52 protein-coding genes (1 of these 52 running past the window's edge) are annotated in these 57527 nt (G+C 57.2%); 30 read left to right on the top strand and 22 right to left on the bottom strand.

Annotation, left to right across the window (positions count from 1 at the left end; genetic code table 11):
• On the top strand, nucleotides 1–301 hold the end of the coding sequence (gene htpX / locus AACZ19_RS00260) for a zinc metalloprotease HtpX (protein ID WP_339630053.1). Its footprint begins 656 nt before the window's first position; the window shows 301 of its 957 coding nt (coding positions 657–957); its start codon lies beyond the left edge, outside the window; it ends in the stop codon at nucleotides 299–301.
• 3 nt (nucleotides 302–304) lie between these two features.
• Here the strand turns inward: htpX and AACZ19_RS00255 are convergent, their stop codons facing one another.
• Nucleotides 305–934, bottom strand: coding sequence for a TetR/AcrR family transcriptional regulator (locus AACZ19_RS00255; protein WP_339630052.1), 630 nt, complete (start codon nucleotides 932–934; stop codon nucleotides 305–307).
• 136 nt (nucleotides 935–1070) lie between these two features.
• Between AACZ19_RS00255 and AACZ19_RS00250 the strand changes: the two genes are divergently transcribed.
• Genes AACZ19_RS00250 through AACZ19_RS00240 form a run of 3 tightly spaced genes read left to right on the top strand, consistent with a single transcriptional unit; the run spans nucleotide 1071 to nucleotide 6106 of the window.
• Complete coding sequence (locus AACZ19_RS00250) at nucleotides 1071–2978, top strand: AMP-binding protein (RefSeq protein ID WP_339630051.1); 1908 nt, start codon at nucleotides 1071–1073, stop codon at nucleotides 2976–2978.
• A complete protein-coding gene (locus tag AACZ19_RS00245) occupies nucleotides 2947–3981 on the top strand; it encodes an NADP-dependent oxidoreductase (protein WP_339630050.1) in 1035 nt (344 codons plus the stop codon). The genes AACZ19_RS00250 and AACZ19_RS00245 overlap by 32 nt, the downstream gene beginning before the upstream one ends.
• 40 nt (nucleotides 3982–4021) lie before the next feature.
• Nucleotides 4022–6106, top strand: a complete 2085-nt coding sequence (locus AACZ19_RS00240; RefSeq protein ID WP_339630049.1) for a 3-hydroxyacyl-CoA dehydrogenase NAD-binding domain-containing protein — start codon at nucleotides 4022–4024, stop codon at nucleotides 6104–6106.
• A gap of 46 nt (nucleotides 6107–6152) precedes the next feature.
• Here AACZ19_RS00240 and AACZ19_RS00235 read toward each other — a convergent pair whose 3' ends face one another.
• The 14 genes from AACZ19_RS00235 to AACZ19_RS00170 form a co-directional block, all read right to left on the bottom strand.
• The gene (locus tag AACZ19_RS00235; RefSeq protein ID WP_339630048.1) at nucleotides 6153–7673 is read right to left on the bottom strand and encodes a DHA2 family efflux MFS transporter permease subunit; all 1521 of its coding nucleotides are present in this window, start codon (nucleotides 7671–7673) and stop codon (nucleotides 6153–6155) included.
• The gene (locus tag AACZ19_RS00230) at nucleotides 7612–8736 is read right to left on the bottom strand and encodes a CaiB/BaiF CoA-transferase family protein (RefSeq protein WP_339630047.1); all 1125 of its coding nucleotides are present in this window, start codon (nucleotides 8734–8736) and stop codon (nucleotides 7612–7614) included. The genes AACZ19_RS00235 and AACZ19_RS00230 overlap by 62 nt, the downstream gene beginning before the upstream one ends.
• A gap of 72 nt (nucleotides 8737–8808) precedes the next feature.
• The gene (locus AACZ19_RS00225; RefSeq protein ID WP_339630046.1) at nucleotides 8809–9477 is read right to left on the bottom strand and encodes a DNA-3-methyladenine glycosylase I; all 669 of its coding nucleotides are present in this window, start codon (nucleotides 9475–9477) and stop codon (nucleotides 8809–8811) included.
• Nucleotides 9478–9528: 51 nt separating this feature from the next.
• Nucleotides 9529–11793 (bottom strand): xanthine dehydrogenase family protein molybdopterin-binding subunit, encoded by a 2265-nt coding sequence (locus tag AACZ19_RS00220; RefSeq protein ID WP_339630045.1) that lies wholly within the window; start codon nucleotides 11791–11793, stop codon nucleotides 9529–9531.
• A complete protein-coding gene (locus AACZ19_RS00215) occupies nucleotides 11790–12251 on the bottom strand; it encodes a (2Fe-2S)-binding protein (RefSeq protein ID WP_339630044.1) in 462 nt (153 codons plus the stop codon). Before AACZ19_RS00215 ends, AACZ19_RS00220 begins: the two co-directional genes overlap by 4 nt.
• 111 nt (nucleotides 12252–12362) lie before the next feature.
• Nucleotides 12363–14168, bottom strand: a complete 1806-nt coding sequence (recQ, locus tag AACZ19_RS00210; RefSeq protein ID WP_339630043.1) for a DNA helicase RecQ — start codon at nucleotides 14166–14168, stop codon at nucleotides 12363–12365.
• A gap of 84 nt (nucleotides 14169–14252) precedes the next feature.
• A complete protein-coding gene (locus AACZ19_RS00205) occupies nucleotides 14253–14519 on the bottom strand; it encodes a transposase (RefSeq protein ID WP_339630042.1) in 267 nt (88 codons plus the stop codon).
• 101 nt (nucleotides 14520–14620) lie between these two features.
• The gene (locus tag AACZ19_RS00200; protein WP_339630041.1) at nucleotides 14621–14950 is read right to left on the bottom strand and encodes a RebB family R body protein; all 330 of its coding nucleotides are present in this window, start codon (nucleotides 14948–14950) and stop codon (nucleotides 14621–14623) included.
• A 56-nt stretch (nucleotides 14951–15006) separates the two neighbouring features.
• Nucleotides 15007–15411, bottom strand: a complete 405-nt coding sequence (locus AACZ19_RS00195) for a RebB family R body protein (RefSeq protein WP_339630040.1) — start codon at nucleotides 15409–15411, stop codon at nucleotides 15007–15009.
• A gap of 122 nt (nucleotides 15412–15533) precedes the next feature.
• Complete coding sequence (locus AACZ19_RS00190; protein WP_339630039.1) at nucleotides 15534–15890, bottom strand: RebB family R body protein; 357 nt, start codon at nucleotides 15888–15890, stop codon at nucleotides 15534–15536.
• Between the two features lie 41 nt (nucleotides 15891–15931).
• On the bottom strand, nucleotides 15932–16252 hold the full coding sequence (locus tag AACZ19_RS00185) for a RebB family R body protein (protein ID WP_339630038.1): 321 nt from the start codon (nucleotides 16250–16252) through the stop codon (nucleotides 15932–15934).
• 48 nt (nucleotides 16253–16300) lie between these two features.
• Nucleotides 16301–16654, bottom strand: a complete 354-nt coding sequence (locus AACZ19_RS00180; protein WP_339630037.1) for a RebB family R body protein — start codon at nucleotides 16652–16654, stop codon at nucleotides 16301–16303.
• A gap of 394 nt (nucleotides 16655–17048) precedes the next feature.
• Entirely contained in the window at nucleotides 17049–17501 is a 453-nt protein-coding gene (locus tag AACZ19_RS00175) for a hypothetical protein (protein WP_339630036.1), read from the bottom strand.
• 60 nt (nucleotides 17502–17561) lie between these two features.
• Entirely contained in the window at nucleotides 17562–18035 is a 474-nt protein-coding gene (locus tag AACZ19_RS00170) for a RebB family R body protein (protein ID WP_339630035.1), read from the bottom strand.
• Between the two features lie 338 nt (nucleotides 18036–18373).
• Between AACZ19_RS00170 and AACZ19_RS00165 the strand changes: the two genes are divergently transcribed.
• From AACZ19_RS00165 to AACZ19_RS00150, 4 genes are all read left to right on the top strand, one after another.
• Entirely contained in the window at nucleotides 18374–19042 is a 669-nt protein-coding gene (locus AACZ19_RS00165; protein ID WP_339630034.1) for an RNA polymerase sigma factor, read from the top strand.
• Nucleotides 19043–19161: 119 nt separating this feature from the next.
• Entirely contained in the window at nucleotides 19162–22158 is a 2997-nt protein-coding gene (locus AACZ19_RS00160) for a molybdopterin oxidoreductase family protein (RefSeq protein WP_339630033.1), read from the top strand.
• Complete coding sequence (locus AACZ19_RS00155; protein ID WP_339630032.1) at nucleotides 22155–22901, top strand: 4Fe-4S dicluster domain-containing protein; 747 nt, start codon at nucleotides 22155–22157, stop codon at nucleotides 22899–22901. The genes AACZ19_RS00160 and AACZ19_RS00155 overlap by 4 nt, the downstream gene beginning before the upstream one ends.
• A gap of 11 nt (nucleotides 22902–22912) precedes the next feature.
• A complete protein-coding gene (locus AACZ19_RS00150; RefSeq protein ID WP_339630031.1) occupies nucleotides 22913–23863 on the top strand; it encodes a DmsC/YnfH family molybdoenzyme membrane anchor subunit in 951 nt (316 codons plus the stop codon).
• A 54-nt stretch (nucleotides 23864–23917) separates the two neighbouring features.
• Here the strand turns inward: AACZ19_RS00150 and AACZ19_RS00145 are convergent, their stop codons facing one another.
• Complete coding sequence (locus AACZ19_RS00145; protein WP_339630029.1) at nucleotides 23918–25297, bottom strand: DEAD/DEAH box helicase; 1380 nt, start codon at nucleotides 25295–25297, stop codon at nucleotides 23918–23920.
• Nucleotides 25298–25712: 415 nt separating this feature from the next.
• On the opposite strand from AACZ19_RS00145, the gene AACZ19_RS00140 reads away from it, so the two are divergent.
• Nucleotides 25713–26528: a mechanosensitive ion channel domain-containing protein gene (locus tag AACZ19_RS00140; RefSeq protein ID WP_339630027.1), complete on the top strand. Its 816-nt coding sequence runs from the start codon at nucleotides 25713–25715 to the stop codon at nucleotides 26526–26528.
• 44 nt (nucleotides 26529–26572) lie between these two features.
• Here AACZ19_RS00140 and AACZ19_RS00135 read toward each other — a convergent pair whose 3' ends face one another.
• Together AACZ19_RS00135 and AACZ19_RS00130 are read right to left on the bottom strand one after the other, a co-directional pair.
• Entirely contained in the window at nucleotides 26573–27013 is a 441-nt protein-coding gene (locus AACZ19_RS00135) for a potassium channel family protein (protein ID WP_339630025.1), read from the bottom strand.
• Nucleotides 27014–27095: 82 nt separating this feature from the next.
• Nucleotides 27096–27926 carry an NAD(P)-dependent oxidoreductase gene (locus tag AACZ19_RS00130; RefSeq protein ID WP_339630023.1) on the bottom strand — a complete coding sequence of 277 codons (831 nt, stop codon included), beginning with the start codon at nucleotides 27924–27926 and terminating at the stop codon, nucleotides 27096–27098.
• A gap of 197 nt (nucleotides 27927–28123) precedes the next feature.
• On the opposite strand from AACZ19_RS00130, the gene AACZ19_RS00125 reads away from it, so the two are divergent.
• From AACZ19_RS00125 to AACZ19_RS00115, 3 genes are all read left to right on the top strand, one after another.
• The gene (locus AACZ19_RS00125; RefSeq protein WP_339630021.1) at nucleotides 28124–30151 is read left to right on the top strand and encodes a molybdopterin-dependent oxidoreductase; all 2028 of its coding nucleotides are present in this window, start codon (nucleotides 28124–28126) and stop codon (nucleotides 30149–30151) included.
• A 14-nt stretch (nucleotides 30152–30165) separates the two neighbouring features.
• Nucleotides 30166–30606, top strand: a complete 441-nt coding sequence (locus tag AACZ19_RS00120; protein ID WP_339630019.1) for a GFA family protein — start codon at nucleotides 30166–30168, stop codon at nucleotides 30604–30606.
• Nucleotides 30607–30670: 64 nt separating this feature from the next.
• A complete protein-coding gene (locus AACZ19_RS00115; RefSeq protein WP_339630017.1) occupies nucleotides 30671–31945 on the top strand; it encodes a glycerate kinase in 1275 nt (424 codons plus the stop codon).
• Here the strand turns inward: AACZ19_RS00115 and AACZ19_RS00110 are convergent, their stop codons facing one another.
• Complete coding sequence (locus AACZ19_RS00110; protein ID WP_339630015.1) at nucleotides 31946–32521, bottom strand: XRE family transcriptional regulator; 576 nt, start codon at nucleotides 32519–32521, stop codon at nucleotides 31946–31948.
• An 88-nt stretch (nucleotides 32522–32609) separates the two neighbouring features.
• Here AACZ19_RS00110 and tdh point away from each other — a divergent pair, with 88 nt between their 5' ends.
• The 10 genes from tdh to AACZ19_RS00060 all read left to right on the top strand — a co-directional run bounded on the left by tdh (nucleotide 32610) and on the right by AACZ19_RS00060 (nucleotide 45851).
• Nucleotides 32610–33668, top strand: a complete 1059-nt coding sequence (tdh, locus tag AACZ19_RS00105; RefSeq protein ID WP_339630013.1) for an L-threonine 3-dehydrogenase — start codon at nucleotides 32610–32612, stop codon at nucleotides 33666–33668.
• Entirely contained in the window at nucleotides 33665–34858 is a 1194-nt protein-coding gene (locus AACZ19_RS00100) for an aminotransferase class I/II-fold pyridoxal phosphate-dependent enzyme (RefSeq protein ID WP_339630011.1), read from the top strand. The genes tdh and AACZ19_RS00100 overlap by 4 nt, the downstream gene beginning before the upstream one ends.
• Before the next feature lie 106 nt (nucleotides 34859–34964).
• The gene (betA, locus tag AACZ19_RS00095; RefSeq protein ID WP_339630009.1) at nucleotides 34965–36632 is read left to right on the top strand and encodes a choline dehydrogenase; all 1668 of its coding nucleotides are present in this window, start codon (nucleotides 34965–34967) and stop codon (nucleotides 36630–36632) included.
• Nucleotides 36633–36663: 31 nt separating this feature from the next.
• Entirely contained in the window at nucleotides 36664–38130 is a 1467-nt protein-coding gene (gene betB / locus AACZ19_RS00090; protein WP_339630007.1) for a betaine-aldehyde dehydrogenase, read from the top strand.
• An 88-nt stretch (nucleotides 38131–38218) separates the two neighbouring features.
• Nucleotides 38219–39121 carry a DMT family transporter gene (locus AACZ19_RS00085; RefSeq protein ID WP_339630005.1) on the top strand — a complete coding sequence of 301 codons (903 nt, stop codon included), beginning with the start codon at nucleotides 38219–38221 and terminating at the stop codon, nucleotides 39119–39121.
• Between the two features lie 115 nt (nucleotides 39122–39236).
• On the top strand, nucleotides 39237–40397 hold the full coding sequence (gene argE / locus AACZ19_RS00080) for an acetylornithine deacetylase (RefSeq protein ID WP_339630003.1): 1161 nt from the start codon (nucleotides 39237–39239) through the stop codon (nucleotides 40395–40397).
• Between the two features lie 142 nt (nucleotides 40398–40539).
• A complete protein-coding gene (locus tag AACZ19_RS00075) occupies nucleotides 40540–42135 on the top strand; it encodes an ABC transporter substrate-binding protein (RefSeq protein ID WP_339630000.1) in 1596 nt (531 codons plus the stop codon).
• Between the two features lie 66 nt (nucleotides 42136–42201).
• On the top strand, nucleotides 42202–43173 hold the full coding sequence (locus tag AACZ19_RS00070) for an ABC transporter permease (RefSeq protein WP_339629998.1): 972 nt from the start codon (nucleotides 42202–42204) through the stop codon (nucleotides 43171–43173).
• 11 nt (nucleotides 43174–43184) lie between these two features.
• Complete coding sequence (locus AACZ19_RS00065; RefSeq protein WP_339629996.1) at nucleotides 43185–44114, top strand: ABC transporter permease; 930 nt, start codon at nucleotides 43185–43187, stop codon at nucleotides 44112–44114.
• 9 nt (nucleotides 44115–44123) lie between these two features.
• Nucleotides 44124–45851 (top strand): ABC transporter ATP-binding protein, encoded by a 1728-nt coding sequence (locus AACZ19_RS00060; RefSeq protein WP_339629994.1) that lies wholly within the window; start codon nucleotides 44124–44126, stop codon nucleotides 45849–45851.
• On the opposite strand, the gene AACZ19_RS00055 is transcribed toward AACZ19_RS00060, so the two are convergent.
• Nucleotides 45852–46319, bottom strand: a complete 468-nt coding sequence (locus AACZ19_RS00055; protein WP_339629992.1) for a GNAT family N-acetyltransferase — start codon at nucleotides 46317–46319, stop codon at nucleotides 45852–45854.
• A complete protein-coding gene (locus AACZ19_RS00050) occupies nucleotides 46316–47401 on the bottom strand; it encodes a M14 family metallopeptidase (protein WP_339629990.1) in 1086 nt (361 codons plus the stop codon). Before AACZ19_RS00050 ends, AACZ19_RS00055 begins: the two co-directional genes overlap by 4 nt.
• A gap of 99 nt (nucleotides 47402–47500) precedes the next feature.
• Between AACZ19_RS00050 and AACZ19_RS00045 the strand changes: the two genes are divergently transcribed.
• Together AACZ19_RS00045 and AACZ19_RS00040 are read left to right on the top strand one after the other, a co-directional pair.
• Nucleotides 47501–48508, top strand: coding sequence for a glutathione S-transferase family protein (locus AACZ19_RS00045; protein WP_339629988.1), 1008 nt, complete (start codon nucleotides 47501–47503; stop codon nucleotides 48506–48508).
• A gap of 299 nt (nucleotides 48509–48807) precedes the next feature.
• A complete protein-coding gene (locus tag AACZ19_RS00040; protein ID WP_339629986.1) occupies nucleotides 48808–49443 on the top strand; it encodes a CGNR zinc finger domain-containing protein in 636 nt (211 codons plus the stop codon).
• Nucleotides 49444–49447: 4 nt separating this feature from the next.
• Here AACZ19_RS00040 and AACZ19_RS00035 read toward each other — a convergent pair whose 3' ends face one another.
• Nucleotides 49448–50968, bottom strand: coding sequence for a malonyl-CoA synthase (locus AACZ19_RS00035; RefSeq protein ID WP_339629984.1), 1521 nt, complete (start codon nucleotides 50966–50968; stop codon nucleotides 49448–49450).
• A 427-nt stretch (nucleotides 50969–51395) separates the two neighbouring features.
• On the opposite strand from AACZ19_RS00035, the gene AACZ19_RS00030 reads away from it, so the two are divergent.
• The 6 genes from AACZ19_RS00030 to AACZ19_RS00005 all read left to right on the top strand — a co-directional run bounded on the left by AACZ19_RS00030 (nucleotide 51396) and on the right by AACZ19_RS00005 (nucleotide 57346).
• Nucleotides 51396–52706, top strand: coding sequence for a malonyl-CoA decarboxylase (locus AACZ19_RS00030; protein WP_339629982.1), 1311 nt, complete (start codon nucleotides 51396–51398; stop codon nucleotides 52704–52706).
• A gap of 153 nt (nucleotides 52707–52859) precedes the next feature.
• Complete coding sequence (locus tag AACZ19_RS00025) at nucleotides 52860–53780, top strand: SDR family oxidoreductase (RefSeq protein WP_339629980.1); 921 nt, start codon at nucleotides 52860–52862, stop codon at nucleotides 53778–53780.
• Nucleotides 53781–53792: 12 nt separating this feature from the next.
• Nucleotides 53793–54650, top strand: a complete 858-nt coding sequence (locus AACZ19_RS00020; protein WP_339629978.1) for a MaoC/PaaZ C-terminal domain-containing protein — start codon at nucleotides 53793–53795, stop codon at nucleotides 54648–54650.
• A gap of 105 nt (nucleotides 54651–54755) precedes the next feature.
• Nucleotides 54756–55430, top strand: a complete 675-nt coding sequence (locus tag AACZ19_RS00015) for a nitroreductase (protein WP_339629976.1) — start codon at nucleotides 54756–54758, stop codon at nucleotides 55428–55430.
• 79 nt (nucleotides 55431–55509) lie between these two features.
• Nucleotides 55510–56178 (top strand): nitroreductase, encoded by a 669-nt coding sequence (locus tag AACZ19_RS00010; RefSeq protein ID WP_339629974.1) that lies wholly within the window; start codon nucleotides 55510–55512, stop codon nucleotides 56176–56178.
• Between the two features lie 13 nt (nucleotides 56179–56191).
• Complete coding sequence (locus AACZ19_RS00005) at nucleotides 56192–57346, top strand: acyl-CoA dehydrogenase family protein (protein ID WP_339629972.1); 1155 nt, start codon at nucleotides 56192–56194, stop codon at nucleotides 57344–57346.
• Nucleotides 57347–57527: the final 181 nt, after the last annotated feature.

The raw sequence follows: 57527 nt of genomic DNA, 5'->3' as shown, positions 1-57527 counted from the left end.
GTTGCAAAAGCTTGAGAAAAGTGCCCGCGGTATCGAGAATATCCCGGCGGAAAAAAATCCGGCCTCCGCCAATCTCTTTATCGTCAACCCGCTCCATGGGAAACGGGCGGACAGCCTGTTCTCGACCCATCCGTCGACAGCGAACCGAGTTGAGCGGCTGATGGAAATGGCTAGAACAGTGATGCCGGGCAAGTCGAAACCTTCCGGTGGCCGAAACGTCCCCCGCGCACGGCACGGCGCCATACCCTACACGGATGGCCCGACGCCACCGGAGGCGCCCAAAAAAGGGCCGTGGGGATGATGTTCAGAGGGTTTTAGGGGATTTCACCAGTGCCCGCGTCAGAAAGCGACTCAAATGATCGACATATTCCTGTCGGCTCTGTCCCTTGCGGTAGGCCATCGGGGCGGAGAACTGGATCAGGCCCATCATGGCATGGCCGATCAGGTCCGGGTCGATGTCCTCATACAGTTCCCCGTTTAGCCGGGCGTTTTTCAGCTGGGCAATAAAACCGGCGGCAAAGCGGCTGCGGACTTCCTTCGAGGTGGAATCGGTGGGGTCGAAAACCTTGGTATCGACAAGTGCCGATCGCAACAACCCCGGGTTTTGTTCTGCGAATTCCTGAATGGCGGTCAGGCTGTAACGGATGTATTCCTCGAAACTGTTGACGTCCGGAATCCGCGCGTGGACATAGGAATGCAGATCCTCCTGCGCGGCGCTCGCAAACTCCATGAAGATTTCGCGTTTGTCCGTGTAATGGCTGTAGAAGGTGCCATGGGCGACATCGGCCTCCTTGGCGATATCCTGCGGTCGGGTTTCGTGGTATCCCTTACTGACAAAGAGCTTGCGGGCGGCGGCGAGCAGTCGTTTGCGCTTTTCTTCTTTTCTTTTACTTGCCCGGTCGGTTGCGAGTGTCAATTGTGTAGAATCAACCATGCGCGCTTCACCTTTTAGATTTTTTATTTTTTTCGTGTCTGCTGCTGGCAATTGTGACAACAATTTGTCAATATTCTTACAATAACAGTCCGCCGCGATAAATAGAACAAAAAAATAACCGGAGCTTGTTCACCAGATGCCTTCAAATATACCTTTTCGGCCTTTTCACCGGCCTGCCCCGGATATTTCAGCGACCCGCAAGCCCGATGGCAGCCTGATTGTCAGAAGCAATATCCCCCTCGGCAATTATGAAGCGAATATTGGTGCGTACTGGCGGGCGGCGGCGGACCGGTTTCCGGACCGGGCGTTCCTCGTAAAATGCTCCCCTGACGATACCTGGCCTGAACTGAGTTATCGCACGGCTAGAGAGCAGTCTGACCGGATCAGCAGTTATTTGCTTTCAAGGGGTTATGGGCCAGACAAATCCATCATGATCCTGTCATCCAATAGCTTCGCCCATGCGACCTTGATGATGGGGGCGGTACAAGTTGGTATTCCCGTCACCCAGCTGTCGCCGTCATACTCTCTGGTTGGAAATGATTTCACCAAGCTTAAATATGCCGTGGAATTAACCGAACCGGGCATGATTTTTGCCGAAGATGGGAATACCTATGCGGCGGCCTTCGAATCGCTTGATCTTTCGGACAAGGACGTCGTCACGATAAGCGGAAAGGATCATGGCGGGATAAGGTTTGACGATCTGCTGGGACCGGTGGACAGCGTGTCCGTTGAGGCAGCGTTCAGCGCAGTTACGGGCGAAAGTCTCGCCAAGATTCTCTTTACCTCGGGATCGACCGGGATGCCGAAGGCGGTGCCCAATACCCATGAAATGCTCTGTGCGGCGCAAAAGACGCTGGAGCATGTCTCCGAGTCGCCGGATGCGGTGAATGACCCGACTCGAGTGCTTGACTGGCTTCCCTGGCATCATACCTATGGTGGTAATGTAAATTTCTTCGGTATTGCAAGGGTTTGCGGAACGTTGTTCATGGATGATGGGAAGCCGACGCCGGGTCTGTTCGGCCGGACGATCGAAAATCTGAAGCGTATTTCGCCGTCGCGGTTCAGTACGGTTCCGGCCGCCTACAGCTATCTTGCCGACCAGATGGAGGAGGATGAGGAACTCGGCCATGCGTTCTTCAAAAATGTCAAAATCTGCCAGTATGGCGGGGCGGCGCTGTCGCAGGAAATGTTCGAGCGCATGCAGCAACTCGCCATCAAATATATCGGGATGCGCATTCCCTTCGGCACAGGCTGGGGTGCGACGGAAACCACCGGCACCGGCACCGCTGTCCATTGGGACAGCGAGAAGGTCGGGCTGATCGGGGTTCCGACGCCTGGCATCACGGTGAAGATACTGCCCGTCGGCGAAAAGCTCGAAATCCGGATCAAGGGACCGAATGTCCATGCGGGCTATTACAAGCGCCCGGACCTGACGGCGCAATATTTCGATGAAGAGGGGTATTATTGTATCGGCGATGCGGTGAAGTGGGTCGATCCCGATTATCCGGAGAAGGGTATGATCTTCGATGGCCGCGTCGCCGAGGATTTTAAGCTCGCGAACGGGACATGGGTCAGCACCGGCTCCTTGCGGCTCTCGCTGATTGATGCCCTCGATCCGCTGGCCCGCGATGTGGTGATTGCCGGGCATGACCGGGACGAGGTGGGTATACTTGTCCTGTTGACCGAGGCCATGCAGAAAAAATATGCGGATCAACCGGGCGCGCTTTCCGCCGATGGCAGGCGGATTGTCGCCCCGGCACTGATTGAGGCTGTTCAGGAGAAAATCAGCCGCTATAATCAGGGCAATCCATCACCGAGCCGACGGGTGGGCCGGGCGCTGATACTGGCGGAGCCGCTGTCGGTGGACAAGAATGAGATAACGGACAAACAATATATCAATCAGGGAGCCGTCCTTTCCAACCGAGCCGATCTCGTGGCGCTGCTGTTTGCCGATGACGGCAGTGGCGGTGTTATAAAATTGAATAAAAACAATGCAATGAAAGGCGATAAAGATGTCAGGAATGAACAAGCGGATACTGCTTAAATCCCGCCCCGTCGGGGAACCGACAAAGGATAATTTCGAGTTGGTGGAAACACCGGTCCCGACGCCGGGGCCGGGAGAGTTTCGCGTGAAGGTTATCTATATGTCCCTCGATCCCTATATGCGGGGCCGCATGGGCGCGGAGAAGACCTATGCCGCCAATGCGGATGTCGGGGAGACCATGGTTGGCGGCGGTGTCGGCGTGGTCGAGGAATCGAACAACGACCAGTTCAAGCAAGGCGATTATGTCATGTGCGCCACCGGCTGGCAGAGCTACTGCCTGTCCGATGGAACCGGCGTAATGAAGCTCGACCCGGACCGGGCGCCGATCTCGACGGGTGTCGGCGTTCTTGGCATGCCGGGATTGACCGCCTATTACGGCATGCTGGAAATCGGTAAGCCGCAGGCGGGGGAAACGGTTGTTGTTGCGGCCGCCTCCGGCGCGGTTGGCGGCGTGGTTGGCCAGATCGCCAAGATCAAGGGTTGCCGCGCCATCGGCATCGCCGGATCGGCGGAAAAATGCGCCTTTGTCGTCGATGAACTCGGCTTCGATGCCTGCCTGAACTACAAATCCGCGGAATTCGAGGAGGAACTCGCCAAGGCCTGCCCGGACGGCATCGATGTCTATTTCGAGAATGTCGGCGGCAAGGTGTTCGAGGCGGTGCTGCCGCTGCTCAACGATGATTCCCGGATGCCGGTCTGTGGCTTGATCTCGCAATATAACATGACGGATTTGCCGGTGGGAACAAACATGCTGCCCGCCCTGATGCGGTCTGTCCTGACCCATCGAATCCTGATACAGGGCTTTATCATCTCCTTTCATTTCCACCATCTGCCGGCCTTCCTGAAGGATGCCAGCGGCTGGATCAGGGAAGGGAAGCTGAAATACCGCGAAGACATCGTGGAGGGGATCGAGAATGCGCCGGAGGCCTTTATGGGCCTGTTGAAGGGCAAGAATTTCGGAAAACTGCTGGTGCGGGTTGCCGATGATCCGACACGCAAATAAACAGTCAAAATAAGAAACTCAACAGGAAGGAAGCAAGAAAATGACTGCCATTACTGATTTTGTCAGTTACGAGGCGAAAGGAACGGTCGGGGTGATCACCATCGACAGCCCGCCGGTCAATGCCCTGAGCCAGAAAGTGCGCGCCGGGATACAGGGCGGCATCGAGGCCGCGGTTGCGGATAATAGCGTCAATGCCATTGTGCTGGCCTGCGCCGGGCGGACCTTTATCGCCGGGGCGGACATCACCGAGTTCGGCAAGCCGCCGCAGGAGCCGGGGCTGAACGATGTGATCGCCACCATGGAAAGCTCGACCAAGCCGGTTGTCGCCGCTATCCACGGCACGGCACTTGGCGGGGGACTTGAAACAGCACTTGGCTGTCATTACCGGGTGGCAAACCCGGGCGCGAAAGTTGGCCTGCCGGAAGTCAAGCTCGGCATTCTGCCCGGTGCGGGCGGGACACAGCGCCTGCCGCGCGTGGTCGGTGTGCCGATGGCGCTTGAAATGATAACCTCCGGCAATCCCATCGGCGCAAAAAAGGCGCTTGAGGTCGGCCTTGTCGATGAGGTGGTCGACGGCGACCTGACCGAGGGCGCGATTGCCTTTGCGAAAAAGATCGCGGCGGAAGGACGTCCGCTTGTGAAAATCAGCGAGCAGAATGACAAGCTGGAGGAAGCGAAGAAAAATCCGGCCATCTTTGATGAGTTCCGCAAAAAGAACGCCCGCAAGTTCCGCGGGTTCGAGGCCCCCCAAAACTGCATCAGGGCAATCGAGGGCGCGGTCAACCTGCCGTTCCCGGAAGGCCTGAAGCGCGAGCGCGAGCTGTTCATGGAGCTGATGAGCGGAGAACAGGCGAAGGCGCAGCAGTATTTCTTCTTCTCCGAACGGCTTGCCAACAAGATCCCGGATGTGCCGAAAGACACCCCGCTGATCGATATCAACACGGCGGGCATCGTCGGCGCAGGGACCATGGGCGGCGGCATCGCCATGAACTTCCTGCAGGCGGGCATTCCCGTCACCATTGTCGAGACCAGCCAGGAAGCGCTCGACAAGGGGATCAGCGTTATCAAATCGAACTACGCGGCCACCGTCTCCAAGGGGCGGCTGACGCAGGAGGCAATGGATAAATACATGTCGCTGCTGACCGGCAGCACCAATCTTGACGACCTGAAGGACGTCGATATCGTCATCGAGGCGATCTTCGAGAATATGGAAGTGAAGAAGGAAATCTTCGGCAAGCTTGATAAAATCTGCAAGCAAGGCGCGATCCTCGCCACCAATACCTCGACGCTGGACATCGATGAAATCGGCGAGGCAACCTCACGTCCCGAATATGTCATCGGACTGCATTTCTTCAGCCCGGCCAATGTGATGCGGCTGCTGGAAGAAGTCCGGACCAAGAAGACAAGCGCGACTGTCATGGCGACCTGCATGGCGCTTGCCAAGAAGATCGGCAAGGTCCCGGCCATGGTCGGCGTCTGTGAAGGCTTCGTTGGCAACCGCATGCTGGCCAAGCGCGGCGAACAGGCGGCGCAGCTCATCCTTGAAGGCGCGAAGATCGAGGATGTGGACCGGGTGCTCTATGAATTCGGTTTCCCGATGGGCCCGTTCGCCATGTCCGATCTTGCGGGCAATGACGTCGGTTGGCGTATCCGTCAGGGGCGCGGCGTGACCAGCCCGGTGGCTGATGCGATCTGCGAACTTGGCCGGTTCGGCCAGAAGACGGGAGCCGGATATTATCACTACGCCAAGGGCAGCCGCACGCCCGAGCCCGATCCCATCGTCGAGGATATCATCGTGAAAGCCGCCCGCGACGCCGGGATCAACCGGCGGCAAGTTTCGGATGAGGAAATCCTCAAGCGCTGCGTCTATCCGATGATCAACGAGGCGGCGAAGATTCTCGAAGAAGGCATCGCCACCCGTGCCAGCGACATCGATGTCATTTGGGTCTATGGCTATGGCTGGCCGATCTATCGCGGCGGGCCGATGCGCTATGCGGACCATATCGGCCTCGAAAATATCTATAACGACCTGCTGAAATTCAAGGAAGAGCATGGGGACGAATGGACCCCGGCACCGCTCCTTGAAAAGCTGGTCAAGGAAGGCAAGGGGTTTAAAGACCTTTAAGCTGATCCGCAATGAGAAAGCCCCGCGATTTCTGCGGGGCTTTTTTTTATGTCTTGGCGTGGCGGGCGAGATAGGTGACGGGGATGAGTGCCAACGCAAATACCAGGCCGGACACGAGGAAGCAGTCATGGAAGGTGAGGGTCATCATCTCAACCGTCTGGTCGACGGTCAGGGCCGCGCCCCCATTCGCGGTCATGATTTCCGCTCCGTAATGGGCCGAGCGCGCGGTAATGAGGAGGGCGATGACATTTACCCCGATGGTGCCACCCAGCATGCGGCAGAAGTTAAGCGCACCCGAAGCCTGCGGCACCTGCGGCGGCAACACACATGAGAGCGACAAGGTACTGTTGGCGGGCAGGATCAGGCCTAGCGCGGCGCGCCCGAGAATGATCCATCCGGCGATCATCCAGAAATGGCTCGCCTCATCGGCGAAGGTCAACGCATAGATCGAGATAACGAACAGGATTATTCCGGCATAGAGCAATCTGTGTGCGGGCAGACGATCGACCAGCCGTCCGGCCAGCGGTGAGACAAGGGCGAGGGCAAGGCCACCCGGCAGGAGCAGCAATCCTGCCTCCGTTGCGTCGCTGAGCTGCACGGTTCGCGCGAAGAGCGGCAGCATATAGATGGTGGAGAACATTCCCGCGCTTGTGATGGCGCCGACAATGACGGTCGAGGTGAATTTGAGGTTGCGGAACATCTCAAGCCGAAGAAGCGGGGCCTTGCTCTTCCTCTCCCTTCCGAAGAACAGGATGAAGCTGATCAGCGAAATAGCGAGATAGATGGTGACCTTGGGATCGGTTGCCGGATAGAACTGACTGTTGGACAGGCCAGTGAGCAGGTTGCCGACGGTCAAGGCAATGAGGCAGAAGCTGATCAGGTTGAACCGGCTTGACTGTTGCGCGTCATCCCGGTCGGGCAGGAAAATCCATCCGGCGACGGCGGCCATGAAGGAAAGCGGCAGCGCGGCGGTAAAGGTATAGTGCCAGTCAAAAACATCAGTGATCACGCCACCGATGGTCGGACCGACCGCAGGGCCCAGAACAACAATCATGCTGAACACCCCGATTGCGGAGCCGCGCCGGTTTTCCGGGAACAGCATGAAGACGAGCGCCATGGAGAGGGGCTGAATGATCCCGGCGCCCGACCCTTGCAGGATACGGGCGAATATCAGCAAGTTAAATTCGGGGGCAAACTGCCCGATCATACAGCCTGTAAAAAAGAGTGTCGAGGCGAAGAGAAACGTCTTCCGTGCGCCGATATTCTGTAGCAGCCAGGCAGACGCAAGCATGCAGACGGCATTTGCGCAGAGAAAACCTGTCGACATCCACTGCGCCGACGCCTGCGTTACATTGTAATCCGCCATGATATTGGTCAGCGCCACATTGATCATGGTGGAGGAGAAAATACTCGCAAGCAGGCCGAAGATAACGGCCAGAACCGCGAACCATTTAAAGCGCGTGCCGTATTTACTTTCCAGTAGCTCTAGTCGCGTACTCGACATATCAGTTTGAGAATTCGTTGCGGATTGCCCGGTTATGCTGGCCCAGAGCCGGGACGCCGCCATATTTCTTGTCCTCCCCCGTAAGGTGAATGGGGGAGGCCAGCAGATTGACCGGGCCGGAGGGGCTATCCACGATATTACGCTCGAGCTGCGGATGCTGCGACAGATCGGCGACACTGTTGAGCGCGCCGAAGGCGATGCGTCCCGCCTGCAACCGGTCGATTACTTCGGATCGTGGCAGGCTTCCGAACACCTTGTTAATCTCGGCGTTGAGGGCAGGGCGGTTGGCAACGCGCAGCTCGTTCGTCTTGAAAAGCGGATCATCGGCAAGGGCGGCGTTTTTAAGGCCATGTTCACAGAGGTTGCGCCATTCGGTCTGGTTCTGGATCGAGATGACGACGGGTCCGCCTTCCTTCGTCTCATACGCCTCATAGGGGGCAATGGAGGGATGGGAAAGTCCGCCGCGCCCCGGGGCCTTGCCGCCATATTCCTGATGCAGCAGCGGGACCGTCATCCAGTCCGCCATGCCCGCAAACAGGGTAGATTTTATGCACCGGCCCAAACCGGTCCGTTCGCGTTCATAAAGCGCCTCCAGCACACCGACGAGACCATGCATCCCGGCGGCGATATCGCACACGGAAACGCCGACGCGGCCCGGTCCCTCCGGTGATCCGGTAACCGAGGCAAGGCCTGTCTCCGACTGCACCAGCATGTCATAGGCCTTCATTTTCGCATATGGCCCTTCTTCGCCGTAACCGGAGATATCGACGGTGATCAGGCGCGGGTTTTCTGCCTGAAGTGCCTCATTGCCGAGCCCGTAGCGCGCCGCCGTACCGGGCGCGAGGTTCTGGATGAAGATATCGGCCTGGGAGATTATTTTCTTCATGAAATCAAGGTCTTCAGCGACTTTTATGTCAAGCTGGATTGATTCTTTTCCCCGGTTAAGCCAGACGAAATAGGCGCTCTCGCCATGGACAACCGTATCATAGTTGCGGGCAAAATCGCCTTCGGGGCGCTCGACCTTGATCACCCGCGCCCCGGCATCGGCCAGGCGACAGGAAAGGTAAGGCGCGGCGACCGCCTGTTCAAGGGAGACGACGAGGATTCCGTCAAGGGGACCGGGCATGGCTCACTTCTTTTTGATTATTCTGCAGGAACCCTATCTATGCCCTTTGATGCTAAAAGAATCAATAGGCCGTTACCCCATCCATATGGCCAGAATTCGGCTCAGATGCGCGTAAGGAAGGCCGGTCTCCTCATGCCAGTCATTGAAGGCCGCCTGCACCGACGCGCGATCCTTCTTCGAGGACAGCTTGCCGTTTCCGATCTTGAGCTTGTTGAGTGCCGCAACAACATCGGGGGTCAGGATAAAGCCGTCCTTTCCCATCATTCTAAGAAAATAGGGACTGGAGTTACCGCCAAGTTGCTTGAACCGCGTTTTCAATTCGTCCCAGAGGCCGATGATATTATCTGTCGGCCAGTCGGCAATATAATCGCCGACGGAGCCATGCTGTTTCGCAATCTCAACAAGGGTGATCGCATTATGGTGGGTTGCATGGATCTTGCCAAGATGGCGGATAATCGCGATATTCTCCATGAGGTCCGCAATGTCATCCTCGGTCATGAAGGCAACCTTCGACGGTTCAAACCCGTGAAACGCCTCCTCGAACGCAGGCCATTTATTCCGGACCATTGTCTGGTTCAACCCGGTCGAGAAGATGCGAAAGCTCATGGCGGAAAAATAATCGGCGGCGGGAATGGCGCGCAGCTCTTCGTCTGATTTCAGTGCGGGCATCCGGGCGGCGAGTTCGTCTGCGCCGCCTGCCAACTGTTCCGCTTCTTTACGGATTTTATCAAATGATATCATCGGGCCCTCCTTGATCGATGAAGACAGGATAGCCCGATCTTTTCCGCGCCGCTACGCCCTAAATCCGGCTTTTGAAATCGGCAGCTCCCGGACGCGCTCGCCCGTTGCGGCGAAGATCGCATTGGCGAGTGCCGGGGCAACGGGAGGGGTGCCTGGCTCGCCGATACCGCCCATGCGGCGACCGCTTGGGGCGAGGTGGACTTCTATGTCCGGGCAGTTGGCGAGGCGGATCATCTCGTAATCCGGAAAATTGCTGTTGATAACGGCGCCATTCTCGATCTCGATCTCCCCATAGAGCGCGGCTGTCAGGCCGAAGATGATCCCGCCTTCCATCTGTGCCGTTACCGTGTCGGGGTTAACAATTATCCCGCAGTCAACGACACAATAGATCTTGTCTATGGTGATTTCCTTGTCAGCGTTCACCGTTACCTCGACAACCTGCCCGACGATCGTGCCAAAGGATTCATGCAGGGCCACGCCGCGTCCGCGTCCCGCCGCGAGCGGGGCATCCCAGGCGCTCACTTGCACCAGCTTTTTAAGAACATTGGAAAAATCCGGTTGTGTCGTCAGATGGGCAAAGCGGAAGGCGACCGGGTCCTGCTCGGCGGCATGGGCCATCTCATCCATGAAGGATTCGGTGAAGAATGCATTATAGGAATGGCCGACGCTCCGCCAGAATCCGACTGGAATGGGTATGTCAACGGGGACATGATCGACCCGCATGTTCGAAAACTCATAAGGCAGGTCTGCCGCGCCCTCGGCCGTCGTGTTGTCCGATCTGTCCATCGTCATCCAGGGCAGGAGGCGGGCAGTGAAGGAGCCGCCAACGGACTGGCTGACGATCCGGTTTTCCCAGCCCGCGGTCTTGCCGCCGGTATCGAGACTGCCCCGGAAGCGGGATACGGCCGCCGGGCGGTACATATCATGCTGCATGTCGTTTTCACGCGTCCATTGTAGCTTGACCGGCTGGTCCTTCATTTCCTTGGCGATGGCGACCGCCATGACGGCAAGGTCGATTTCCGCCCGCCGTCCGAAACCGCCACCAAGATAGGGCGTGTGGATCGTAACATTCTCGGAGTCGACATCGGCGATATCGCCCGCATACCATTTCATTAGGGTCGGCGCCTGATTGGGCATCCAGATTTCCACCGCCTCATCACTGACAAGTGCGGTGCAGTTCATCGGTTCCATGCAGGCATGGGCGAGATAGGGAACTTTATAGAGTGCCTCGACAGTTGGCGGGGAGGCCTCGAAAGCGGATTTGATGTTGCCGGCTTCGGCATAGTCGCGCGCATCGCCGCTTTCCAGTTTATCCTCCATAAGTGCCATGATGCTGCCGGACGAATGGTCTTTTGCCGGTCCTTCCGTAAAGACAGGATTTAGCGCCTCCACCGCCGATTTGGCGCGCCAGAAGCTGTCGGCAACGACGGCCACGGCATTCTCAAGCGCCACGACCTTGAGGACGCCGGGCATTCCCAATGCGGGGGCGGGGTCATGACTTTCAAGGATGCCGTCCAGAGTCGGGGACAGGCGGACGGCAGCATGAACCATGCCGTCGAGCATAATATCGGTGCCAAAAACGGCGCTGCCATCAACCTTTGCCGGAATATCGAGGCGCGGTTGCGGCGTTCCAATCAGGGTGAACTCGCTGCTGTCTTTTAGGACCGGCTCGATTGAGATGGTCTCATCCGCGGCGGCAGCAACAAATTCACCGTAGCTGCCTTCAAATCCCTTCTCTCGGTGGCGGATAATGCCATTCTTGACCTCGCATTCGCTGGCGGGCACGCCCCAGTTTTTCGCGGCGGCACTGACCAGCATGGCTTTCGCGATTGCCCCGGCTTGTCGCATGGGCGCCCAAGCATCGCGGACCGAGGTGCTGCCACCGGTGACCTGAACGCCCAGCAGGCTGCCGACCTTCTCCATGGCCCATGCACCTACTGTATCCTCGCCCTTATGATAGCCATCATTGAAGGGGAGCGAATCCTGTATCAGGGTGATATTTGCATAGACATCGTCCACTGGTGACTGCTCGGCGGCAACATCAGTGAAATCGACATCCATTTCATCGGCGACCAGCATGGCGAGCGCGGTATAGACGCCCTGTCCCATTTCCGAGCGCGGTATGGCGACGGTGACCTTGCCGTTCTGATCGACCTTGACCCAGGCATTGAGAGCGATTTCGCCCTCATCGGTTGTAGTGCGGAGAGCCGCGTTGTTGCGATGATTGCCATCAAAGCTGCAGCCGACGGCAAGACCGCCACCGACCAAGGCGCCTGCCACCAGAAAGTTACGCCGGGAAAGAGTGAATTTGCTCATCCGCTCTGCCTTTGCAGTTCAATCGCGCGGCGGATTGCCTTGTGGATACGCGGATATGTGCCGCAGCGACATATATTGGTGATATTTTCCGCAATATCGTTATCGCTTGGGGAGGGGTTTTCGCGAAGGAAGGCGGAGACCGCCATGATCAGGCCGGACTGGCAATATCCGCATTGCGGTACCTGCTCGTCGATCCAGGCCTGCTGCACCGGATGCAGCTTGTCCGCGGTCATACCTTCGATTGTCGTGATTTTTGCGCCCACCGCGTCCACAGCAAGATAACCGCAGGAGCGCACGGCCTCACCATCCACATGAACGGTGCATGCGCCGCAGGCGGAAATGCCGCAGCCGTATTTCGTGCCGGTCAGCTTCACGGTATCGCGCAAGACCCAGAGAAGGGGAGTATCCTCCTCCACCTCCAGTTCGTGTATCGTTCCGTTTATATCGAGCTTGATCATCGGACTCCGTTCGTCACTTCCGGAAAACAGGCATGAATAATAGAATATGTTGCCGGAATTTTCCATGACAACCCGTGAAAGTGTCTTATTTGTGGTCGGTCTCCGGCGGGATCAGGCCGCGCCGTCCTCAATCACCTTCAGGAAGGTCGAGCCGTATTTCTCCAGCTTGCTGCGGCCGACGCCCTGCAATTCCCCAAATGCCGAGAGGGATTGGGGCTTGAGCGCCGCCATCTCGATTAATGTCCGGTCATGAAAAATGACATAGGGCGGCACATTCTGCTCCTTCGCGAGATCAAGACGAACCGATTTCAAGAGATTAAAAAGTGCTTCCTCATGGGCATTGGCGAAATGGCGCGGGGTCTTCGCTGTGGACTTTGTGCCTTTCGTTGGAGCTGGGCTCTTCTTCAGCTTGAGCGTCTCATCGCCTTTCAGGATCGGGCGGCAGCTTTCATCGAGGGACAGGCCACCATACCCTTCCATATCCACATTGAGCAGACCATGGGCGAGAAGCTGGCGGAAGATCGATTGCCAGTCCGGGCGGGAGATTCCCTTGCCCATGCCATAGGTGCTGAGTTGGCCATGGCCGAACTTCCGGATCTTCTCGGTTTCCGCGCCGACCAGGATATCGATGATATGGCCCGCGCCAAACATCTCGCCGCTCCTGTATATACAGGAAAGAGCCATCTGCGCCGCTTCCGTCGCATCGAAAAGATTTGCCGGTTCCAGGCAGTTATCACAGTTGTCGCAGGTTTCGGGCGGCTCCTCCCCGAAATATTTCAGGATCAGGTAGCGGCGGCAAAGCGCGCTCTCGCAGAACTGAAGGAGGGATTCGAGTTTCGTGCGGTCGAGCTGCTGCTGGGCGAGGGTCTTGTCCGGATTCTGCATCAGGAATTTGAGTTTCGCCACATCCTGAAGGCCGTAGGCAAGCCAGGCATCGGCGGGCAGGTCATCGCGCCCGGCGCGGCCCGTCTCCTGATAATAGCTCTCCATATTTTTCGGCAGGTCCAGATGGGCGACGAACCGCACATCCGGCTTGTCGATGCCCATACCGAAGGCGATAGTCGCGACAATGATCACCGCATCGTCTTTAAGGAATCTTGCCTGCGTCGCCTGTCGCGTCGCCGCCTCCAGTCCGGCGTGATAGGGGAGCGCAATGCGCCCGGTCGCGGTAATCTTGGCGGCAACCTGCTCTACCTTTTTCCGGGACATGCAATAGACGATACCCGCATCCTCGTTATGCTCCGTTTTGATGAAGTCGAGCAGCTGCGCCGTGCCATTGTTCTTTGTCGTCAGGCGGTAGCAGATATTCGGCCGGTCAAATCCGGCGCGGTAGATTTTCCCGAAGGAAAGCCCAAGCCGCTCGATAATATCCTTCTCCGTCGGCTCGTCAGCCGTCGCGGTGAGGGCGAGGCGCGGAACGTTTGGAAATTTCTCATGGAGGATGGCAAGTCGCAGATATTCCGGGCGGAAATCATGGCCCCATTGCGAGACGCAATGCGCCTCGTCAATCGCGAAGAGAGAAATCTCAGAGCGCGAGACAAGATCGAGAAAACCGCCGGCGAACAGCCGTTCCGGCGCGATGTAAAGGAGTTTCAGCTCCCCGTTCAGGAAAGCGGAGCGGACCGCATCCTGTTCCGCAGAGCTATGAGCGGAATTGAGCGCCGCCGCCGCGATACCGAGCTGTTGCAGGGCTTCCACCTGGTTCTGCATCAGGGCGATCAACGGCGAAATAACGATTGCCGTCCCCTCCATACAGAGGGCCGGGATCTGGTAGCACAGCGACTTGCCGCCACCCGTCGGCATGAGGACGAGGGCGTCCCGTTTGGCAATGATATGATCGATAATGTCGGCCTGATCTCCCCGGAATGCGGGATAGCCGAAAACGGTGGAAAGAATCTGGGCAGGGTTACGCAACATACCCCTTTATACAGTCATCCTGTCGCCGATCAATGGGTGATTGGCGGACGGAGGCGGGTTATTCGCCTTCGCCGGTTTTTGGTATCAGCCGCGCTGCTTCAGCTGTTCCTTGAGCGCCTGAATTTCAAGGGCCGCCTCTGCGAGGAGTGATTTCAGACGCTGGTTCTCCTCGTCGACTTTCTTGAGGCGGCTGATTTCCTGGGCGCCGCTCTGCTCGGCCCGTTTTTTCCAGCGATATATTGTCGCCCGGGAGACATCATGGGCCTTTGTTGTCTCCTCGATTGTCCGGCCGTCGGCCAGTTCCTGAAGGATCATGTTGATCTCCTGCTGAGTATAACTTTTGCGTTCCATGAGACTGAACGTCCTCGATTGAATGTTTCTACCGTGCCATCATGCCTCAGCTTTCCGTTGTCATATCATGTCCGTTGCCGTCGCCAGCCTGTGATGCGGCTTTATTTTTTACCGAGTTCGTTGACCACCGCCTGAAGGGCGGCGAGATTTTCCGGAATGGCGCTGCCGTTGATCAGATCCTGCGAGGCTTTCGCGGCCGCCGCCGGATCTGAACTCAGCAGCTGCTTGGAGGCTGCGATGGTAATGGCGTTATGTATTGAATAGCTATGTTGCTGTTGCGCGATGACGTTCTGAAGCGCGAGCCCGACTGAGTGGGCCATTTGCTGATACAGAATGGCCATTGCCTCGGATGGGGCATCTCCTAGGACGCTTAGATTCGTCTGCGCGATGGCGCCCGTGATCTGGCTGTTTACAAATGACTCTGATGGCATTGCCGCTCTCCTATTGTCCTTCTGGTTGGTCCGGATGGTGCGATTTTATCGGGACGCTATGGCTTTAGGGGTGTCTGCGGCGGGGCGTGGGGCGAAGTTGTCGGCGCCGCGCGGGCGACCGGTTGGGACGCATGGCTGTTGTGGTGGAAATGATGGCTGGCCGCGGGCTGCCGTGGTTGCGCCAGAAGGCCTGCCGTGCTGCGTCCGGCAGTTCCCGAGGAGAGCGACAGCAGTGATTGCAGGTTCTGTGCGGTTGACGCCAGGCTCAGGCTGTAATTGTTCTGCTGGTTGGCCACCGCATTCTGCATGGCGGTGCCCACAGCCTGCGCCGTGGTCTGGTAAAGAGTGCCCAGGGATTGTGCTGGCGCAAGGCCGATGTTCATCACATTTGCCTGGGTGATGGCGTCGGTGATCTGGCTGTTCACCGATTTTGTATGTTCCGATGTTCTGTTCGCGGTCATAGGCTTATCCTGTCACGATCGATGCTGCCGCCGGGTCGAATACTACGCATCCATCACAGAGCGCGACAAAGGCGCAATATTCGATATACCGGTGAGAATGAGACTGTTCTCAGGCAGTAGGGTTAAGTGTTGAATTTCGGGGCGTTGGGGTTTTCCTGCCGGAAGCTCGCAAGGACGCCTTTCAAAGACGCCATGGTTTCGGCGACGGGATTTCCGCTCAGGATTTCCTGAGTGGATTTACCTTCGGCCGCGACATCCAGGGTATACAGCAGGCTGACCGCACCGGTGACCACAGCTGAATCGATGGAATTCTTGTGCTGCTGGTTGGCGACCATATTCTGCATCGACATACCGGTGGATTGTGCCATCATCTGGTACAGCATACCCATCGATTCCGCCGGAGCATCGCCCAGCACTTTCACATTCGTCTGGGTGACTGAATCGGTGATCTGGCTGTTCATCCAAGTATTATCCGCCATTGTCTAACTCCTTTATCTTTCAAATCCTTAGTAAAAATTGTCTAGAACGCTTTCGCGGCGGCCTGCAGGGAGGTGAGGGATTCCGCGACCGGGTTCCCGCCGAGAATTTCGGATGTCGCTTTGGAATCTGTCGCTGTTGACATTGCGTAGAGTACATTCGTTCCTTGCGTTGTCACCGCGAGGTCAACCGAATTGGCTCCCTGTTGGTTCGAGACAGCATTCTGCATGCTTGCGCCAACCACCTGGGCGAAAACCTGGTAGGCATTGGCCATGGCAATGGCTGGTGCATCACCCAGAATGCTGACGTTGGCTTGGGTAACGGAATCGGTTATCTGGGCATTGACTGGTGTATCCCCTGGCATGGGTCATTCTCCTTTAAAAATGTCAGGAACTCGTTCCTGTTAATGTTGTTAGGTTTGTGACTTCTGTGCTGTTTGCGCTTTCTTCAATTCAACGATGATCGCCTGAAGCGCCGAGACTATTTCTGCGTTCACATTTCCGGACAGGATTTCCTGTGATGCCTTCGCATCGAGCGAGGTGTCCATGCTGTAGAGCATGGCGACGCCCTGGCTGACGATAGCATTGTCGATTGTGTTCATGCTGTGCTGGTTGGCGTCCGCGTTCTGCATGGACACGCCGACAGCCTGGGCCATCATCTGATAGACTGTGCCCATGGATTGCGCCGGGGCGCCGCCGATCACCATCAGGTTGGACTGGGTAACGGCGTCGGTAATTTGGCTATTGACGGGTGTGTCGTTTGCCATTGACTAATCCTCTTTCATTCCTGTCAGCGTTGATCGAGAGAGGCTATGTATCCTCTTTCAATATGCAGAAGACGCCGTGGCGTGAGATTATGTGACGCATCGGTGAGATTTTCTTGCAGCCAATGCGAAAACTCTCGCCGGTCTTGAGAAATGCCGGAGTGGCCCCGTATGCGTGAAGTCAGGTGGGTAATCCTGAAAGTGCTGTAATTCTGGGAAAAAATGAGTCTTGTCGAGACCGGTGTCAGTGTTTCGGAGACCGGCGATCGGGCGTTAAAATTTTTTCGGTCCGGACAAAACAGGCAGAAAACCCGAATGTTTCGGACTAGACCTGTATCGGCAACCACTGGCCAGCGAACGGGCAAGGCGGAGTGAACTCCACCTTGCAAAATAGTCTTCACCCGCCCATTTGCTGCACGATCTTATCCATGGCGGCAGCGGTTGCGGCGACGGCATCTGCGGTAATGCCGGCGATTTCCTGGCTGGTCTGCGCGGCAAGGGCAGTGCCGCCCGCACTTGTCACGGCGTTCAAGCTGGTGACAGCGGCCTGGGTCTGCGCGTTCAGGGCCTGGGTAATGGCGGCGGTCTGCGCGTTGTAGGATTCGCCGATTGTTGCCTTCTGCGCGCTGATCGAGACAGCCTCGGCATTCTTGAGGGCGGTGAGGGCGGCGGCACCGGCATTGGTGACGCTGTTCATCATGTTCGAGTTTGCCGTCGCGTTCTCCAGTGCCAAACCGGACGAATGAGCGGCAAACTGATAGAGGAGACCCATTGCAAATGTCGCCGAATCCTCGATTTTAGCAGGAGCGGGGGACGAGGAGCCGTCGGTCCCGGAAGTGGATGTTGCCATGATTATAATCCATTAAAAAATATGTCAAAAAAAATGAATACCTAAAGTTGTCAAAGTCATTTAAGGGCTTGTGGAAGACGATGGTGACTCGGACTTGCTACTGTCCGAAGCCTTTGTCTCCGTACTCGTACCAGATGCCGCTTTGTCGGTGCTATCCGATGGGGTCTTGTTGTCAGTGCCGGAGGCCGTGTCTGATCCGCTCGCACTGTCGGTAGTTGCCGGAGCACCAGACGGATTGGTCGCAAGGGTCATCAGCTTCTGGAGGTAGTCGAGACGCTCTGTCGGGGTGAGTTTTTCTATCTGGTCAGCAAATCCGTTTCGAAGCAGACCGCTTGTCCCTGCTGCGACCGCTGCCGCACCGAGGATATTCAAGTGCTGCTGATTGGTGACTGCGTTCTGGGATGCCATACCGGCCGCCTGGGCAAGATTAAGATACATTGTTGCCATGGATTTTGCAGTAGAACTGCCTAAAAGTATCTCATTTGTCGCTAAAACTGAGTTTTGTATTTGATCATCTGATTGTGAATTTGCCATTTTACAGTTCCAATATTTAAAATAGGTTATTTATAATAACATTATATATATAAATACTATAAAATATTACAACTACAAATTTATAGGTAATTATTAACTCATATTTACTGTAACTTTAACTGTATTATTTCATTCCTCATACGCTCGTATTAAAAATATAAAATATTAAAAAGACACTTTAAAAGTGCATAAAATAGCCCAAATAAAAATCATCAAACGGGCAGCGCGGCGTAACAGCACTCCCATTTAGTCAGTTTTGCATTCCAGAAATTCAAATTTACTAGGGGAACAACGTGAATCCGCTGCGGCAAAAAACACACCCAAAACCTGATTTTCCTATGAGCAAATGCACACCGGTTCGTGATCTTCCCTTTGCAGAATTTCCGCCGATCTGTCCGGCAAATCTCAAAATTATAGATCCAGACATGGATCACAATCCTCCTCTGTTAGAAGCAGTCGAAACACTGGAAGACGCACTTTCCGCAGAGAAGTTCTGGGATGCGTGGCACTCTCATAAGGAGTATTTGATCAAGCTGAGTATGATCTGGATGAATATCAGCGCAGCGGACGCCGAAGATGCCTTCAGCGATGCCACGATCCGCGCCTATGAAAAATATGCAGACCATGCCGCCCAGATCAGTAACGAGCGGGCCTGGTTCGCGCGGTTGCTGCATAATATCTGCATCGACAAGCACCGCGCCAATAAACGATTGCGGAATCTCTATGATAAGGTGAAGGAGATCAGCGCCATCGACCTTTCTGTATACGAAACCCAGCAATTGACGCCGGAAGCAAGCCTGCTGAATGCGGAGCTTGGTCGACGTTTGCGGGAGGCAATCGAGAGCCTGCCCGACAGGTTGCGCGGGCCCGTCGTTCTGCGACTGGTACAAGGGGAGGAATATGAGACAATTGCGCGCAAACTCGGCATCTCCAACGATAACGTGCGCAAAAGGGTACAGCAGGGACGCGCGCGCCTCCGGGAAAATCTAGAGGCTTTCCGCGGTTAAACATGCCTGATTGCACTATATTTTGATTTCCCTATCGACATTCCCCGGCGAAATCGGGTAACGATATCCGTGAGTACTTCCGGTGAAAGCTGGATCAAGTAGCTGGGGAGCTATTACATATGAAAGACGGCACCGCTGCGCGTGATCCACGCGCGGACACTTCGCCGGTCGTATCTGACGAAGTGAAATTCACGACCTGCTATATGTGCGCCTGCCGATGCGGGATAAAGGTTCACCTGAAAGACAACCAGGTTCGCTATATAGAGGGGAACCCCGATCATCCAGTGAACAAGGGCGTGCTCTGCGCCAAGGGCTCCGCCGGGATCATGCAGCAGAACTCCCCGGCGAAACTCAAAAAACCGCTCCTTCGGGTCGGCGAGCGGGGCGAGGGAAAGTTCAGGGAAATCGAATGGGAGGAGGCGCTTGAGCTTGCCACTGGCTGGCTGAAAGACGCCCGCGCCGATGACCCGTCCAGACTCGCCTTCTTTACCGGCCGGGATCAGTCCCAGAGCTTTACCGGATGGTGGGCCAAACAGTACGGCACCCGCAATTTTGCCGCCCATGGCGGATTTTGTTCGGTCAATATGGCGGCGGCGGGTCTCTACAGCATTGGTGGATCGTTCTGGGAATTCGGCGAACCGGACTGGGACCTGACGAAATATTTCCTGATGTTCGGCGTGGCGGAGGATCATGATTCAAATCCCATCAAGATGGGCCTTGGCAGGCTGAAAACCCGGGAGGATGCAAAATTCGTCTCCATCAACCCGATCCGCAGCGGCTATTCCTCCATCGCCGATGAATGGCTCGGGATTACGCCCGGCACGGATGGCCTGTTCGTCATGGCGATTATCCATGAACTCTTGCGCGCCGAGAAAATCGACTGGGAATATCTGAAGCGCTACACCAATGCGTCTTGGCTGGTAATCCAGGCAGAGGGCGAGGCGAAGCACGGGCTCTTTGCTCGCGACGCGACGGGCATCCCATTTGTCGCGACTGGGGGCGGAAAACTCCTGCCGCTCAGTGATCGCAAGGCGGACCCCGTTCTCGTCGGGAGTTATACGCTCCCCTCGGGCCAGACGGCGGTTCCGGCCTTCCAGCTGATGGCGGAGCGATATCTTTCCGAGGAATACACCCCGGATGCCGTGGCGGCACGGGTCGGTATCGATGCCGGGACTATCCGCCGCATCGCCGCCGAGATCGCCGAGGCCGCCTTCGAGCAGGAAATCACCCTCGACATTCCCTGGACGGACTGGGCCGGACGGCGACAGGAGAAAATGATCGGGCGTCCGGTCTCCATGCATGCCATGCGCGGTATTTCTGCCCATTCCAACGGCTTTCACACCTGCCGCGCCATCCATCTGCTGCAGATGCTGATCGGCAGTATCGATGTTCCCGGTGGTTTCCGTCACAAGCCGCCCTATCCGAAACCCTGTCCGCCCGGGCCGTTACCTGCTGGGCAGGAAACAAAGGCGAATACGCCGTTGGGCGGCATGCCGCTTGGCTTTCCGAAGGGACCGGAAGATCTGCTGGTCGATGAGGCCGGGAACCCTAAGCGCATCGACAAGGCCTATAGCTGGGAATATCCGCTGTCGGCCCATGGCCTCATGCACAGCGTCATCCATAATGCCTGGGCCGGGGACCCGCAGGAAATCGATGTTCTTTTCATGTATATGTCGAACATGGGCTGGAACAGCGCGATGAACGTGCCGGACACCATTCGTTACCTGACTGACAAGAAGCCGGACGGCAGCTATAAAATCCCGAAGTTCATCTATTCCGACGCCTATCATTCCGAAACCGTGGCGTTTGCCGACCTGGTGCTGCCCGATACCACCTATCTGGAACGCTGGGACTGTATTTCCCTGTTCGACCGGCCAATTTCCAGCGCCCATGCGGCGGCGGATGCCATTCGTCAACCTGTTCTGGTGCCGGATCGGGATGTCCGCCCGTTTCAGGATGTCATGCTTGACCTCGGGGTGCGCCTGTCGCTTCCGGGCTTTGTCACGGAGGAGGGCGCGGCGCTCTATCCCGGCGGTTATGCCGACTATATGGTCCATCATGAACGTACACCGGATATCGGCCCGCTGGGCGGCTGGCGCGGTGAAGATGGAACGGGGCAGGGGCGCGGCGAGCCGAACAGTGCGCAGCTCGATGCCTATATCGCGAACGGCTGCTTCTGGGAGAAGAAATTCACACCCGAGCAGTCCTATTACAAGTTCGCCAACAAATCCTATCTGGAGGAGGCGACCCATATGGGCTGGCTCGCGATGCCGGGGCCGGTGGTGATGGAAATTTACTCGGAAACGATGCAGAAATTCCGCCTCGCGGCGCAAGGTTTCGGTGACAGGCAACCGCCTGATCACCTCCGCGATCGCGTCGCGGATTTCTTCGATCCGCTGCCGCTCTGGTATGCGCCTTTTGCCGACGCCGATATCGACAAGGGCGCGGGCTTTCCGCTGCATGCGGTGACGCAGCGGCCGATGCATATGTACCATAGCTGGGGCAGCCAGAATGCCTGGCTGCGTCAGATAACCGCCCGCAACCCGATTTTCCTGCATGCGGATATGGCACGGGAAAAGGATATCGCCGATGGCGACTGGGTCTGGATCAGCTCCCCCCATGGCCGGGTCAAGGCGCAGGCGAAGCTGATGCGCGGGGTCAACCGCAACACCATCTGGACATGGAATGCCATCGGTAAGCGCAAGGGGGCATGGAACCTGAAAGAGGAGGCGCCAGAGGCCACAAAAGGCTTCCTGCTCAACCATATTATCGGGGAATTGCTGCCCCCGCGCGAAGACGGCTATCGCTATTCTAACTCCGATCCGGTGACGGGTCAGGCGGCCTGGTACGACCTTCGCGTCAATATCGAGAAATGCGCGGTGGAAGAGTTTGGCGAGACGGAACCGATGTTCCCGGCGCAAGGGTCCGCCGATCTTGTCGCCCCGCCCGCGATGCTGCGCTATGGTGCGGACCTCAAGGGCGAGAAGAGCGGGCTGGAACCGGTCGCCATGAAGGAATGGATCGGCAACCGCACAGAAGTTGCGGCCCGGACGAGCAAAATTGCGCCCGGCCATGGCAACCAGACCACCGAACGACACAAGAAGGAAAAAGAATGACGTCGCTTCCCAAGGCCCCCCCGAAGAAAAAGCTCGGGCTGGTCATTGACCTCGATATCTGTGTCGGCTGCCATGCCTGCGCCGTCAACTGCAAGGAATGGAACAGCGGCGGACATTCTGCCCCGATGACCGATACGGACCCTTATGGCGCTGATCCGACCGGTGTGTGGTTCAATCGCATCCACAGTTTCGAGGTGGAGAATGAGGAGACCGGCGGACGCATGGTCCATTTCCCGAAAAGCTGCCTGCATTGCGACGATGCGCCCTGCGTCACCGTCTGCCCGACCGGCGCCTCCTACAAGCGCGAAGAAGACGGCATTGTTCTGGTGAACGCAGATACCTGCATCGGATGCAAGCTCTGTTCCTGGGCCTGCCCCTATGGCGCCCGGGAGTATGATGAGGATGCGGGCATCATGAAGAAATGCACGCTCTGTGTTGACAAGATCTACAACCCGAACCTGCCCGAGGAAAGCCGCGTCCCGGCCTGTGTATCAACCTGTCCGGTGGGCGCGCGGTCTTTTGGCGATCTTGGCGATCCTGACTCCGATGTCAGCCAGCTGGTTGCGAGCCGTGGCGGCTATGACCTGATGCCGGAGCAGGAATGCCGACCGACCAACAAATACCTGCCGCCGCGCCCGAAAAAGCAGGGCAGGGAGGGACGCCATGCCCCCGAGTTGATACCCGTCACCGACAGTTCAGCCGGGGTGATTGCCCGCTGGGTCGACAAGTTTCTTTCCGCATGAGTTAAAGATCAATGCATCCAGCTAAATCCGTTATATTTTTCACGACCGCATCCGGCGCGGGATATGGGCTGCTCGCTCTCATTATCGCCGCGAACATCGGCGGCCTGTTTCTGAATGACTTCTGGCTGGCCTTCACCGGATATGCCCTCAGTTATGTCCTGATCACGGCCGGGTTGCTCTCCTCGACCTTTCATCTCGGTCATCCGGAGCGGGCCTGGCGCGCCCTTACCCAGTGGCGGTCTTCCTGGCTCAGCCGCGAAGGGGTGATGGCGATCTTCACCTTCCTGCCGACCGGGCTCTATGGCCTGCATCACCTGTTCTTTCCGTATCTGCTGCCGGGGGTGATGGCGCTTGTCGGGCTGATCGGCATCCTTGCCTGTATCGTCACCGTCTATTGCACGGCCATGATCTATGCCAGCCTGAAGCCGGTTCACGCCTGGGCCAACAGATATGTTCCGATGGGGTATCTTTTGCTGAGCCTGATGAGTGGTTCAGTCCTCCTCAATGGGCTGTTGGCGGTGTTTGGCTACGCGGCGACTGTTGTCATCCTGCTTGCCGTTGTGGCGCTTGTTGCCGCGCTTGTCTGGAAAATTGCTTACTGGCGGTTCCTTGATGGCACCAGGAGCATCTCCACAGCGGAAAGCGCCACGGGCCTTGGCGAGTTCGGTCGTGTTCACCTGTTTGAGGCGCCGCATACGGAGGCCAATTACCTGATGAAGGAAATGGGGTTCCAGATAGCGCGCAAGCATGCTGCTGTCCTTCGGAAAATCGCGCTCGGCGCAGGGTTTATCCTGCCGATCCTGTTGATTTTGCTGGGGCTGACTCTTGGCGGCGCAGGCTTGATAGTTGCGGCCAGCCTCGCCGTGATTATAATGGCGATCGGGATTGTCACGGAACGCTGGCTCTTTTTTGCCGAGGCGCGCCATACGGTCGGTCTCTATTACGGCGCCTCTCACGCATAAAAAAAGGGAGGCGGACTTACGTCGGCCTCCCCCGGATTTTATTGCGTTTGCCGATTAACCAGCCCGCTTAAATTTCTGCTTGCGAGCATCTGGACGTTTATTCTGCGCATTTGCAGCCGGATTTCCGGGCTTGCCAGACTTAAATCCCGGCTTACCTTTATTCTTACTGACGGTATTCTTCGGACGTTTGCGAAATGGTTTAACATCAGCCGTCGGTCTTTTGTCATCCTGAGCGCGAGCCGGACGTCCCTTTCGTCCCGGACGATGCTTCTTCTGTTCTGGCTTGGACGCAGGGGCGGGGAAGGGATGATCTTCATCGATACGGACCTTTTGCTTGATGATTTGTTCTATGTTCCTGAGCAAATTACGTTCGCGCGGTTCACAAATTGAAATGGCGATGCCGGTAGCCCCGGCGCGCCCGGTACGGCCGACCCGATGAATGTAGTTCTCGGCTTCCATCGGCAGGTCGTAGTTGATGACATGGGTAATGCCGTTCACATCGATGCCGCGGGCGGCGACATCGGTGGCGACCAGCACGGAAAAGCGGCCGTTCTTGAAGGACCGCAACGTGCGCTCACGAGCCCGCTGGTTCAAGTCACCATGAATGGCGGAGGCTTTAATGCCGTCGATTGCCGTCTCGATTTCAGTGGCGAGGGCATCAGCGGTTGCCTTTGTCCGCACGAACACGAGAACGCGCGTCTTCTCCACATCGCCGAGCAGATGCATGAGCAGGTCTTTCTTGTCATGTCCGCGAACCATCAGGACGGAATGCTCCACCCCTTCGGCCACAGCGGTTTTCCGTTCCACTTCGACAAACTCCGGGTTCGTCAGGAGTTTCTCCGAAAGCTTGCGGATGGCCGGGCTTATGGTCGCGGAGAACATGACCGTCTGGTGATCGGCGGGCAGCTTGTCGGTAATGAAGGTCACATCCTCGATAAAGCCCATATCGAGCATGCGATCGGCTTCATCCAGAATGATGGTTTCCACATTATCCAACTGAACCGTGCCGCGCTTCATATGATCGAGCAGGCGCCCCGGCGTCGCAATCAGGATATCAACGCCGCGCGAAAGCTGCTGTAGCTGCGGGCCATAAGGTGCGCCGCCATAGACAACTGTATGAAAGAGTTTCATGCCTCGGGTAAAGACGCGGATACAAAGGCCGATCTGCATCGCCAGTTCGCGGGTTGGGGCGAGGATGACAGCGGTCGGTTTGTTCGGTTTTGGTTTGCGCCGTTCGTGCTGCAACCGTTGCAGGAGCGGGAGCACAAAGGCGGCCGTCTTGCCGCCGCCGGTCTCGGCGACGCCCATCAGGTCAGCGCCGTCCATCAGCGACGGGATGGCCTGTGTCTGGATTTGCGTTGGTTCGGAAAAACCCTGTTTTTCAATTGCACGCAAAAGCGGCCCAACCAGATTGAGCTCGGTAAATTCGGTCATTCGTCTAAAAGTCCTCACAAAATAAATACAATGCCGCCGCTTGATGCGGGACGACAATTAAGGTCAAAAAAGGTGAGAACCGTGTCTCCTTGACCTTAAAGCCGGGAAACCTTGTGAGGGACCGGCTGTCAGCAGCGCGTCTGCGCTGTGGAAATACTGTTCATATACCTGATGATTGGTTTCAATGGCGTCATGCCGCTGTCACCTGTTGCCAATGCCATGCATTGTGCAGCGCACATATGCGCAGGTATGGCGGCAATGTCAAGGGAATATGCAATATATAGTTAATAGATCGCTTATGTAAAATTCCTTGTTTTTTCATCCTTTTCAAGGTGCCGCCGGTTCCCTAGTATGGGCTGCTGTTAACCAGTTTTTCATGCCGCCGGTAAATTTTTCGCGGCAAAAGAGGGGTACTATGGATATAGAAACAGTCGCGGACGAGATTGTCCTGCTCGCCACGCAGTATGGCCTGGATGTGATCGGCGCGATCATTATCCTGATCATCGGGAACATCATCTCCAAGCAGGTGCCGAATGTCATGATGAAGGTCATGGACAAACGGAAGATTGACCCGACGGTGAGCCAGTTCCTCGGCAATTTTACCCGATTTGCCATACTTGCGATCACATTGTTGCTGGTGCTGGCGCAATTCGGTGTGCAGACCGCCAGCCTGATTGCCGTCCTTGGTGCCGCCGGTCTCGCCATTGGTCTCGCCCTGCAGGGAACGCTTAGCAATGTCGCGGGCGGCGTGATGCTGCTGATCTTCCGCCCGATGCGGGTCGGCAATTATGTCGAGGCCGGCGGCCATGGCGGCACGGTCAAGAATATCACCCTGTTCACCACGGAGCTGGCGACGGTCGATAATATCCAGGTCCTTATCCCCAACGGTCAGGTCTGGGGCAGCGCCATCCGCAACTACAGCTTCCATCCGACCCGGCGCATGGACCTGGTAATCGGTATCGCCTATGAGGACGATATCGACAAGGCACGGGATATCATTGATCGCCTGATCAAGGCAGACGAGCGCTCCCATAAGGAGCCCGCTCATGTGATTGAAGTGATCGAACTCGCCGACAGTTCGGTGAATTTCACAGTGCGGGTCTGGTGCGATAACGGGAATTACTTCCCGCTGAAATTCGCGCTGACCAAGGCGATCAAGCAAACCTTTGACAAGGAAGGGATTTCCATTCCCTATCCGCAGCGGACGGTGCATATGCTCACCGAGAGCTGATATTTTCCGACACGCCGCCGGAGAACTGGGGGCGCGGCTAACCTTTATCCCTGGTAATGATCGATGCCGTATTTGTTCCAGAAGAAGGCGCGGATATTGATCAGGAAGGCCGTGCTCCAGCCGAACAGGAGAATGCCGCTCACCGCCTGAAGCGAGGCCGTGAGATTCCATTTCTCGGACAGGATGACATCGCCATAGCCCAGCGTCGTAAAGGTGACGGTGGAGAAATACAACGCCTCGGGCAGTCCTGAAAGCTCCCCGCTTCCCCAATAGAACAATGCCCAGAGCCAGGCCTCGATCGTATGTGCTGCGAACAGGCCGAGCACGACTATGATCATGATGACGATATGCCCGTAGGTCGGCAGCCGCCGGTCCCACCGCGGTCCGATCGCCTTCAGGCGGCGGAGCAGCAACTCCAGACAGACAGCGTGATTGATCACACAGGCGATAATAAGTCCCGTTCCAACTATGAGCTGGATGAGCATCTGAGTTCTCCTCTGGCAGATGTGCGTTTCCGGCATCCAGAATAGCACGGGACACGGCGAATAAAAGGGATGGATGTAGGGGTCAGTCGTCGGTGATCGGCGTCAGGTTGCGAAGTTCCCCGATGACCGCCCGGCCAAGCTCATTGACCCGGAGTTCGGGAAAATCACCCGTTGCATCGAGGAGGGAATTTACGTCCTTCTCCAGAATGCCGATGGTATTGATGATGGAATAGCCTTCCTTCGCCCAGGAGATTTTTTCCATATTGTCCCCAAACCATGTGGAACCGGAGCTGCTGCTGGCAACCTCCAGCAACTTGTCGGGCGGGAAATCGAGGGCCTTGGCCGCCTTCACCACCTCCCGCACGGCAATGACGGAAGTCGCGGCCAGCATATTGTTGAGCACTTTACAGGTCATGCCTGCACCAAGGTCGCCGAGGTGATTGATTTCATTGCCCATGACTTTGAACGCGGGCATCAACCTTTGCACCGCCTCCGTCTCCCCGCCAACCATGAAGGTAAGCGTTCCCGTCTCGGCGCCGTAAGGGGCGCCGGACATAGGGGCGTCGATCAGGATTGTCTCTTCCGGTATCATTTCCCGCAGGCGGTGAATTTGTTTCGGCGACAGGGTGGACGAAATCACCAGTATTTCCGGTTGTACTGCGCAGGTGAAAAGGCCGTTCTCGCCATGGCAAAGCTCTTCTGTCTGTTGCCAGTCGCGCACGACGGAGATGATGATCGGGCAGCGGGCGGCGAGGGCGGCAGCGCTCTCCTGCATCCTCTCCGCGAAAGAACCGAATTCCTCCGTGGTCCGCACGTCGTATCCGAACACCTCAAAGCCGGCGTCCTGTAACTGCAACGCCATCGGCAGACCCATCGTGCCGCACCCTGCCACGCCAATTGCCGGTAACGCCATGCCACCCTCCCGTTTGTTTGATTAACTATAAACTATTTTGCCGATTTACGTCACTTTTCTGTTCTCACGAGTTGACGGCGCGCCAGATTTTTATCCGATTGGACCCTATAATTAGATAAAACTGGCCCTTTTTATCCAACCAATTCTGCGCCATGTTATCATTGATTTATATTGCCTATAATTAAGAGGATAATACCATGTCTCTTGAGCTTGCCAGCGTCTGTCCGCTCGATTGTCCCGATACCTGTAGCCTCACCGTCACGGTCGAGGATGGCCAGGTCTCGAAGGTGCGCGGCTCGACGGCCAATCCGCTCACCAATGGCGTCGTCTGCAACAAGGTTGCGCGCTATTATCCCGAGTTCGTGCATGGCAAGAACCGGCTGCGCTATCCGATGAAGCGGGTCGGACCAAAAGGCGGGGAGGAATTCGAGCGAATTTCCTGGGATGAGGCGCTCGAGACTGTTCATCAACGTTTCTCGGAAATTATCGATGAATATGGACCACAGGCGATCATGCCCTATAACTATGCCGGGCCGCATGGCCTCTTAGCGATGGGATCGATGGATTTGCGGTTCTTCCATCGGCTGGGCGCAACGCTGCTGTTCCGCCGCGCCATGTGCGGCGGCGTGAAATCGGAGGCCTATATGGGGACCTTCGGCGCGGCGGGCGCGATGCAGCCCGAGCAATGCGCCCATTCGAAGCTGATCGTTGTGTGGGGCAACAATGTCACCTATTGCAATCTTCACCTCGCGCCGATCATCAAGAAGGCAAAGGCGGAAGGGGCGAAACTCGTCGTGGTCGATCCCAAACGGATCAAGATCGCCGAGCAGGCGGATATGTATCTCCCCGTCAAGCCGGGCATGGACCTGATCCTTGCCTGGGCGATTGCGGTTGAGTTGGAGCGGATCGGCGGCTTCGACCCGGCTTTCATCGATGCGCATGTCGAGGGGGCCGATGAGTTCATGACGGAGGCCCGAAAATTCACCGTCGAGCAATCGTCCGAGCTTTGCGGTGTTTCCGTTGAGGATATCCGCGCCTTTGCCCAACTTTACAAGGAAACCGCTCCCGCCGCGATTTCTGTCGGTAACGGGATCGAGCGGAACCAGAATGGCGGCAACGGCATCCGGGCGATTTTCGCGCTGCCAGCGTTGGCCGGTAAATTCGGCGTGGCGGGCGGCGGCATTGTCGGCGGGGCCGGGAACCTGTTCCCGAAAACCCTCGCCAAGCTGCAGCGCCCCGACCTCGTGCCGGAAGGCACCCGGACCCTCAATATTGTGAAGATCGGCCATCACCTGGTGGCGGATGATCTCGATATTCCGCTCAAGGGCCTGATTATCTATAACCACAACCCGATTGTCGTCTCGCCGGACCAGAATGTGACGCGGCAGGGTCTTGAGCGCGAGGATCTCTTCACCGTCGGCTGCGACGTCGCGATGACGGACAGCATGAAATATTGCGATATCATCCTTCCCGCCGCCACCCATTTCGAGCATGACGATATCTTCTGCGCCTATGGTCAGCCCTATCTGCAGCGGGCGGAGCCGGTGATCGCACCGGTCGGCGAATCGCTGCCCAATACGGAGATTTTTCGCCGTCTCGCCGCGCGCTTTGGCTTTAATGAGGATATCTTCAAGGCAACCGACAAGGATCTGATCGACGATGCCATCGACGGCAGCGATCCGCGCCTCAAAGGCTACCGGCCTAGCGAAATTCCCGTCGGCACGGCGCTCTCCATGGAGCGGTGCGGGGAGGAGACCATCCTGTTCCTCAATGCGACACCGGCAACGCCATCCGGAAAGATCGAGCTTAAATCGGGTTACCTCCGGGATAAATTCGGACAGGAAGTCCCGACCTATCATCCGGTGGCGGACAGCCTGCCGCTCTCCCTCGTCACGCCGTCGTCGAACAAGATGATCACCTCCACCTTTGGCGGGGTGAAGGCGAATGACGATGTGCCCGACCTTGAAATGCACCCCATGGATGCCGCCGCGCGCGGTCTTGAAGACGGGGCGCGGGTCAGGGTCTATAACGATCTCGGCGAGGTTTTCCTGCCCCTTAAAATCACTGAAAATGTGCGTCCCGGTGTGCTATATTCGCCCAAGGGCTCCTGGTTTAAGACAACGACCAACAACCAGACAGTCTCGGCGCTTGCGCCCACCACCAAGGCGGATCTGTCCGAGGGCGCCTGTTTCAATGATTGCCGGGTCGAGGTGGTTGCCGCCTGACCCGAGGAGGAAAGATGAGTAACCGGGAGAATGAGACGCCCGAGGCCGAGGGCGGCTGTCTGTGTAGCGGAATTAGGTTCAAGGTATATCAGCGGCTGCGCCCTGTGGTTGTCTGCCATTGCAAGCAATGCCGGCAAACGGCGGGCTATCTCAACGGTTTTACCGTGAGCCTGCCGGAGAATCTTGTCTTCACGGCGGACGACACCCTGACATGGTATGAAAGCTCGGACGAGGCGAAGCGCGGCTTCTGCAACAAATGCGGCTCCAGCATCTTCTGGACCTACAAGTCCGGCGGCAATATGGGCATTGCGCCGGGATCGCTGGATGAGCCGACGAAGCTGACAACCGCTATGCATATCTTCACGGAATTCGCCGGGGATTATTACGAAATTACCGATGGATTGCCGCAGCGCCCCGGACAGCGTCACCCGGACGATATTCTTGAACCGGGCTGAATTTTTACTGGGGCCTGCGCTGACTTTCCGTTAAACAGGAAGCTGTTTTTGCGGGGAGAGATACGTGCGACAAGAGCCAAAGGATTTTCTGGATACCCTGTTCAAGGCGGCGGTCGCCGCCGCCGATCCGCTGTCGACGCTGGCGGACCACCTGCCGCCCCCGCCCAAGGGCAGAACCATCGTCATCGGCGCGGGCAAGGCCGCGGCGGCCATGGCCAAGGCGGTCGAGGATCACTGGGACGGGCCGGTCGAAGGTCTCGTCATCACCCGCTATGAACATGGCCTGCCTCTGGAAAAGATCAGGGTGGTTGAGGCGGGGCATCCGGTGCCCGATGCGGAAGGCGCGAAAGCGGCGGATGATATCCTCGCGCTGCTGGACGGGCTCTCCGAAGACGATCTGGTGCTCTGCCTGATTTCCGGCGGCGGCTCCTCGCTGCTGGCGAAACCCGGAGAGGGCATCACGCTGGAGGAGAAAAAGGCGATCACCAAGGCGTTGCTGGCCTCCGGCGCCAATATCACCGAAATGAACACCCTCAGAAAGCATCTTTCCGCCATCAAGGGCGGGCGGCTCGCCGTCGCGGCGCATCCGGCGAAGGTCGTCACGCTGATGATCTCCGATGTGCCGGGCGATGACCCGGCGGTGATCGCCTCGGGTCCGACGGTGCCGGATACGACAACCTCCCGTGATGCGTGGGCCGTGCTGGAGAAATACGGGATCGATATTCCCCCCTCCATCGAGGCGCATCTCAACAGCGACGCCTCGGAATCGCCTTCGCCGTCGCATCCGGTGTTTCGCTCCGCCGTCAGCAGGATGATCGCAACGCCGCAAGGCGCGCTGCAGGCCGCCGCCGCGATTTCTTCGTCGAACGGTATTACACCGGTCATCCTCGGCGACAGTATTGAGGGGGAGGCGAAGGATGTCGCCGCGGTCATGGCCGCCATTGCGCGGCAGGTGAAATTACATGACCAGCCCGCGGCGAAACCCTGTGTTCTGATCTCGGGCGGAGAAACGACGGTGACGGTCCGGAGCGACAGCGGCGAGACCGGACGCGGCGGGCGCAACGCCGAATTCCTGCTCGCCCTTGCGGTTCATTTAAATGGCCTTGCGGATGTCTATGCGCTTGCGGGCGATACCGATGGCATTGACGGAACCGAGGATAACGCGGGCGCGATCATCACGCCAAATACGCTTGAACGCGCCGCCGAGGCCGGTTTAGACGCCAAGGACTATCTCGCCCGTCACGACAGCTACAGCCTGTTCGACGCCCTTGGCGATCTGATCAAGACAGGACCGACCCGCACCAATGTTAATGATTTCCGCGCAATCCTGATATTGTAGTCAGATCTGCTTGCCCATCAGGACAACGAGAAGGGCGCGGCCGTTCGTCTCGCCGACATTGCGGATTTCATGCGGCTGGTCGGCGGCGTAGCGGGCGGTTTCCCCGGCTTTCACCGGCTCGGTCTCGCCGCCGGCAGTAACCTCGAACTCGCCGCTGAACACGGTCAGATGCTCCGTCGTTCTGGCGGTGTGCGGGTTTGAGGTCATTTTCCCGCCCGCCGCCATGTCAATCTCGTACCATTCCATATCATTGACAAGACTGGCAGGACCCAGAACCTTCAGGCTGTAATGCCCCTTCGCGTCATTGAGGATCGGGACCGACGCACCGCGGATAACGGTGAGACTATGGCCCGGCTCATCGCCGCGCACGATATCGTCGATGGTTTCCCCAAGCGCCTCCGCCAATCGCCAGACCGTGGCAAGGGTTGGGTTTGTCTCGTTGCGCTCTATCTGGGACAGCATGGACTTCGACACGCCGCAGACAGCCGCCAGCTGATCGAGCGTCAGATGCTTCTCCTTGCGGAGGCGGTTTATGGTTTGTCCCACAGCGGGAGGATTATTCAGGCGATCTGACATTTTTCCGATTGACAGGAATTAAATCCAATATATTTTACGAAATACAATATAACGGATTTTATTCCAGAGCACAACAGATAGGTGTCCCATGTTCACAATTGCCAAGACCGAAGCGACCCGCGGTATCTGGTCCGCCGCCGAGCAGCCCCTGAATGCACCGGCGCGTGGCATGGTAAAAGTGGATGTCATCGCCGCCGGGATTTGCGGCACGGACTACCATATCTATAGCTGGGATAGCTGGTCCGCCGGGCGCATCAAGACGCCGATGACTATCGGCCATGAATTTGTCGGGCGAATCTCCGCCATCGGTGAGGGCGTTACCGGCTATGCGATTGGCGACCGGGTGTCGGCGGAATGCCATATCGCCTGCGGGGAATGCCATTTCTGCCGGACGGGCAATGCCCATATCTGCGAGAAGACGAGCATTATCGGCGTCGACCGCCCCGGCGCCTTCGCCGAGGAAGTGGAAGTGCCCGCGAGCAATCTCTGGCGCGTGCCGGACGCCATTCCCGATACCCATGCCGCCGTCTTCGATCCGGTTGGTAATGCCATGCATATGGTCTCGACCGCGAAGGTGACGGCGAAGAATGTCCTGATCGTCGGCGGCGGTCCCATCGGGCTGTTCGCGGCGGCCATTGCGAAAGCCCATGGCGCGCGGAGCGTGGCGCTGCAGGAACCGAATCAGGCGCGCGCCGCGATTGCCCGCAGCCTCGGTCTCGATCTCGTCGTCAATCCGCGGGAGCCGGATGCAGCGGCAAAAATTCTCGACCTTACGGACGGGCATGGCCCGGAAGTGGTATTGGAGGTGAGCGGGAATGCCGCCGCAATAAACGCCGCGCTTGATATTGTCGCGCCGGGCGCGATTGTCGCGCTGCTCGGCATTCCGGCGGGGCCTGTTGCGCTCGATCTCGGCGCGAAAGTCGTGATGAAGGGAGTCAGCCTACTCGGTATCACCGGGCGGCGGATGTATGAAACCTGGTATCAGGTGGAGGCTTTCATGCTGAAAAACCCGGACCTGATGGACAAGGTGATTACCCATGTGCTGCCCGCAATAGACTTCGCCCATGGCTTCGAGTTGATGGATGAAGGCGCCTGCGGCAAGATCGTCCTTGATTTTCAAGCGCTAGACCAAAGGTTACCGATATGACCAATACACTTCTTTCCCGGCTGTCGGATGAGCTTTTCGCCGCCGAACAAGCGGGCACCTACAAACTGCTGAAGACAATCACCGGACCGATTGGTGACAAGATCGAGCTTGAGGGGAAAGGGGAAGTCACGCTCCTCTCCTCCAATGATTATCTCGGCTTCGCCAACCATCCCGAGATTGTCGAGGCGGCGCGTCAGGCCCTCCTGGACTACGGCGCGAGCACCGCGTCGGTGCGCTTTATCTGCGGGACGCAGGATATCCATCAACTGCTTGAGGCCGATATCGCAAAGTTTCACGGGACCGAGGCGGCGCTCACCTATTCCTCCTGCTGGGCGGCGAATACGGGGCTGTTTGCGGCGATCTGCGGGGTAGGCGATGTGATTCTTTCCGATGAACTCAATCACGCAAGCCTCATCGACGGCATCCGCGCGACCGCGAAACACGTCGTCCGCGATGTCTATAAACATAGCGATATGGCGGATCTGGAGGCAAAGCTGAAAGCCCATGCTGACGCGCCCTCCCGTCTGATCGTGACGGACGGAGTCTTCTCAATGGAGGGGGATATTGCCCCGCTTGACCAGATCGTCTCGCTTGCGGAAAAATATGACGCGCTGATCGTTCTTGATGATTCCCACGGTCTCGGTGTGATGGGCTGGACGGGCCATGGCACGGCGGAACATTTCGGCGTTATGGACAAGATCGATATTTTTACCGGTACGCTCGGCAAGGCGCTTGGTGCGGGCACCGGTGGCTTTGTCGCGGGGCCGACGGCGGTGACCGAAACCCTGATCCAGCGATCCCGCCCGCATCTCTTCTCCAACGCGCTGCCCGCCAGCGTTGCGGCGGCGGGGCGCAAATCCCTCGAATTGCTGGCGCAGAACCCGGACCGTGTCACGGCGCTGCAGGCGAAGGCGGCTAAGTTTCGCGCGCTTCTCAATAACCTCGACCTCAAGCCGCTGCCCGGCGATAGTGCCGTCGTGCCGGTGATCGTGGGGGAAACCGCGACCGCCATCCGGCTGGCGGGCGAGCTTCTGAATCGCGGTATCTTCGTCACCGGGTTCGGCTTTCCCATTGTACCGGAGGGAGAGGCGCGGCTCCGGTTCCAGATATCCGCTGCCCATACGGAGGCAGAGCTGGAAGAGGCGGCAATTGCCCTCAAAGACTGCCTGCAAAGTCCTGGTTCCCCATAAATTTCAATGGCGAGCTTGTTTTAGTCGGTGTCGCCCTCTAAACAGGAGGCCGAGGGAGAGGCTGTATACTCCTGCTTTAATTCACTGACTGGACCCGAACAGACGGATGACGGCGAAACAGGCCTATGACTATGTGATTATCGGCGCGGGATCGGCGGGGGCCGTGCTGGCGAACCGCCTGAGCGAGATGCCGGAGGTGTCTGTCCTGCTGCTCGAAGCCGGAGAACGGACGCCATGGTGGGACTGGCGCGTGCATATGCCCTCGGCCTTGAGCTATCCCATGCATTCGGCCAGCCTTGCCTGGCAATATTACACCGAACCGCAGGAGCATCTCAACAACCGGAAGATATACTGGCCGCGGGGCAAGGCCCTTGGCGGGTCCTCTGCTATCAACGGCATGTGCTATGTGCGCGGCCATGCGCTCGACTATGACGGCTGGGCGGCGCAGCCGGGGCTTGAAAACTGGTCCTATGCCGATTGCCTGCCCTATTTCAAAAAGGCGGAAACATACGATCGTGGAGCCGATGACTATCGTGGCGGCGACGGCCCGCTTCATGTTTCTGTTGGACCATGCGACAATCCACTCTATCACGCCTGGATGGAAGCGGGACAGCAGGCAGGCTATCCCTTTTCCGATGACATGAACGGCTTTCAGCAGGAAGGTGTCGCCCGGATGGACATGACTGTCCACCGGGGCCTCAGATGGAGCACGTCGTTTGCCTATCTCGATCCGGCGCGCGGGCGTGACAATCTCACTATTCGCACAGGCGCCAAGACGCGGCGTATCGTCTTTGAGGGCACCCGCGCCACCGGCGTCGATTATGTTCTCAAAGGAGAAAAACAGACCGCCCTCGCAACGCGGGAGGTGATCTCGGCGGCCGGGGCGATCAATTCCCCGCATTTGCTGATGATCTCCGGTATTGGTCCGGCGGACAGCCTGAAAAAGTTTGATCTTCCGGTTGTGGCGGACCTGCCGGGCGTCGGGCAGAATCTTCAGGATCATCTGGAGCTTTATGTACAGCAGGAATGCACGCAGCCGATCACCCTTTACAAAGTGATGTCGCCGCTTGCAAAGCTGAAAGTCGGGCTCGACTGGATGCTGTTCAAGAAGGGCCTCGGCGCCAGCAATCATTTCGAGGCAGGCGGCTTCGTCCGGAGCGAGCCGGGCATCGAGCATCCGAACCTGCAATATCACTTCCTGCCCATGGCGGTGCGCTATGACGGCGGCAATCCAACGGATCGTCACGGCTATCAGGCACATGTCGGGCCGATGCGCTCGACCAGCCGGGGTTATATGGCGCTTCGAAGCGGCGATATCGAGGAGGCACCGATCCTGCAACCCAACTATTGCGAAACCGAGCAGGACCGGCGGGAGCTACGCGATGGTGTGAAACTGACACGGGAGATTTTCGCCCAAAGCGGCTTCGATCTCTATCGCGGGGTGGAACTGGCGCCGGGATCAGACGTTAGAACGGATGCAGAGATTGATGCCTTCGTGCGTGAGACCGTGGAAACGGCCTACCACCCGAGCTGCACCTGCAAGATGGGCTCGGATGCTATGGCGGTGGTGGATGGCACCGGACGGGTGCACGGGGTAGAAAACCTCCGCGTGGTCGACAGTTCCATCATGCCGAATATCGTCAGCGGAAACCTGAATGCGCCGACGATCATGATGGCGGAGAAAATTGCGGATTTAATCAAGGGCGTCGCGCCGCTTCCCAAAAGCAGCGCCCCTGTGTATCGGGCGGAGAATTGGCAGACGAGCCAGCGGTAAAAAAGAAACTCGCCCAGTTTGAGGAATAAGAATGAGCAGACCAAAAAAATTATCGCTTTATATCGAGGGCAAGGCCGCCAAGGCCATGTCCGGGAAAAGCTTCACCAATTTCAACCCGGCCACGGGTGCGAAGCTTTTCGAGGTAGAGCAGGCCGGACGGCGGGACGTGGAAAAGGCAGTGGTTGCCGCCCGCAAGGGATTTCGCGAATGGTCTGCCATGACCGGAACGGAGCGGGGCCGCGTTCTCAGGAAGACCGCCGACATCCTTCGGGAACGGCGGATGGAGCTAGCGGAAATTGAAGTACAGGATACCGGCAAGCCGATTGCAGAGGCGCCGGAGGCGGATATCGACAGTGGTGCGGATGCCTTCGAATTCTTCGGCGGATTGGCTGCCGATATCAAGGGCGGCCATCATGATCTCGGCGAGACGGCGTTTGCCTATACCCGCCGGGAACCGCTCGGTATCTGTGCCGGGATCGGCGCGTGGAACTATCCGCTGCAGATTGCCTGCTGGAAGACGGCTCCGGCGCTTGCGGCCGGGAACTCGATGATCTTCAAACCCTCGGAACTGACGCCAACGAATGCGGTGAAACTCGCGGAAATCCTGACCGAGGCCGGATTGCCGAAAGGGGTGTTCAACGTCCTTCAGGGGAGTGCGGAGACCGGCCATTATATTGCCTCCCATCCGGAGATTGACAAGATCTCCTTCACCGGCTCCGTGCCGACGGGCCGCAAGGTAATGGCCGATGCCGCGGGCTCGGTCAAGCATGTCACCATGGAACTTGGCGGCAAGTCGCCATTGATTATCTTTGATGACAGCCAGATCCATAACGCGGTCTCGGCGGCGATGAACGCCAATTTTTACACCCAGGGCGAAATCTGCTCCAACGGCACCCGCGTCTATGTGCATGAGGATATTCACGACGCCTTTGTCGCGATCCTGAAAAGCAGGACGGAAGCGATGGTGATTGGCGATCCGATGGACCCGGAGACCCATGTTGGCGCCTTGATCAATGCGGATCATTTCGAGAAGGTCATGGAATATGTCCGTCTCGGGATCGAGGAGGGGGCCTATCTGGTGAGTGGCGGCGAGAAGGTCACCGTCAAGGGATGCGAGAAGGGCAACTTCATTTCGCCCGCCATTTTCACGGCCTGTCAGGACGACATGCGCATCTGCCGGGAGGAGATTTTCGGTCCCGTCATGTCGGTGATGTCCTTCCGCGACGAGGAGGAAGTCATCAATCGCGCCAACGATACGGAATTCGGGCTGGCCGCCGGGGTCTTCACCCAGAATCTCTCCCGCGCCCACCGGGTCGTGGCGAAGCTCCGCGCCGGAACCTGCTGGATCAACAACTACAACCTGACACCGGTCGGCGTTCCCTTTGGCGGATACAAGCAATCGGGGATCGGGCGGGAGAATGCGGCCGTCGCGCTTGATCATTTTACGCAGCTGAAATCGGTCTATGTGGAGCTTGGTGACGTCGACTGCGGATACTAGCATAGCTGCCATTCGCTCAAGGCTAATTGACAGGCCGGGCCTTCCGGGTAAAAAAGGAAGCCCCGTCCGCTAGTCGAGTAATTCCCGAATGGAAGCCTGGATCCCGATCACCATCTTTGCGGCCTTCTTTCAGAATGTCCGCACGGCACTGCAGAAGTCGCTGAAAAGCCGTTTGAGCACTGGCGGCGCGACCTATGTGCGTTTTCTCTATGGGGCGCCGTTCGCGCTGCTCTATATTCTCGGTATAGCCGAATTTACCGATCTCGACGTCCCGGCGCCGAATGTGGAATTCGCGATCTTCGCCGCAGTTGGCGGGCTTGCCCAGATTCTCGCAACGGCCATGCTGGTGGCGCTGTTCAGCCTGAAGAATTTTGCCGTCGGCACAACCTATTCAAAGACCGAAACCGTGCAGGCGGCGATTTTCGGGATCGTCATTCTTGGCGAGCATGTCGGTATGGGGGCGACCTTTGCCATCATCGTCAGTTTTGTCGGCATTCTGTTGATCTCGATGTCGTCAAGTGCTTTCACCATGCGCGATTTCCTCTCGGGCTGGACCAGCAAGGCGGCGGGTTTCGGCCTGCTTTCGGGCGCGCTGTTCGGCGTCTCCGCCGTCGCCTATCGCGGCGCGGCGCTGTCCCTCGGCGGAGAAGGGGCAATGGTGCAGGCGGCCTTTACCCTCGTCTGCGTGCTGTTCTTCCAGACCATTGTCATGAGCGTCTACCTGTCGATCCGCGAGCCCGGCCAGATCACGAAGGTGCTGGTCAACTGGCGCGTCGCCGTCTGGGTCGGGCTGACCGGGATGCTGGGCTCGGTCGGCTGGTTCACCGCCATGACACTGCAGAACGCTGCTTATGTCCGCGCGCTTGGCCAGGTCGAGCTCGTCTTCACCTTTATTGCCTCCTATTTCTTTTTCAAGGAAAAGACTAACAAGATCGAGGCGGCGGGAATCCTGCTGATCGTTTTCGGGATTCTCCTCCTTCTTCTCGACTGAAACGCCCAAATTATGACAATTTTTTTACACTGAACCCATTTCCGGCCTTTTGTTTTGAAATTCCCTGCGCTATGGTTTGAAAATGAGTGGATATCAAACAATTGCGAGGTAATCGTTGGGGACGCATTATACCAGCCGAGAAATGATCGACAAACTAATCGGTTTTGATACGGTTTCCAGCAATTCCAACCTCGCCCTGATCGATTTCGTTGCCGACTATCTCGCCGGTCATGGCGTTGAGGCTGTCCGGGTCTTCAATGACGACAGAACCAAGGCGAACCTCTATGCCACCGTCGGCCCGATGACGGAGGGCGGCGTCGTTCTCTCCGGCCATACGGATGTTGTGCCGGTGGAAGGGCAACCATGGGAGACGGACCCCTTCACGGTTGTCGAGAAAGACGGTCGGCTATATGGGCGCGGCACGTCAGATATGAAGAGCTTTTCGGCCATTGCGCTCTCCAAGGTGCCGGAGATGATCGAGAAGGGGCTTTCCGTCCCGATCCATTTCGCCCTTTCCTATGATGAGGAAATTGGCTGTCTTGGCGCCCCGTCGATGATCGATGAAATCGCCGCCAACCTGCCGAAACCCCGCGCTATTATCGTCGGCGAACCGACGATGATGGATATCGTCTCCGCCCATAAGGGGATTGTGACCCTGAAGACAGTGGTTACCGGACGGGAGGCGCATTCCAGCCTGGTCGAGGATGGCGTGAGCGCCGTCATGGTCGGGGCGGAGCTGATCAGCTTCCTCTCCGGCATGATGGCCGAAAACAAGGCGCGGGCCGCCGCCGAAAGCCGGTTCAGCCCGGCCTATACGACACTGACATGCGGTGTTGTCCATGGCGGGACGGCGCCCAATATCATCGCCCGCAAATGTGAATTTGCATGGGATATCCGCCATATTCCTGAAGATGATCCGCTGAGTTTCGTGGAACGTTTCAACAATTATTGCGAGACAGAAGTTCTGCCGAGATTGCGTGCCGTCGCCCCGGAAGCCAGCATTGTCACAGAGATTTTCGCCAACGTGCCCGCGCTTGGACCGGAGGATGATGGCGAGGCGGAAAGGATTTGCCGGGCGATTACCGGGAAAAACACCACCGGTGCCGTTTCCTACGCCGCCGAGGCCGGGCAGTTCCAGCAGGCCGGCTTCTCGACCGTTATCTGTGGCCCCGGTTCCATCGGGGTCGCCCATCAGCCCAATGAATATATCGATATTGCACAGGTGGATGCCGCGGGGAAATTCATCTCCGGACTTATAGAAATGCTGCGAAAATGACGCCCATCGAATGCAATGGACAGAGATTGCACTATTCGTTAATCTCGAACTCAGCATCCGTGAATAAAACCAATAAATACACGGCTATTTTGCCCGCTACGGGTTGTAATAAACATCTAGGTAACAAATAAAGGGAGTTATCATGAAACTAAGGACAGGACTATTAGCCGCCGTCGCGGCAGCCGCCATTGCGTTGGCGGCTCCGGCACAGGCTAAAACCTTTAAATATGCATTTCAGGGAGATCTTAGCTCTCTTGATCCGCATTCACTGAATGAATCCTTCCTGCTTGCCACGCTCGGCAATGTCTATGAAGGCCTCGTTCTCTATGGACCGGACCTTGAAATCATGCCGGGTCTGGCTGAATCCTGGAAACTTCTGACACCGACAACCTGGGAATTCAAGCTCCGTGAGGGTGTGAAATTCCATGGCGGTCAGGACTTCAACGCCGATGACGTGATTTTCTCCTGGCAGCGTACGCTCTCTGAAGGATCAGACCAGAAGGTCCGCGGCGGCCAGATCAAGAATATCACCAAGGTCGATGACTATACCATCGTCGTTGAGACACCGGCCCCGAACCCCATTCTCGTTCAGGACCTGCCTTATCTGCTGATCATGGACAAGGGTTGGTCGGAAGAGAACGGCGCAACAAATGCAACCAGTGCCGCCGGGGATAATACCGGCAACTACGCCAACCTTAATGCCAATGGTACCGGCCCGTTCATGATTGAAAGCCATAAGGCGGACGTGAAAACCGTCTTCAAGAAGAACGAGGACTACTGGAAAGACATTGAGGGGAACGTCACTGAAGTTGAATTCACCCCGATCAAGGAAGCCCCGACCCGGGTTGCCGCCCTGATCTCGGGCGAGCTTGACATGGTGTATCCGGTTCCGGTGCAGGACTGGGAGCGTCTTGACGATGCCGACGGGGTTTCGGCCCTGACCGGTCCGGAAGCCCGGACAATCTTCATCGGCTTCGACCAGGGCCGGGATGAACTGCTCTATTCCAACATCAAGGGCAAGAACCCGTTCAAGGATCAGCGTGTCCGCGCTGCCTTCGTGCATGCCGTCGACCTTGAGGCTATCAAGGAAAAGATCATGCGCGGTGCCGCGACACCGACTGGCCTACTGGCAGCGCCGCAGATCAACGGCTTTGTCGAATCCCTGAATACGCCATATGCGTATGATCCGGAAAAATCGAAGGCCCTGCTTGCAGAAGCCGGGTATCCGGACGGGTTCGAGGTTACGCTCGACTGCCCGAACAACCGCTATGTCAATGACGAGAAAATCTGTCAGGCAGTTACCTCCATGCTCGCAAAAGTCGGCGTGAAGGTCGATCTTCTGGCGCAGCCGAAGTCGAAATATTTCGGCAAGGTTCTCTCCACCAGCGGTTATGACACCAGCTTCTACCTGCTGGGCTGGACACCGGGTTCCATGGACGTGGAAAATGTTCTCTCCTCCCTGATCGTCTGTCAGGACGAAGCGAACAAGCGCGGCATGTTCAACCTTGGCAACTATTGCAACCCGAAGGTTGATGAACTGACCGCCGCCATCGGCAGCGAGACGGATCAGGCGAAACGCACCGCCATGATCGAGGAAGCCTTCAAGATCGTGAAAGATGAAGTCGGTTATATGCCGATCCATCAGCAGCCGATTGCCTGGGGTGTCAGCGATGGCGTCACGGTCAACCAGCGTGCGGACAACGGCCTTGACTACCGCTACGTGACGGTCAAGGAATAATTGCTGGACGGGGCCGCCTTTGCAAAAATGCGGCCCCGCCTTCTTATGCGCCTTTTGTGATACAATATGATCTCTTTTATTCTTAAGCGTCTCGTGCAGTCGGTCGTCGTCATGCTGACCGTTGCCCTGATCGCTTTCTCCATGTTCCGTTTTGTCGGCGATCCCATCAATAATATGGTTGGGCAGGACACGAGCCAGGCCGACCGGGAAGCCCTGACGGAGCGGTTGGGCCTCAACGATCCCTTCATTGTCCAGTTCGGCCGGTTTGCGGCGAATGCGGCGCAGGGGGATTTCGGCTATTCCTACAAATATCGCCAGCCGGTCAGCCAGCTGATACTGGAGCGGATGTCGGCAACGCTGGAACTCTCGTTCGTCTCCGCCATCCTCGCGCTTGTGATAGGCATTCCCGCCGGGGTTTACACGGCCCTGAAGAAAAAGGGCTTTCTGTCGCGAGGAATCATGACGCTGTCCCTTGTCGGGGTGTCGCTGCCGACCTTCCTGATCGGTATATTGCTGATCCTGCTGTTCGGGGTAATCCTGCGATGGCTGCCGACTTTCGGGCGCGGTGACGTGGTCGCCATCGGCTGGTGGACCACCGGGTTCCTGACGGCCTCGGGCCTCAAATCCCTGATCCTGCCGGCCATCACCCTCGCGCTGTTCCAGATGACGCTGATCATGCGGCTGGTGCGCGCCGAGATGCTGGAGGTGCTGCGCACGGATTTCATCAAGTTCGCCCGTGCCCGCGGCCTGCCCGATCGCGCCGTGCATTTCAAGCATGCGCTGAAAAATACGCTGGTGCCGGTGATCACCATTACCGGGCTGCAGCTCGGTTCCCTGATCGCCTTCGCCATCATCACCGAAAGCGTGTTTCAATGGCCGGGCATGGGCCTTCTGTTCATTCAGGCGATTGCCGATGTGGATATTCCCATCATGGCCGCCTATCTGGTGCTGATCGCCTTTTTCTTTGTCATCATCAATATGATCGTTGATATCCTATATTACGCTGTTGATCCGCGCTTGCGCGTGGACGATGCGTGAGGGGGCTGGTTATGGAACAATCAATTGAAAGAACTAGGTTGCAGCGGATTTTCGGCAGCGATATCTGGTATAGCTTCACCCATAATCCGACCGCCATGTTTTCGGCGCTTGTCACCCTCGGGTTGATTTTCGCGGCGGTATTTGCGCCCTGGATTGCCCCGCATGATCCGTTCGATCTAGCCACCATCAGTATCATGGATGGCAACCTGCCCCCGGCCTGGAGCGCGGGCGGGGACATGAACTTCCTGCTCGGCACCGATGATCAGGGGCGGGGAGTTCTCTCGACTATCCTTTACGGCGCCCGCATTTCATTGCTCGTCGGTTTCTCCTCGGTCATTTTCTCGATGGTCGTCGGAATCGCGCTCGGCCTCGTCAGCGGTTACGTTGGTGGGCGGACAGATGCGATTATCATGCGCATCGCCGATATCCAGCTTTCCTTTCCCGCTATCCTCATCGCCCTGCTGGTAGACGGTGTGGCGCGCGGCCTGATCCCGTCAGACATGCATTCACAAATATCGATTTATGTCCTGATCTTTGCCATCGGCATTTCCGGCTGGGTACAGTATGCGCGGACGGTGCGCGGCTCCACCCTGGTCGAGAAGAACAAGGAATATGTGCAGGCCGCCCGCGTCATCGGCATTCGTCCTTTCACCATCCTGCGTCGGCATATCCTGCCCAATGTCATGGGGCCGGTGATGGTCATCGCGACCATCCATCTCGCCATTGCCATCATCACCGAGGCAACGCTCTCCTTCCTTGGTGTGGGTGTGCCGCCAACGACGCCGTCGCTCGGCACGCTGATCCGGATCGGCAACGAGTATCTCTTCTCCGGTGACTGGTGGATCACCATTTTCCCGGGCATCACCCTTGTTGTGCTGGTGCTGGCGGTCAACCTGCTGGGCGACTGGATGCGCGACGCCCTTAACCCGAAACTGCGCTAGGGATTGGTTATGGACTTACTGAATATCAATAATCTGCGCATCGAATTCCCGAGCCGTCACGGCACCGTGGTGGCCGTTGATGACGTGACCCTGACGGTGCAGCCGGGTGAGGTTCTGGGTGTGGTCGGGGAGAGCGGCGCGGGAAAATCCACCATCGGCAATGCCGTCATCGGACTGCTGGAACCGCCGGGGGAAATGACCGGCGGGCATGTTTTCCTGAAAGAACAGGGGATCGATACCCTTAGTGCTGAGGCCAAGCGCAAAATCCGCGGTCGCCGGATCGGTATGATCTTTCAGGATCCTCTTACCTCCCTCGATCCGCTGCAAACGATTGAACAGCAGCTTGTCGAGACGATTGACCTGCATTTGAAACTCGGCGAGAAAAAATCCCGCGCCCGCGCCATTGATTTGCTCCGTCAGGTCGGCATTCCGGATGCGGAAAACCGTATCAAGAACTATCCGCACCAGTTTTCGGGCGGCATGCGCCAAAGGGTTGTCATCGCGCTCGCGCTCTGTGCGGAGCCGGAAGTGATCATCGCCGACGAGCCGACGACCGCCCTCGACGTCTCGATCCAGGCACAGATCCTTGAACTCATGCGTCGTCTCTGCAAGGACAAGCAGGTCGGCATGCTGATCATTACCCATGATATGGGCGTGATAGCCGATATTACCGACCGGGTCGCCGTTATGTATCGCGGCAAACTGGTGGAAGAGGGGACGACGGCAAAAATCCTTGGTAATCCCGATCACCCCTATACCCAAAGCTTGATCAGCGCCGTGCCACGCCCGGATGTCCGGTTAAAACGCTTTCCCATGGTCAATTACATCGAGGCGGAGGGCGAGCGGAAAAAACTGCTCGATCTCTCGACCCACTGGCTTGGCAAGTCCCGCGACTATACGGCAGTTGAGGGGCCATTCCTCAGCCTGAAAAACCTGGTCATGACCTTCGTCACCAAGCCTGCGCTCCTGAAGCATAACCGGGTGACATTTAACGCGGTGGATGATGTCTCCTTCGACATAAACGAAGGCGAAGTTTTCGGCCTCGTCGGCGAGAGCGGCAGCGGGAAATCGACTGTTGCCCGGATGATCTGCAGTCTCTACCGACCTGCAGCCGGAGAGATCAATTTCCTCGGCACCGATCTGACGAAAATAAAAACCGAGAAAGAGCGCGACTATTACCGCCGCCAGATGCAGATGATCTTCCAGGATCCGTTCTCCTCCCTCAACGGCCGGATGCGGGTGATGGACATCATCGCCGAACCGATCCGTTTCCACAAGCTGGCCAGCTCCAACCGGGAGGTTGAGCAGATTGTCACCGACCTTCTCGATCATGTCGGTCTCGGGGCTCAGGCCGCCGTGCGCTTCCCTCACGAATTTTCAGGCGGGCAGCGTCAGCGTATCTCGATTGCCCGGGCGCTCGCGACGCGGCCGCGCTTCCTGATCTGCGATGAGCCCACCTCGGCGCTCGACGTGTCGATCCAGGCGCAGATCCTCAACCTGCTGAAGGATTTGCAGGAGGAACTCGGCTTGACCATGCTGTTTATCAGCCATGACCTGCCGGTGATTCGACAGATGTGTGACCGCGTCGGTGTGATGAAGACGGGCAAGCTGGTGGAGGTTGCCGCGACAGAGGACCTGTTCGAGAACCCGCAGGCCGCCTATACAAAACAGCTACTTGACCTGATGCCGCGCCTCGACACGCTGTCTCTTGAAGGGTTGGAAGTCGAAAAAACCTGATCAGAGCCTCAAAGTCATGAAGCAACTGTTCGGATCCTCCCGATAATCCGCGAACGGGCGGCATTCGGTAAAGCCGTAGCGCGCATAGAGGGCGCGGGCTGGTTGAAACCCCGGCTGCGAGCCGGTTTCCAGATATAATTCGCGATACCCACGCGCCTGCGCTGTCTCCAGCAAATGTTCAAGCAACGCCGCGGCAATGCCCTTGCCGCGATGCGCCGCCGCCGTATGCATGGATTTGATCTCGCCGGTCACGCTGTCCAGTTCCTTGAGCGCGGCGCAGCCGACCAGGTCCCCATCCTGTTCCGCCCGCCAGAAGGTGATATTTTTGGCCCGCAATCCCTCCAGATCAAGCGCATGGGTGCTTTCCGGCGGAGAGAGGGACCGCATCAGGGTCAGATGCGCCGCGAGAAGCCCGACCACATCCTCATCGCGGACATTATCGGGGCTGATCACCAACGCCGTTGTCATTTGGCCTTGTCGAGGCCTTTCAGGGCCATCTTGACGACGGAGGTGCCGCGCTCCCAGATCATTTCCTTCCAGTCATTCGCATCGCAATAGAAGGCATCGCGGATCTGCTTCTTGATCGCCTTGCCCTGTTCCGATTCCAGGTCGCCTTTTAAATAGAGCCAGTTATCGGCCCGGAGCGCGTTCAATACTTCCAGAACCGGAATTGTGCCATATTCAATGGCGACGCAGGTATGGCTGGCGTTCGGGGCGCTTTCCGTAACCCCGGCGTCGATCGTACCCCGAACCACGGCGGAAGAGGACGTGCCGGCCTCCGGCGAGGTGACATCCTCGCCATACCAGCTGATGGCGCGCGGCAGCCCTTCGGGATTGCCGACATAGATCAGCTCCCCATGACCGTAGGGGCCGAGACCGGTATGAAAGTCGAGCAGGGCGAGATGCCTGGATTCGCCCGCATGTTTCTTGACCACTGACCGTAGCGTCTTGTTGGTCCATGAGGGTTCGAATCCGCCAAAGAACAGCCCATCCGCATGGGTGTGTTGCCCGCCGGTGACGGCCGCCTGATAGGTGCCAATGGATTTTTCCTCAATATAGTCCTGGATCGCCGCGTCAGCCTTGGCGCGGGCCGGACCGTCCCAGTCATCGGGAACAAGGCTCTCATGGACTTCCGCATATTCCGGGTTCTCTGGCAATCCTTTCGAGAAATCGAGGAAGTTGCGGTTAAGATCGATATTATCCTCATTCACCCGGCGGATATGGGAAAACCCATAAGGGTTGATCGCATGGATCAGGACGACGGCGGTATCTGCGGGCAGGTCCTTGAACATGCCGTTTTTCAGCATCCCCACCTGAACGCCGGAGCCGCAAAAGCCCTCACCGCCATGGGTCGCGGAGGAGATAAAGAGCACTTTCGATGCTCCCTCCGGTCCGATCCGTGCGACATCCATGTAAAGATCCTCACCATCCGCGCCACTGGCCCGGTCATTCAAATGGTTTTCAACCGTAAGGCCGCGGTCCATACAGGCCTCCAAAAATTTGGTGCGGGCCTCCGCATAGGTGGCAGAAAAAAATCCGGGTATATCCATGTCTGTATGCTTTCCTTTATATCCTTTGTGCGTTTATAACAGAGATAGGCAAAGCTGCGACATTTTTTGAGGGGCAGCTAAGGAAAATGGAGACGCCATATGTCGGACCAGCAGCATGTTATTTTTGGATCGGAATATTCGCCCTTCTCAGTCAAGGTGCGCTCCTATTTTCGATATAAAAATATTCCCCATGAATGGCGCCCGCGCAACCGCGATAATCAGGCGGAGTTCCAGAAACTTGCCAAACTGCCGCTGATCCCGCTGGTGTTGTCACCTGACGGAACAGTGCAGCAGGATTCGACCCCGATTATCGAGGCATTCGAGGAGAAATTCCCGGACCCCGCGCTGCAACCACCATCGGAAACCTTATCTTTCCTCTCCTTACTGATTGAGGATTACGCCGACGAATGGGTCAACAAGCCGATGTTTCATTATCGCTGGTGGCGCACCGAGGATCAGGAGGCGGTGAGCGTTGCCCTTGCCCGCGCAAACATGCCGAACGGTGACCGGGAGGCGATCGAGGAGCTGGCCGCGACGGTGCGCAAACGCATGGTGCCGCGCCTGCGCTTTGTCGGGTCGAACGAGGCGACCAAACCCGTAATTGAAGCGTCACTCGATAACCTGCTGACGCTGCTGAATGCGCATTTGAGGGGACGGAACTATCTTTTTGGCGGACGGCCCGCGCTAGCCGATTTCGGGCTGTTCGGGCAGATATATTGCTGCCTGCAACAACCGACCTCGGAAAAGATCATTCGCCAGAATTATCCGGAGATCACCAACTGGATCGACCAGATGCTGGAGCCGGAAATCCATGGTGATTGGGAGGACTGGAGTAGCCTTGCGCCCACTCTTGAACCGATCCTGAAGACCGAGATTGGCGCCCTCTACCTACCATGGACACTCGCCAACGAAGCCGCCGTCTATAAACGAAAGGACGACTTTTCGCTATCCCTGACGGGGCAGGAGTTCAGTCAGCAAACAGTCAAATATGCCGCGAAATCATTGCAGGTTCTCAGGGCGCAATTGGAAAAGGTGAAGGACCGCCAGCCCCTTGAGCGGATATTGCGTGATTGCGACTGTTTGCAACCTTTGGTATCCAAAGACTGAAATCTTCCCGACCGGCAATCATATTTCTGCCGAAATTTCCTATTAGGGTAATTTACCAGTGGAAAAAACAGCTTTTTCGAAGAACAGGGTGAAGTTATAATTTAAATTTATGGAAAATATTTTTTTCAAAACCCATAAAAGATGAATAAAAATAAAGAAATATATAAATTTTTTAATTCACTTTATTAAAAGACCTGTTTAAAAGCATAACTGTTAGCCATAAACAAACTAGTATAATAAAATATATTGGTATATTATGGTTTTGTGACAGAGTTTTGAGAAAAGACGAGGAATATCTTGTGGCGAGGATAGATGCTCTTGTAAAATCAGGGGTTGTAAACACAGAAGGCTTTTATACGCTGGGTGGACGTCTGGCAGTCGATTTTGCCAATAGTTTCAAACGCATCGGCCGCGAGAAGGAAGGCATCGGCAATTTCGAGGATTTGCTGACTTTCATGAAATCTCATCACCTGCTGCATGAAGACGAAGCGTCCGATCTGCATATGTTCCTCTTCCAGAATCCGGGCCGCTGTCAGAAAGTCGTGGACAGCCTTCTTGAATTGCGCACCGGCTTTCGCGCTGTCTTGACGGACATTTCGCAAGGATGGCCCGTCAACCCGGAGTTTTTTAGCCATATCAATGATCGTCTCGCCAGCTATAAGAGCTATCACAAGATCGAGCCGGCGGAAGAGGGGATGGAGCTGAAAACCATCATTGACGAGAACGGCCCGGAAAAACTGATCTTCCCGATTGTCCGCGATATTGCGGAGTTTCTCACATCCGATCATGTGGAGAAAACCCGCCCCTGCGCCAATGACGACTGCGACCTGTATTTCGTCAACCAGTCGCGCAATGGCCGGCGCCGCTGGTGCTCCATGTCAACCTGCGGCAATCGCGCCAAGGTAAACGCCTACTTGAAACGTCAGGAAGCCTGAACCGTTATTCCTGATCGGCGACCGCCCGGTCGCGCAGCTGGTTTTTCTGCACTTTCCCCATGGTGTTGCGCGGCAGGTCATCAACGATGAAAACCTGTTTTGGCACCTTGAAGTTCGCCAGCTTCTCCTTGATGAAGGCGATCACATCCTCATCTTTCAGGCCCGGTACGCTGCCATCCGGCACGACGAAGGCGATGACCGCCTCGCCAAAATCCGGATGCGGGCGGCCGACAACGGCGCTTTCCGCGACTCCCGGCATCTCGTCAATAAAGCTCTCGATCTCCTTCGGATAAACATTATAGCCGCCGGAGATGATCAGGTCTTTTGAGCGGCCGACGATGCGGTAATAGCCATCCTCGCCCTTGCGGGTCATGTCGCCGGTGATGAAATAGCCGTCGGGTCGGAATTCCGCCGCGGTTTTCTCCGGCATCTGCCAGTATCCCTTGAAAACATTCGGCCCCTTGATCTCGAGAATGCCGATTTCCCCGTCCGGAAGAATATTGCCGTCCTCATCGGCAATCCGCACCGCGTTATCGAGCGGGAAGCCGACGGTACCGGCTTTGCGTTCCCCGTCATAGGGATTTGAGGTGATCATGCCTGCTTCCGTCATGCCGTAGCGCTCCAGAATGACATGGCCGGTGCGCTCCTCGAAGGCGTTGAACGTTTCCTCAAGCAACGGCGCCGAACCCGCCGTAAAGAGGCGCATATTCTGGCAAATTTCCTTTGTGAACCCGTCCTCGGCGAGCAGGCGGACATAGAATGTTGGCACCCCCATGAAGACGGTCGAGCTCGGCAGGTTCGCAATAATCACCGCCGGATCAAATTTTTTGAGAAAGATCAACTTGCTGGCATTGAGGAGCGCGCAATGCAGCGCAACGAACAGCCCATGGACATGGAAAATCGGCAGGGCATGCAGCAGCACATCCCCCTCGGTAAAACCCCAGTGTTTATGGAGCGTCCGGGCGTTGGAGGCGAGATTGTCATGGGTCAGCATCGCACCCTTGGACCGCCCGGTGGTGCCGGAGGTATAGAGAATGGCGGCGAGGTCGTCGGCGGCGCGGGCCACGGTTTCAAATTTCGTAGCCTGTTCGGCGGCGCGGTTGGTCAGGCTGCCCGTTCCGTTTTCATCAAGCGTCAGCATCTCCTGCACTCCGCATGTATTCGCAATTGCGCTGATTGCACCCAGCGAGGCTGGATCGCAGATAACGACGGCTGGTGTGGCATCACCCAGAAAATACTCGATCTCCGCCGCCTTATACGCCGTGTTGAGAGGCAGATAGACGAGGCCGGCGCGCAGGCAGGCGAGATAGAGGATGACCGCCTCGACCGACTTGCCTGTCTGCACCGCGACCCGGTCTCCCGTTACCGCGCCGAGAGAGGTGAGCAGATTCGCCATTTGCGCGGATTTTTCCTGAAGGTCGCAAAAGGTGAATGTCGACACCTCCGGCCCCTCAAACGCGGTTTCGGTCAGGTCGGCAGGAAACCGGCTTTCAAACAGGGTATAGAGATTATTGTCAGTCATCATTCTTCGTTCTTTTTATGGGCCGGGGCCTGTTGTCAGTGGTGTGCCATATCTATAAAGCAACAGGGCCTTATTGTTAAAGACAAGATTATTTTCCCGGCGCTTTGACGGTGCGCGAACCGATTTTTTTTTATGTCTTTTGCCGTCATTGTCATGACAGCGCCAAGATTGGCACTTACTAATTTAAAGACGGGATGATTTTCCGTTGGTAGAGAACGGTCCGCATCATACATATGACGTGAGACCGATCACACCGCCGACGGGTTTGAACCTGTATATTGGAAATGGAATTGCACCGGATCGCTCCCGTCAGTAAAAAGGGAACATGTCGCTCATTCTGCGTTGCAGGAGAGCCGGGATAATTTCGTTGTACTTCGGACCGGAAACCATCGTGGGGTTGCCGGAAAAGATAATGGGATAGATTAGCAATATGGCGCCGACTTTTGTCACTCAACTGTTTAACTCCATCGCTGACACCGGGCGGGAACTGCTCGATCTCAGGGGCGACAAGAAACGAAACAACAGTATCAAGGGGCTGTGCCGCGACCTGCTGACACAGAAGGGGGAGGCGTCGGGCATGGCGCTCGCCCGCGATGCCGTCGCCGCCTGGTCCGTCCTCTCGGACAAGGAAAGGCTCGATTTCTTCCAGTTCCTGAATGACGAGATGGCGCCGGACCAAAAAGAGATTGAGAAGGCCGTCGCCGCCTATCACAAGCAGCCGGACGCGAAGAATTACAAGGCGCTGACCAATGCGATCGAGGCCCCGCGCCAGGAGTTGATGCGGCGCCTGAATTTTGCGCCCGGCGGCACCTCCGCCATTGTCGCCATGCGGCGTTTCCTCGTCGGCCAGCTGCGCGCCCATCCGGAACTGAAAGCCGTCGACAGCGATTTGCAGCATCTCTTGAGTTCCTGGTTCAATCGCGGATTTCTCTCGCTGGAGCGGATCGACTGGCGCACGCCCGCCGTGGTGCTGGAAAAACTGATCGAATATGAGGCCGTGCATGAGATCGACGGATGGGACGATCTCCGCCGCCGTCTCGATAAAGACCGGCGCTGCTTTGCCTTCTTCCATCCGGCGCTCCCCGATGAGCCGCTGATCTTCGTCGAGGTGGCGCTTGTGAAAGGCCTTGCCTCCGCTATTCCGCCGCTGCTCGCGCGCGAGACGGAGCGCGGCGATCCGACCAAGGCCGACACGGCGATTTTCTATTCCATCAGCAACTGTCAGGACGGCCTCAAGGGAATCAGTTTCGGCAACTTCCTGATCAAGCAGGTGGTGGCGGAACTCTCGGCCGAGCTGCCTAACCTCCGGCATTTCGCCACTCTCTCTCCGATCCCGGGCTTCATGAAATGGCTGAACGGTATTTCCAATGCCGTGGCGGGGATGCATTTCAAAGAGGTGCGGGAAGTGCGCGACCTGATCAGCAAAAAGGACTGGCAGAAGGACCCCAAAACTGTGGAGAAGGTCAAGGGGCCGCTTGAGCATCTTTGCGCCCATTACCTGATCAACGAGAAGAGCGGGGAGCGTCCGCTCGATCCGGTGACACGATTCCATCTAGGCAATGGGGCGCGGCTGGAACAGCTCAACTGGCTCGGCGATGACTCAGAGAATGGTATGAAGCAGTCGGCCGGGTTGCTGGTAAACTATTACTACAACCTCAAGGATATCGAGAAGAATCACGAGGCCTACGCGAATGAGCGCAAAGTCGTTGCTTCCTCCGCCCTGCAGTCGCTCGCGAAATAGGGCAGGAGGGCCCATGTCCCGTCGATTCCTGAATTTTCCACCATCCGGTTACAAATTTTTATCGACGGGACGGGGGCATTCCCTATAATCTGGCCGCATAACCCTGCCTTCCATCAGGGACAGGGCCCATAAAAATAAGAAAAAGGGACGCAAATGTCAGACCAGAATATGCTTAAAGATAAAGTCGTTGTTGTTACCGGTGCCGGTCGCGGTGTCGGCCGGGGGATTGCCATCATGTGCGCTTCCCAGGGCGCCAAGGTCGTCGTCAATGACCTCGGCGGGACCGAACAGGGCGAAGGCGCGGATCAGGTTCCGGCGCTTGAGGTCGTCAAAACCATCACCGACGCGGGCGGCGAAGCCATTGCCAACTTCGGCAATGTCGCCAAGTCCGATGATGCCGGCAAGATGGTCGAGGATGCCCGCAAGGAATTCGGCAGCATCGACTGTATCGTCAATAACGCCGGTATCCTGCGCGATGTGATCTTCCATAAGATGAGCGAGGAAGAGTTCGACGCGGTGATTGCCGTCCATCTCAAAGGCAGCTTCAACGTCAGCCGCGCCGCCGCGCCGTATTTCCGCGAACAGCAGAGCGGCTCTTTCGTGCATATGACCTCGACGTCGGGTCTGATCGGCAACTTCGGGCAGGCCAACTACGCCGCCGCGAAACTCGGCATCGTCGGGCTGTCGCGTTCCATCGCGCTCGATATGTCACGCTTTAATGTGCGCTCCAACTGTATCTCCCCCTTTGCATGGTCCCGCCTGATCGGCACCATTCCGCAAGGCACGGATGCAGAGCGCGAGCGCGTTGCGAAAATCCAGCAGATGACGCCAGAGAAAATCGCCCCGCTCGCGGTTTATCTTCTTTCCGATCAGGCATCGGATATCACCGGTCAGATCTTTGTTGTCCGCAACAATGAAATCTGCCTGATGAGCCAGCCGCGCCCGATCCGCAATCTTCAGGCGTCTGAAGGCTGGACCCCGGAGACGGTGGCCTCGCGCTTCGGCCCGGCCGTGAAATCCTCCCTTGTGCCGCTGGAACGTTCCGGTGACGTTTTCTGTTGGGACCCGGTATAAGGAGCCGTTGCTATGGCAATTGATTATGACAAGCTGACCAACTGGAAGTTCGACGAGATCGAGCAAACCTATACCTTCAAGGACAGCATTCTCTATGCGCTTGGCGTCGGGGTCTCCATGGACCCCCTCGATATGGACCAGCTCCGCTTCACCTATGAAGAGGATTTGCTGGCCCTGCCGACTATGTCCGTTGTGCTCGCCTATCCGGGCTTCTTCCTGAAGCAGCCGGAATTCGGCGTGGACTGGGTGAAAGTCCTGCATGGGGAGCAGGGAATACAAATCCACAAGACGCTCCCCGCCGAAGGCACGGTGATCGGTACGACAAAGATCACCGAGATCATCGACAAGGGCGAGGGCAAAGGCGCCCTGATGTATTCGACCCGCGAGATTCATGACAAATCGAGCGGCGATCATCTGGCGACCCTGACCTCGACAACCTTTTGCCGGGGAGATGGCGGATTTGGCGGCCCGAAGATTGAGGCACCAAAACCGCATACCCTGCCGGAGCGCGATGCCGACAGCGTGGTGGAGCTTGCAACTCTCGCTCAAGCGGCGCTTATCTATCGCCTGAGCGGGGACTTCAATCCGCTGCATGCGGACCCGCGCGTCGCAACTGCGGCCGGGTTCAAGGCGCCGATTCTGCACGGACTTAGCACGCTCGGTGTCGCCGGTCATGCGATCCTGAAACAGGCCTGCGGCTATGACCCGGCAAAGCTCAAGTCGTTCAATCTGCGCTTCACCTCTCCGGTCTATCCGGGGGAGACGATTGTTACCGAGATGTGGCATGACGGAAACGTCACTTCTTTCCGCTGCAAGGTGAAGGAGCGGGACCTCGTCGTCCTCAATAACGGCTATGCCGAAATAGGCTGAGGCGGTCGCTTCGCAATAAAGAAACGGCAGGATTTAATCTGAATTCTGCCGTTTCCTGTTTCAGCCGGGGCGCAAACCGACTGTATCAACAAAGGAAAAGCAATAATGGATGTTGAAGAAGCAATCCGCTCCCGCCGCTCAATCCGGGCTTTCACGGACCAGGAAGTCCCGCGCGAAAAGATCGAAAAAATCCTCGAAATTTCCCAACGCGCCCCGAGCGGCACCAACACCCAGCCCTGGCATACCTATGTCTGCACCGGTGAGGTCAAGGATGCCATCTCCCGCGATGTGCTGAAGCTGGTGGATCAGAATGCCGCCCGTAAATATGAGGAATATGAATATTATCCGGCCCAGTGGAAGGATATCCATCGCGACCGACGCCGCGGTGTCGGCTGGAGCCTGTATGGCCTGCTCGGCATTGAAAAAGGCGACCGGGAACGGACGGCGAAGCAGTCCAAGCGCAATTTCACCTTTTTCGATGCGCCGGTCGGCCTGTTCTTCACCGTTGATTCCTATCTGATGCGGGGCAGCTGGTTCGATGCCGGCCTCTATATGCAGACCGTCATGCTGGCGGCGCGCGGGGAGGGGCTGCATACCTGTCCCCAGGCCGCCTGGATCACTTTCCAGGAGCCGATCTTCCGTCATCTCGGTATTCCGGATGATCAGGTGCTCGTCTCCGGCATGGCCATGGGCTATGAAGATACCTCGGCGATCGAGAATACGCTCGTCAGCGAGCGTGAGGATGTCGCCAATGTCACCCGTTACATCGGTTTCGATTAGGATTTGACAACGAGACTGAGGCTTGCTCTGCTTCATTACCGGACAGGATCAGGCCTAATATTGAGGACAGGAGTTAATCGTGAAAGTTTCCGACGCCATCAAGACACGCATGACCGTGCGGCAGTTTCTGGACACACCGGTTCCGCTGGAGACCCTCCGCGAGTTGCTGGAAATCGCCAAACGCGCACCATCGGGCGGCAATCTGCAACCCTGGACCGTTCATGCGATCACCGGCGAGGCGCTGAAGTCCCTCGTCCGCGATGTTGAGGAGAAGATGAAAGCCGGCGTCACCGAGGAGCCGGAGTATAATGTCTATCCACCGGATCTGATCGAGCCCTACCGGACCCGCCGCCGCATCGTCGGGCAGCAGCTTTATGACCTGATCGGCGTGCCGCGTTCGGACACGCCCGGCAAGCTCAAACAGCTCGCCCGTAACTATCGTTTCTTCGATGCGCCGGTCGGGCTGTTCTTTGTGCTGCACCGCCAGATGGAGATCGGCCAGTATGCGGATGTCGGCATGTTCATGGAAAATATCATGCTGCTGGCCCGTGAACACGGCCTCGATACCTGCCCGCAGGAAGCCTGGGCCCGCTGGCCGCAGACCCTGAAGGAGCATCTTTCGCTCAGTGATGACGAGATTCTCTTCTGCGGCATGGCGCTTGGCTACAAGGATGAGGATGCCGTGATCAACGAACTGGTTTCGGAGCGCGAAACCCTGGAGAATTTTGTTACCCTGCACGGGTTCTGAAGCGAGAGAGATCATGGATTCCGAAACAACCACGCAAATCCGCCAGACCGTTCGCCAGCTCTGCGCGGATTACCCGGGCAAATACTGGCGCGAGAAGGATCGCGACCGTGCGTATCCGACGGAATTCGTGAGGGCCCTGACCGAGGCGGGGCTGCTGTCCTCCTTGATCCCGGAAGAATATGGCGGGGCGGGGCTTCCCTTGAGCGTCGCCTCCGCGATTTTAGAGGAAATCCATGCAAACGGCTGCAATGGCGCGGCCTGTCATGCGCAGATGTATACCATGGGGACGCTCCTCCGCCACGGATCGGAGGAACAGCGGCAAAAATATCTTCCCGGTATCGCAAGCGGAGAGCTGCGCCTGCAGGCCTTCGGCGTGACCGAACCCACCGCGGGCACCGATACCACCAGCATCTCGACCATGGCGGTCAAGGACGGCGATGAGTATGTGGTCAATGGCCAGAAAGTCTGGACCAGCCGCGCCGAGCATTCCGATTTGATGATCCTGCTGGCCCGGACGACGGCAAAGGACAAGATCGCCAAGCGCGCCGACGGCCTTTCCGTCTTCATCGTCGATATGCGTGAGGTGGTGGGCAACGGCATGACCATCCGTCCGATCCGCACCATGATCAACCATGCGACGACGGAAGTCTTCTTCGATAACATGCGCATTCCGGCCTCCAGCCTGATCGGGGAGGAGGGGAAGGGGTTTCGCTATATCCTGACCGGCATGAATGCGGAGCGGATCCTGATTGCCTCCGAATGCCTCGGCGATGCCGACTGGTTTATCAAGACCGCCTCCAACTATGCGCGGGAGAGGAAAGTCTTCGGGCGGCCTATCGGACAGAATCAGGGAGTGCAGTTTCCGATCGCCCGCGCCTATGCCGACACAAAGGCCGCGAAGCTGATGGTGGCAGAGGCCTGCCGCCTCTATGACGCGGGGGAACCCTGCGGGGCGGAGGCGAATATGTCCAAGATGCTGGCCTCAGAAGCCGCCTGGGCGGCGGGGGAGGCTTGCCTGCAGACCCATGGCGGGTTTGGCTTTGCCGAGGAATATGACGTCGAGCGCAAGTTCCGCGAAACCCGGCTCTATCAGATCGCCCCGATCTCGACCAACCTCATCCTCTCCTTCATCGCCGAGCATGAACTGGACTTGCCGCGCTCTTACTGACTGATTCTGTGCTTCGACATGAAAAATTAAATTCGACCGAGTTTTCCGGAAAAGCCCCGCTGACCCTGCGTCATTCACTGGCGGTGCCGGATCGGGAAAACACCAGATATAGAAATTGTCAAAAAATCTATCATTTAAGGTGTTGACGTTGTTGATTGGTGGACTTATAACCCGCGTCACG

This window comes from uncultured Sneathiella sp., from assembly GCF_963973085.1.
GTDB lineage: Bacteria > Pseudomonadota > Alphaproteobacteria > Sneathiellales > Sneathiellaceae > Sneathiella.
This window is presented reverse-complemented; position numbering and strand designations above follow the sequence as displayed.

Excerpts from the sequence above, each read along its gene's own strand:
- AACZ19_RS00150 (WP_339630031.1), top strand. The coding sequence starts at position 22,913 with ATGCATCCAGCTAAATCCGTTATATTTTTCACGACCGCATCCGGCGCG.
- AACZ19_RS00085 (WP_339630005.1), top strand. The coding sequence starts at position 38,219 with ATGGAAGCCTGGATCCCGATCACCATCTTTGCGGCCTTCTTTCAGAAT.
- recQ (WP_339630043.1), bottom strand. The coding sequence starts at position 14,168 with ATGTTGCGTAACCCTGCCCAGATTCTTTCCACCGTTTTCGGCTATCCC.
- AACZ19_RS00255 (WP_339630052.1), bottom strand. The coding sequence starts at position 934 with ATGGTTGATTCTACACAATTGACACTCGCAACCGACCGGGCAAGTAAA.
- AACZ19_RS00250 (WP_339630051.1), top strand. The coding sequence starts at position 1,071 with ATGCCTTCAAATATACCTTTTCGGCCTTTTCACCGGCCTGCCCCGGAT.
- AACZ19_RS00045 (WP_339629988.1), top strand. The coding sequence starts at position 47,501 with ATGTCGGACCAGCAGCATGTTATTTTTGGATCGGAATATTCGCCCTTC.
- tdh (WP_339630013.1), top strand. The coding sequence starts at position 32,610 with ATGTTCACAATTGCCAAGACCGAAGCGACCCGCGGTATCTGGTCCGCC.
- AACZ19_RS00160 (WP_339630033.1), top strand. The coding sequence starts at position 19,162 with ATGAAAGACGGCACCGCTGCGCGTGATCCACGCGCGGACACTTCGCCG.
- AACZ19_RS00230 (WP_339630047.1), bottom strand. The coding sequence starts at position 8,736 with ATGCCCGGTCCCCTTGACGGAATCCTCGTCGTCTCCCTTGAACAGGCG.
- AACZ19_RS00185 (WP_339630038.1), bottom strand. The coding sequence starts at position 16,252 with ATGCCAGGGGATACACCAGTCAATGCCCAGATAACCGATTCCGTTACC.
- AACZ19_RS00120 (WP_339630019.1), top strand. The coding sequence starts at position 30,166 with ATGAGTAACCGGGAGAATGAGACGCCCGAGGCCGAGGGCGGCTGTCTG.
- AACZ19_RS00005 (WP_339629972.1), top strand. The coding sequence starts at position 56,192 with ATGGATTCCGAAACAACCACGCAAATCCGCCAGACCGTTCGCCAGCTC.
- AACZ19_RS00055 (WP_339629992.1), bottom strand. The coding sequence starts at position 46,319 with ATGACAACGGCGTTGGTGATCAGCCCCGATAATGTCCGCGATGAGGAT.
- AACZ19_RS00215 (WP_339630044.1), bottom strand. The coding sequence starts at position 12,251 with ATGATCAAGCTCGATATAAACGGAACGATACACGAACTGGAGGTGGAG.
- AACZ19_RS00130 (WP_339630023.1), bottom strand. The coding sequence starts at position 27,926 with ATGGCGTTACCGGCAATTGGCGTGGCAGGGTGCGGCACGATGGGTCTG.
- AACZ19_RS00145 (WP_339630029.1), bottom strand. The coding sequence starts at position 25,297 with ATGACCGAATTTACCGAGCTCAATCTGGTTGGGCCGCTTTTGCGTGCA.
- AACZ19_RS00170 (WP_339630035.1), bottom strand. The coding sequence starts at position 18,035 with ATGGCAAATTCACAATCAGATGATCAAATACAAAACTCAGTTTTAGCG.
- AACZ19_RS00030 (WP_339629982.1), top strand. The coding sequence starts at position 51,396 with ATGGCGCCGACTTTTGTCACTCAACTGTTTAACTCCATCGCTGACACC.
- AACZ19_RS00225 (WP_339630046.1), bottom strand. The coding sequence starts at position 9,477 with ATGATATCATTTGATAAAATCCGTAAAGAAGCGGAACAGTTGGCAGGC.
- AACZ19_RS00050 (WP_339629990.1), bottom strand. The coding sequence starts at position 47,401 with ATGGATATACCCGGATTTTTTTCTGCCACCTATGCGGAGGCCCGCACC.
- AACZ19_RS00070 (WP_339629998.1), top strand. The coding sequence starts at position 42,202 with ATGATCTCTTTTATTCTTAAGCGTCTCGTGCAGTCGGTCGTCGTCATG.
- AACZ19_RS00165 (WP_339630034.1), top strand. The coding sequence starts at position 18,374 with ATGAGCAAATGCACACCGGTTCGTGATCTTCCCTTTGCAGAATTTCCG.
- AACZ19_RS00245 (WP_339630050.1), top strand. The coding sequence starts at position 2,947 with ATGTCAGGAATGAACAAGCGGATACTGCTTAAATCCCGCCCCGTCGGG.
- AACZ19_RS00135 (WP_339630025.1), bottom strand. The coding sequence starts at position 27,013 with ATGCTCATCCAGCTCATAGTTGGAACGGGACTTATTATCGCCTGTGTG.
- AACZ19_RS00190 (WP_339630039.1), bottom strand. The coding sequence starts at position 15,890 with ATGGCGGATAATACTTGGATGAACAGCCAGATCACCGATTCAGTCACC.
- AACZ19_RS00175 (WP_339630036.1), bottom strand. The coding sequence starts at position 17,501 with ATGGCAACATCCACTTCCGGGACCGACGGCTCCTCGTCCCCCGCTCCT.
- AACZ19_RS00110 (WP_339630015.1), bottom strand. The coding sequence starts at position 32,521 with ATGTCAGATCGCCTGAATAATCCTCCCGCTGTGGGACAAACCATAAAC.
- AACZ19_RS00025 (WP_339629980.1), top strand. The coding sequence starts at position 52,860 with ATGTCAGACCAGAATATGCTTAAAGATAAAGTCGTTGTTGTTACCGGT.
- AACZ19_RS00140 (WP_339630027.1), top strand. The coding sequence starts at position 25,713 with ATGGATATAGAAACAGTCGCGGACGAGATTGTCCTGCTCGCCACGCAG.
- betB (WP_339630007.1), top strand. The coding sequence starts at position 36,664 with ATGAGCAGACCAAAAAAATTATCGCTTTATATCGAGGGCAAGGCCGCC.
- AACZ19_RS00075 (WP_339630000.1), top strand. The coding sequence starts at position 40,540 with ATGAAACTAAGGACAGGACTATTAGCCGCCGTCGCGGCAGCCGCCATT.
- betA (WP_339630009.1), top strand. The coding sequence starts at position 34,965 with ATGACGGCGAAACAGGCCTATGACTATGTGATTATCGGCGCGGGATCG.
- AACZ19_RS00200 (WP_339630041.1), bottom strand. The coding sequence starts at position 14,950 with ATGCCATCAGAGTCATTTGTAAACAGCCAGATCACGGGCGCCATCGCG.
- AACZ19_RS00155 (WP_339630032.1), top strand. The coding sequence starts at position 22,155 with ATGACGTCGCTTCCCAAGGCCCCCCCGAAGAAAAAGCTCGGGCTGGTC.
- AACZ19_RS00100 (WP_339630011.1), top strand. The coding sequence starts at position 33,665 with ATGACCAATACACTTCTTTCCCGGCTGTCGGATGAGCTTTTCGCCGCC.
- AACZ19_RS00195 (WP_339630040.1), bottom strand. The coding sequence starts at position 15,411 with ATGACCGCGAACAGAACATCGGAACATACAAAATCGGTGAACAGCCAG.
- AACZ19_RS00205 (WP_339630042.1), bottom strand. The coding sequence starts at position 14,519 with ATGGAACGCAAAAGTTATACTCAGCAGGAGATCAACATGATCCTTCAG.
- AACZ19_RS00180 (WP_339630037.1), bottom strand. The coding sequence starts at position 16,654 with ATGGCAAACGACACACCCGTCAATAGCCAAATTACCGACGCCGTTACC.
- AACZ19_RS00065 (WP_339629996.1), top strand. The coding sequence starts at position 43,185 with ATGGAACAATCAATTGAAAGAACTAGGTTGCAGCGGATTTTCGGCAGC.
- AACZ19_RS00125 (WP_339630021.1), top strand. The coding sequence starts at position 28,124 with ATGTCTCTTGAGCTTGCCAGCGTCTGTCCGCTCGATTGTCCCGATACC.
- AACZ19_RS00020 (WP_339629978.1), top strand. The coding sequence starts at position 53,793 with ATGGCAATTGATTATGACAAGCTGACCAACTGGAAGTTCGACGAGATC.
- AACZ19_RS00235 (WP_339630048.1), bottom strand. The coding sequence starts at position 7,673 with ATGGCGGCGTCCCGGCTCTGGGCCAGCATAACCGGGCAATCCGCAACG.
- AACZ19_RS00015 (WP_339629976.1), top strand. The coding sequence starts at position 54,756 with ATGGATGTTGAAGAAGCAATCCGCTCCCGCCGCTCAATCCGGGCTTTC.
- AACZ19_RS00060 (WP_339629994.1), top strand. The coding sequence starts at position 44,124 with ATGGACTTACTGAATATCAATAATCTGCGCATCGAATTCCCGAGCCGT.
- AACZ19_RS00220 (WP_339630045.1), bottom strand. The coding sequence starts at position 11,793 with ATGAGCAAATTCACTCTTTCCCGGCGTAACTTTCTGGTGGCAGGCGCC.
- AACZ19_RS00035 (WP_339629984.1), bottom strand. The coding sequence starts at position 50,968 with ATGATGACTGACAATAATCTCTATACCCTGTTTGAAAGCCGGTTTCCT.
- AACZ19_RS00240 (WP_339630049.1), top strand. The coding sequence starts at position 4,022 with ATGACTGCCATTACTGATTTTGTCAGTTACGAGGCGAAAGGAACGGTC.